52 protein-coding genes, 1 tRNA gene and 1 pseudogene (2 of these 54 running past the window's edge) are annotated in these 57,173 nt (G+C 64.3%); 25 read left to right on the top strand and 29 right to left on the bottom strand.

Annotated features, from left to right (window positions below; all coding sequences use genetic code 11):
- Positions 1-625 carry the 5' portion of an HAD family hydrolase gene (locus AC1TQG_RS19230; protein WP_482139430.1) on the bottom strand. The gene continues 122 nt to the left of window position 1, outside the view, so 625 of the gene's 747 nt are visible here — the first part of the coding sequence; it begins with the start codon at positions 623-625; the stop codon falls past the left edge of the window.
- 398 nt (positions 626-1,023) lie between these two features.
- Here AC1TQG_RS19230 and helR point away from each other — a divergent pair, with 398 nt between their 5' ends.
- Complete coding sequence (gene helR / locus AC1TQG_RS19225; protein ID WP_482139429.1) at positions 1,024-3,189, top strand: RNA polymerase recycling motor ATPase HelR; 2,166 nt, start codon at positions 1,024-1,026, stop codon at positions 3,187-3,189.
- Positions 3,190-3,192: 3 nt separating this feature from the next.
- Here helR and AC1TQG_RS19220 read toward each other — a convergent pair whose 3' ends face one another.
- The 3 genes from AC1TQG_RS19220 to metH form a co-directional block, all read right to left on the bottom strand.
- Positions 3,193-4,926 (bottom strand): HNH endonuclease signature motif containing protein, encoded by a 1,734-nt coding sequence (locus tag AC1TQG_RS19220; RefSeq protein WP_482139428.1) that lies wholly within the window; start codon positions 4,924-4,926, stop codon positions 3,193-3,195.
- Positions 4,927-5,016: 90 nt separating this feature from the next.
- Complete coding sequence (locus AC1TQG_RS19215) at positions 5,017-6,225, bottom strand: acyl-CoA dehydrogenase family protein (protein WP_482139427.1); 1,209 nt, start codon at positions 6,223-6,225, stop codon at positions 5,017-5,019.
- 67 nt (positions 6,226-6,292) lie between these two features.
- Positions 6,293-9,871, bottom strand: coding sequence for a methionine synthase (gene metH / locus AC1TQG_RS19210; RefSeq protein WP_482139426.1), 3,579 nt, complete (start codon positions 9,869-9,871; stop codon positions 6,293-6,295).
- 51 nt (positions 9,872-9,922) lie between these two features.
- Here metH and AC1TQG_RS19205 point away from each other — a divergent pair, with 51 nt between their 5' ends.
- The 4 genes from AC1TQG_RS19205 to AC1TQG_RS19190 all read left to right on the top strand — a co-directional run bounded on the left by AC1TQG_RS19205 (position 9,923) and on the right by AC1TQG_RS19190 (position 14,096).
- On the top strand, positions 9,923-10,804 hold the full coding sequence (locus tag AC1TQG_RS19205; protein ID WP_482139425.1) for a PAC2 family protein: 882 nt from the start codon (positions 9,923-9,925) through the stop codon (positions 10,802-10,804).
- 93 nt (positions 10,805-10,897) lie between these two features.
- Positions 10,898-11,245: a molybdopterin oxidoreductase gene (locus AC1TQG_RS19200; protein ID WP_482139424.1), complete on the top strand. Its 348-nt coding sequence runs from the start codon at positions 10,898-10,900 to the stop codon at positions 11,243-11,245.
- The gene (gene nirB / locus AC1TQG_RS19195) at positions 11,245-13,737 is read left to right on the top strand and encodes a nitrite reductase large subunit NirB (RefSeq protein WP_482139423.1); all 2,493 of its coding nucleotides are present in this window, start codon (positions 11,245-11,247) and stop codon (positions 13,735-13,737) included. The genes AC1TQG_RS19200 and nirB overlap by 1 nt, the downstream gene beginning before the upstream one ends.
- A 35-nt stretch (positions 13,738-13,772) precedes the next feature.
- On the top strand, positions 13,773-14,096 hold the full coding sequence (locus tag AC1TQG_RS19190; RefSeq protein WP_482139922.1) for a Rieske (2Fe-2S) protein: 324 nt from the start codon (positions 13,773-13,775) through the stop codon (positions 14,094-14,096).
- A gap of 16 nt (positions 14,097-14,112) precedes the next feature.
- Here the strand turns inward: AC1TQG_RS19190 and AC1TQG_RS19185 are convergent, their stop codons facing one another.
- The 6 genes from AC1TQG_RS19185 to AC1TQG_RS19160 form a co-directional block, all read right to left on the bottom strand.
- Positions 14,113-14,421 carry a hypothetical protein gene (locus tag AC1TQG_RS19185; protein WP_482139422.1) on the bottom strand — a complete coding sequence of 103 codons (309 nt, stop codon included), beginning with the start codon at positions 14,419-14,421 and terminating at the stop codon, positions 14,113-14,115.
- 11 nt (positions 14,422-14,432) lie between these two features.
- Positions 14,433-15,683 (bottom strand): cysteine--1-D-myo-inosityl 2-amino-2-deoxy-alpha-D-glucopyranoside ligase, encoded by a 1,251-nt coding sequence (gene mshC / locus AC1TQG_RS19180; protein WP_482139421.1) that lies wholly within the window; start codon positions 15,681-15,683, stop codon positions 14,433-14,435.
- Between the two features lie 57 nt (positions 15,684-15,740).
- Entirely contained in the window at positions 15,741-16,580 is an 840-nt protein-coding gene (locus AC1TQG_RS19175; RefSeq protein WP_482139420.1) for an SCO1664 family protein, read from the bottom strand.
- Positions 16,577-17,251 carry a DUF3090 domain-containing protein gene (locus AC1TQG_RS19170; RefSeq protein WP_482139419.1) on the bottom strand — a complete coding sequence of 225 codons (675 nt, stop codon included), beginning with the start codon at positions 17,249-17,251 and terminating at the stop codon, positions 16,577-16,579. The genes AC1TQG_RS19175 and AC1TQG_RS19170 overlap by 4 nt, the downstream gene beginning before the upstream one ends.
- A 96-nt stretch (positions 17,252-17,347) precedes the next feature.
- On the bottom strand, positions 17,348-18,055 hold the full coding sequence (locus AC1TQG_RS19165; RefSeq protein ID WP_482139418.1) for an MSMEG_4193 family putative phosphomutase: 708 nt from the start codon (positions 18,053-18,055) through the stop codon (positions 17,348-17,350).
- 80 nt (positions 18,056-18,135) lie between these two features.
- Complete coding sequence (locus AC1TQG_RS19160) at positions 18,136-18,978, bottom strand: undecaprenyl-diphosphate phosphatase (RefSeq protein WP_482139417.1); 843 nt, start codon at positions 18,976-18,978, stop codon at positions 18,136-18,138.
- Between the two features lie 98 nt (positions 18,979-19,076).
- Here AC1TQG_RS19160 and AC1TQG_RS19155 point away from each other — a divergent pair, with 98 nt between their 5' ends.
- Genes AC1TQG_RS19155 through AC1TQG_RS19145 form a run of 3 tightly spaced genes read left to right on the top strand, consistent with a single transcriptional unit; the run spans position 19,077 to position 21,474 of the window.
- Positions 19,077-20,099 carry a YncE family protein gene (locus AC1TQG_RS19155; protein ID WP_482139416.1) on the top strand — a complete coding sequence of 341 codons (1,023 nt, stop codon included), beginning with the start codon at positions 19,077-19,079 and terminating at the stop codon, positions 20,097-20,099.
- Positions 20,100-20,155: 56 nt separating this feature from the next.
- The gene (locus AC1TQG_RS19150; RefSeq protein ID WP_482139415.1) at positions 20,156-20,371 is read left to right on the top strand and encodes a DUF5703 family protein; all 216 of its coding nucleotides are present in this window, start codon (positions 20,156-20,158) and stop codon (positions 20,369-20,371) included.
- Between the two features lie 20 nt (positions 20,372-20,391).
- Entirely contained in the window at positions 20,392-21,474 is a 1,083-nt protein-coding gene (locus AC1TQG_RS19145; RefSeq protein WP_482139920.1) for a quinone-dependent dihydroorotate dehydrogenase, read from the top strand.
- Positions 21,475-21,565: 91 nt separating this feature from the next.
- Here AC1TQG_RS19145 and AC1TQG_RS19140 read toward each other — a convergent pair whose 3' ends face one another.
- From AC1TQG_RS19140 to AC1TQG_RS19130, 3 genes are all read right to left on the bottom strand, one after another.
- Complete coding sequence (locus tag AC1TQG_RS19140; RefSeq protein ID WP_482139414.1) at positions 21,566-22,096, bottom strand: YbhB/YbcL family Raf kinase inhibitor-like protein; 531 nt, start codon at positions 22,094-22,096, stop codon at positions 21,566-21,568.
- 109 nt (positions 22,097-22,205) lie between these two features.
- The gene (locus AC1TQG_RS19135; RefSeq protein ID WP_482139413.1) at positions 22,206-23,543 is read right to left on the bottom strand and encodes a M20/M25/M40 family metallo-hydrolase; all 1,338 of its coding nucleotides are present in this window, start codon (positions 23,541-23,543) and stop codon (positions 22,206-22,208) included.
- A 90-nt stretch (positions 23,544-23,633) separates the two neighbouring features.
- Positions 23,634-24,104, bottom strand: coding sequence for an MBL fold metallo-hydrolase (locus AC1TQG_RS19130; RefSeq protein ID WP_482139412.1), 471 nt, complete (start codon positions 24,102-24,104; stop codon positions 23,634-23,636).
- Positions 24,105-24,399: 295 nt separating this feature from the next.
- Here AC1TQG_RS19130 and AC1TQG_RS19125 point away from each other — a divergent pair.
- The 5 genes from AC1TQG_RS19125 to AC1TQG_RS19105 all read left to right on the top strand — a co-directional run bounded on the left by AC1TQG_RS19125 (position 24,400) and on the right by AC1TQG_RS19105 (position 28,854).
- Positions 24,400-24,485, top strand: a tRNA-Leu gene (locus tag AC1TQG_RS19125).
- A 173-nt stretch (positions 24,486-24,658) separates the two neighbouring features.
- Positions 24,659-26,056 (top strand): SDR family NAD(P)-dependent oxidoreductase, encoded by a 1,398-nt coding sequence (locus AC1TQG_RS19120; RefSeq protein WP_482139919.1) that lies wholly within the window; start codon positions 24,659-24,661, stop codon positions 26,054-26,056.
- A gap of 10 nt (positions 26,057-26,066) precedes the next feature.
- Positions 26,067-26,543: a mycothiol transferase gene (locus AC1TQG_RS19115; protein ID WP_482139411.1), complete on the top strand. Its 477-nt coding sequence runs from the start codon at positions 26,067-26,069 to the stop codon at positions 26,541-26,543.
- 94 nt (positions 26,544-26,637) lie between these two features.
- A complete protein-coding gene (locus tag AC1TQG_RS19110) occupies positions 26,638-28,275 on the top strand; it encodes a LuxR C-terminal-related transcriptional regulator (protein ID WP_482139410.1) in 1,638 nt (545 codons plus the stop codon).
- Positions 28,276-28,485: 210 nt separating this feature from the next.
- Positions 28,486-28,854, top strand: a complete 369-nt coding sequence (locus tag AC1TQG_RS19105; protein WP_482139409.1) for a hypothetical protein — start codon at positions 28,486-28,488, stop codon at positions 28,852-28,854.
- 69 nt (positions 28,855-28,923) lie between these two features.
- On the opposite strand, the gene AC1TQG_RS19100 is transcribed toward AC1TQG_RS19105, so the two are convergent.
- Positions 28,924-29,910 carry an oxygenase MpaB family protein gene (locus tag AC1TQG_RS19100; protein WP_482139408.1) on the bottom strand — a complete coding sequence of 329 codons (987 nt, stop codon included), beginning with the start codon at positions 29,908-29,910 and terminating at the stop codon, positions 28,924-28,926.
- A 156-nt stretch (positions 29,911-30,066) separates the two neighbouring features.
- On the opposite strand from AC1TQG_RS19100, the gene AC1TQG_RS19095 reads away from it, so the two are divergent.
- Positions 30,067-30,231, top strand: a complete 165-nt coding sequence (locus AC1TQG_RS19095; protein WP_482139407.1) for a hypothetical protein — start codon at positions 30,067-30,069, stop codon at positions 30,229-30,231.
- A gap of 67 nt (positions 30,232-30,298) precedes the next feature.
- Here AC1TQG_RS19095 and AC1TQG_RS19090 read toward each other — a convergent pair whose 3' ends face one another.
- Positions 30,299-30,922 (bottom strand): LysR substrate-binding domain-containing protein, encoded by a 624-nt coding sequence (locus AC1TQG_RS19090; protein WP_482139406.1) that lies wholly within the window; start codon positions 30,920-30,922, stop codon positions 30,299-30,301.
- Here AC1TQG_RS19090 and AC1TQG_RS19085 point away from each other — a divergent pair.
- From AC1TQG_RS19085 to AC1TQG_RS19070, 4 genes and pseudogenes are all read left to right on the top strand, one after another.
- Positions 30,896-31,975 (top strand): alpha/beta fold hydrolase, encoded by a 1,080-nt coding sequence (locus AC1TQG_RS19085; RefSeq protein WP_482139405.1) that lies wholly within the window; start codon positions 30,896-30,898, stop codon positions 31,973-31,975. The genes AC1TQG_RS19090 and AC1TQG_RS19085 overlap by 27 nt on opposite strands.
- Before the next feature lie 84 nt (positions 31,976-32,059).
- Positions 32,060-32,281: pseudogene (locus tag AC1TQG_RS19080) on the top strand (malate:quinone oxidoreductase); the annotation flags it as partial.
- A gap of 18 nt (positions 32,282-32,299) precedes the next feature.
- Entirely contained in the window at positions 32,300-33,340 is a 1,041-nt protein-coding gene (locus tag AC1TQG_RS19075) for a nucleoside hydrolase (RefSeq protein ID WP_482139917.1), read from the top strand.
- Positions 33,341-33,348: 8 nt separating this feature from the next.
- On the top strand, positions 33,349-33,777 hold the full coding sequence (locus tag AC1TQG_RS19070) for a hypothetical protein (protein ID WP_482139404.1): 429 nt from the start codon (positions 33,349-33,351) through the stop codon (positions 33,775-33,777).
- Here AC1TQG_RS19070 and meaB read toward each other — a convergent pair.
- Genes meaB through AC1TQG_RS19055 form a run of 3 tightly spaced genes read right to left on the bottom strand, consistent with a single transcriptional unit; the run spans position 33,774 to position 38,924 of the window.
- Complete coding sequence (gene meaB, locus AC1TQG_RS19065; RefSeq protein ID WP_482139403.1) at positions 33,774-34,760, bottom strand: methylmalonyl Co-A mutase-associated GTPase MeaB; 987 nt, start codon at positions 34,758-34,760, stop codon at positions 33,774-33,776. The two genes, AC1TQG_RS19070 and meaB, sit on opposite strands and share 4 nt — an antisense overlap.
- 28 nt (positions 34,761-34,788) lie before the next feature.
- Positions 34,789-37,041, bottom strand: a complete 2,253-nt coding sequence (scpA, locus tag AC1TQG_RS19060) for a methylmalonyl-CoA mutase (protein WP_482139402.1) — start codon at positions 37,039-37,041, stop codon at positions 34,789-34,791.
- Positions 37,041-38,924, bottom strand: a complete 1,884-nt coding sequence (locus AC1TQG_RS19055) for a methylmalonyl-CoA mutase family protein (RefSeq protein ID WP_482139401.1) — start codon at positions 38,922-38,924, stop codon at positions 37,041-37,043. The genes scpA and AC1TQG_RS19055 overlap by 1 nt, the downstream gene beginning before the upstream one ends.
- 166 nt (positions 38,925-39,090) lie before the next feature.
- Here AC1TQG_RS19055 and AC1TQG_RS19050 point away from each other — a divergent pair, with 166 nt between their 5' ends.
- From AC1TQG_RS19050 to AC1TQG_RS19040, 3 genes are all read left to right on the top strand, one after another.
- Positions 39,091-39,849 (top strand): TVP38/TMEM64 family protein, encoded by a 759-nt coding sequence (locus AC1TQG_RS19050; RefSeq protein ID WP_482139400.1) that lies wholly within the window; start codon positions 39,091-39,093, stop codon positions 39,847-39,849.
- 99 nt (positions 39,850-39,948) lie between these two features.
- A complete protein-coding gene (locus AC1TQG_RS19045) occupies positions 39,949-40,530 on the top strand; it encodes a hypothetical protein (RefSeq protein ID WP_482139399.1) in 582 nt (193 codons plus the stop codon).
- Entirely contained in the window at positions 40,527-41,087 is a 561-nt protein-coding gene (locus AC1TQG_RS19040) for a hypothetical protein (protein WP_482139398.1), read from the top strand. The genes AC1TQG_RS19045 and AC1TQG_RS19040 overlap by 4 nt, the downstream gene beginning before the upstream one ends.
- 34 nt (positions 41,088-41,121) lie before the next feature.
- Here AC1TQG_RS19040 and AC1TQG_RS19035 read toward each other — a convergent pair whose 3' ends face one another.
- From AC1TQG_RS19035 to AC1TQG_RS19025, 3 genes are read right to left on the bottom strand one after another with little or no spacing between them, the layout of a single operon-like run.
- Complete coding sequence (locus tag AC1TQG_RS19035) at positions 41,122-42,330, bottom strand: SPFH domain-containing protein (RefSeq protein ID WP_482139397.1); 1,209 nt, start codon at positions 42,328-42,330, stop codon at positions 41,122-41,124.
- The gene (locus AC1TQG_RS19030) at positions 42,327-42,755 is read right to left on the bottom strand and encodes an NfeD family protein (protein WP_482139396.1); all 429 of its coding nucleotides are present in this window, start codon (positions 42,753-42,755) and stop codon (positions 42,327-42,329) included. The genes AC1TQG_RS19035 and AC1TQG_RS19030 overlap by 4 nt, the downstream gene beginning before the upstream one ends.
- A 40-nt stretch (positions 42,756-42,795) precedes the next feature.
- Complete coding sequence (locus tag AC1TQG_RS19025) at positions 42,796-43,635, bottom strand: DUF3097 domain-containing protein (protein ID WP_482139395.1); 840 nt, start codon at positions 43,633-43,635, stop codon at positions 42,796-42,798.
- Between the two features lie 98 nt (positions 43,636-43,733).
- Here AC1TQG_RS19025 and AC1TQG_RS19020 point away from each other — a divergent pair, with 98 nt between their 5' ends.
- Complete coding sequence (locus AC1TQG_RS19020) at positions 43,734-44,561, top strand: hypothetical protein (protein ID WP_482139394.1); 828 nt, start codon at positions 43,734-43,736, stop codon at positions 44,559-44,561.
- A 20-nt stretch (positions 44,562-44,581) separates the two neighbouring features.
- Here AC1TQG_RS19020 and AC1TQG_RS19015 read toward each other — a convergent pair whose 3' ends face one another.
- The 8 genes from AC1TQG_RS19015 to AC1TQG_RS18980 form a co-directional block, all read right to left on the bottom strand.
- The gene (locus AC1TQG_RS19015; protein ID WP_482139393.1) at positions 44,582-45,622 is read right to left on the bottom strand and encodes a ferrochelatase; all 1,041 of its coding nucleotides are present in this window, start codon (positions 45,620-45,622) and stop codon (positions 44,582-44,584) included.
- Positions 45,623-45,624: 2 nt separating this feature from the next.
- Positions 45,625-46,458: an NADH-dependent enoyl-ACP reductase InhA gene (inhA, locus tag AC1TQG_RS19010; RefSeq protein WP_482139392.1), complete on the bottom strand. Its 834-nt coding sequence runs from the start codon at positions 46,456-46,458 to the stop codon at positions 45,625-45,627.
- 75 nt (positions 46,459-46,533) lie between these two features.
- Positions 46,534-47,259 (bottom strand): 3-oxoacyl-ACP reductase FabG1, encoded by a 726-nt coding sequence (gene fabG1 / locus AC1TQG_RS19005; RefSeq protein ID WP_482139391.1) that lies wholly within the window; start codon positions 47,257-47,259, stop codon positions 46,534-46,536.
- A gap of 48 nt (positions 47,260-47,307) precedes the next feature.
- The gene (locus AC1TQG_RS19000; protein WP_482139390.1) at positions 47,308-48,288 is read right to left on the bottom strand and encodes a VWA domain-containing protein; all 981 of its coding nucleotides are present in this window, start codon (positions 48,286-48,288) and stop codon (positions 47,308-47,310) included.
- On the bottom strand, positions 48,285-49,226 hold the full coding sequence (locus AC1TQG_RS18995; RefSeq protein WP_482139389.1) for a DUF58 domain-containing protein: 942 nt from the start codon (positions 49,224-49,226) through the stop codon (positions 48,285-48,287). The genes AC1TQG_RS19000 and AC1TQG_RS18995 overlap by 4 nt, the downstream gene beginning before the upstream one ends.
- Positions 49,216-50,361: an AAA family ATPase gene (locus tag AC1TQG_RS18990; RefSeq protein ID WP_482139915.1), complete on the bottom strand. Its 1,146-nt coding sequence runs from the start codon at positions 50,359-50,361 to the stop codon at positions 49,216-49,218. The genes AC1TQG_RS18995 and AC1TQG_RS18990 overlap by 11 nt, the downstream gene beginning before the upstream one ends.
- Before the next feature lie 163 nt (positions 50,362-50,524).
- On the bottom strand, positions 50,525-51,910 hold the full coding sequence (locus tag AC1TQG_RS18985) for an NlpC/P60 family protein (RefSeq protein ID WP_482139913.1): 1,386 nt from the start codon (positions 51,908-51,910) through the stop codon (positions 50,525-50,527).
- A 369-nt stretch (positions 51,911-52,279) separates the two neighbouring features.
- Positions 52,280-52,837: an Rv1476 family membrane protein gene (locus tag AC1TQG_RS18980; RefSeq protein WP_482139388.1), complete on the bottom strand. Its 558-nt coding sequence runs from the start codon at positions 52,835-52,837 to the stop codon at positions 52,280-52,282.
- Positions 52,838-53,143: 306 nt separating this feature from the next.
- Here AC1TQG_RS18980 and AC1TQG_RS18975 point away from each other — a divergent pair, with 306 nt between their 5' ends.
- The 3 genes from AC1TQG_RS18975 to AC1TQG_RS18965 all read left to right on the top strand — a co-directional run.
- A complete protein-coding gene (locus AC1TQG_RS18975; protein WP_482139387.1) occupies positions 53,144-55,942 on the top strand; it encodes an aconitate hydratase in 2,799 nt (932 codons plus the stop codon).
- A gap of 17 nt (positions 55,943-55,959) precedes the next feature.
- Positions 55,960-56,526 carry a TetR/AcrR family transcriptional regulator gene (locus AC1TQG_RS18970; protein WP_482139386.1) on the top strand — a complete coding sequence of 189 codons (567 nt, stop codon included), beginning with the start codon at positions 55,960-55,962 and terminating at the stop codon, positions 56,524-56,526.
- A 116-nt stretch (positions 56,527-56,642) separates the two neighbouring features.
- Positions 56,643-57,173 carry the start of an AMP-binding protein gene (locus AC1TQG_RS18965; RefSeq protein WP_482139385.1) on the top strand. It continues 996 nt past the right edge of the window, so only the first 531 of its 1,527 coding nucleotides appear in the window; it begins with the start codon at positions 56,643-56,645; the stop codon falls past the right edge of the window.

The following is a 57,173-nucleotide window of genomic DNA, read 5'->3' as shown; positions in this document are numbered from 1 at the left end:
AGGGCACCACGAGTACCGGGCAACCGGCAGCACGCGCCGCTTGTGTTCCGGTGGGCGAATCCTCGACGGCCAGGCAATCGGCGGGGTCGATTCCGAGCAGCTGCGCTGCCCGCAGATAGGGGTCGGGCGCGGGCTTGCCGAGCTCCACCTCATCACCGCAGACGGTGACGGTGAACCGGTCCCGGCCAAGGGTGCCGAGGGCTTCATCGGCCAGTTCACGTTCGGTGTTGGTCACCAAGGCGATCGCAATACCTTGCGCCGCAACCAGATCCAGGGTCTCCCGAGCGCCAGGCATCCACGGGATACCGTCCTTGAAAAGCGTGCTGACGCGGGCTCGCAGCCAGGCGGAGCGGCCGGGATAGTCGCGATCAGCCTCCGGGAGTCCCGCGGCGTCGAACACCTTGGTCAACGCGTTGGTCATCGAGTTACCCAGAGTCGACACGCGAACCTCGTGGGTCAACTCGAACCCCAGGTCGGTGGCCAGATCGGCGATGGCGATATCCCACAACTTTTCCGAGTCGAGAAGGGTGCCGTCCATGTCCCACAGAATTGCCTTCGGAAGATCACTCACCGCCCCATCATGGCCGACCGCAACAGATGAATCGAAATCGCCAGACGCCCTCATGACGCGCATCACTCCTTGCCCTCTCCGAGAAACAACGCACCCCGGGGCTTGCCGAAAGGCCCCCGGTGATGCCCTCTCTATTAACGGCAAGAGGAGCCATCACTATTTCCGCGGGAGCAGGTCGATGATCTGGATTACGGCCATCCCCTACCGCAGCCGTTCGTCCGCGCCTACATCATGCCGAACGGCTGTGGTGGCGACGATTGGGCGCGGTGATGACGGATCAGAATCAGGTGAATCGAGATCGCCAGAGGTATACATGGCGCGAATCACTCCTTGCCCTCTTCAAGATATAGCGCACCGGGGGGCTTGCGGCAAGGCCCGGGTGATGCCGCAAACTCGCTGGATCCACTGCCACATCTGCGAAGGGAGCCGACACGTATACCGCGGCCAACAGTGTGTTCAACCTTCCCGAACACCTCTCCCACAAAGCCGATCCGGTGCTGACCGCACGCGACGAACAGCACTTCGCCGCCATCTCCGACAACCTCTCTCAGACGATCGCCGACCTGTCTGCACGCCGCGACGCGGAACAACTGGCCTACAGCAGCACCGGCCGGGATGCGATGGACCGGGACATGGAGATTCACCGCCTCGGTGCGCGTCTGCGGGCGCTGCGCAGGTTCGGGTTGGACCTGTGCCTGGGATACATGGTTCCCGCCGCCAGTGCCGAACCGGTCTACATCGGCCGGCTCGGTCTCATCGACAGCTCCGGTCAGACGCTGCTCATCGACTGGCGCTCCCCCGCTGCCGAACCGTTTTTCGGTGCCACGCATGCCAATCCGATGGGTCTGGTGAGCCGACGCAGATACCGTTGGTCCCGCGGGAGGATCACCGACTACTGGGATGAGGTGTTCGACCCAGATGAAGTGTTCGGTCCGCAGGGACTGGCATCAGCGGCCGCGCTTGACGATCAGTCGGCGTTCATCGCGAGCCTGGGAAGCAACCGATCAGCGAAGATGCGAGATGTGCTCGGCACCATCGCATCCGACCAGGACGCGATCATCCGCGCCGGATCGCGCGGCGCATTGGTTGTCGATGGCGGTCCCGGTACCGGGAAAACTGTTGTGGCGCTGCACCGAGCGGCATACCTCCTCTATTCCGATCCGCGGCTCGGTCATCATCGCGGCGGGGTGTTGTTCGTCGGTCCGCATGAGCCCTATCTGGCGTATGTCGCCGACGTCCTCCCCAGCCTGGGCGAAGAAGGGGTCGCGACGTGCACCCTGCGTGACCTGGTCATCGAAGGTGCCTTCGCGGTTATCGAGTCGGATCCGGAAGTGGCCCAACTGAAATCGTCGGCCGACCTGGTGAAGGCGATCGAGGCAGCTGTGAAGTTCTACGAAATGCCGCCGACGAAGGGTATGACTGTCGAGACACCGTGGTCCGATCTGTGGTTGAGTGCGAGCGATTGGGCGGCCGCCTTCGACGCACCCGAGGCCGGAACGCCCCACAATGAGGCACGTGAGGCGATCTGGGAGGAGTTGCTCGCCATCCTGACCGATGGTCACAACGGCGACATCTCGCCAGCCCAGCTCCGGATGGCGTTGTCGGACAACGATCAGCTGCGCACAACCCTGAACAGGGAATGGCCGATGATCACCGCCACCGATCTGGTGGCCGACCTGTGGTCGGTACCCGCGTACCTCCGCAAGTGCGCGCCCTGGCTCAGCGCCGACGAGGTCGTTGCGCTGCAGCGCGAGGACGCGCAGGCCTGGACCGTGGCTGATCTCCCCCTACTCGACGCCGCCCGGGCGCGCCTCGGCGATCCGGGTTCGTCGCAGCGCCGGCGCCGCCATGTGGCCGCAGTGGCCGCCGAGCAGGAACAGCGATCTGCGGTGGTCGACCATCTCATCGCCGCCGACGACTCCGACTTGATGGTGATGTCGATGCTGCGGGGCCAGGATCTGAGCAACGCGCTGATCGGTGACGAACCACGGGACGAGCGGGAGCAACGCGCCCCCGATCTGCTGGCCGGCCCGTTTGCGCACATCGTCGTCGATGAAGCCCAGGAACTCACTGATGCGCAATGGCAGATGATGCTCTCCCGTTGTCCCTCCCGCAGTTTCACCATCGTGGGTGACCGCGCCCAGGCCAGAGCTGGATTCGCCGACACATGGGAGCAGCGTCTGAGGCGGGTCGGGATGGGCCGGGTCACGATGGCGTCGTTGAGCATCAATTACCGGACCCCCGAGGAAGTCATGACCGAAGCCGAGCCGGTGATCCGCGCGGTGCTGCCGGACGCGAACGTGCCGACGTCAGTGCGCAGAAACAACATTCCCGTCGAGTATCGCTCGACGTCTGAGTTGGATTCGATCCTCGATGACTGGCTCGCCGACAACCACGACGGAATCGCCTGTGTGATCGGAGATCCCACCTATATCGCAACGCCACGTGTTCGCTCACTTACCCCGGAGTTGTCCAAAGGACTCGAGTTCGACCTGGTGGTACTGGTCGATCCCGAAACCTTTGGTGATGGTGACCCCATCAGCGGAGCCGTTGACCGCTACGTCGCGATGACACGAGCAACTCGGCGGCTGGTGATCCTCACGAATCCAGGCGACTAGCTGTCAGTAGGTCGGTGGTGGGCTGTTTCGTCCGTGTTCTTCGCGGATCTTCCGGGTGAGTTGCTCCTGTAGTTCGCGTTGGCGGCGGTTGGCCAGTCGTTCTTGTTGGCGGCGTGCATGTTTGGCAGCGGTGCGTGGTTGTGTTCTCGGCGGTGCTGCCGATTGTGGTCGGCTGGGTGAGCCGCGTTGGTTGTCGAAGACGATCAGCCTCAGCGTCGGGAACAAGTCGTCGCCGGTCCAGGCCGGTCCGTGGTAGTGACGCCCTTCCGGTGTGGTGAAGATCAGCCGCGACCGACCGGTCTTCGGATCCGGGTACTGGTCGTCGAGCCAGTCAGAGTAGGTCTTCATCAGGTGATGAAAACGGCACAGCGTCTTCATCTCTGAAGGATGAGTGCAGCCACCAGCCTCGGGATGGTCGTGGTTGTATTCGTGGGTGTGGTCGAGGTCGGCGCCCCAGGCTTTGTGATTGCAGCCCGGCCACATGCAGTAGACGTCGCGGATGCGGATGTAACTGTCGAGGACCACCGACGGCCGATACTTGTCACCGGGTTGGGTCGCCGGCAGTGGAACCACTTGTGCGAACGGTGCTTCGGTCGCGTCTGCAGCGTCGGGGAACTCACCCAGCGACGGGTTTTCGGGTGCCCGCATGTAGACAGTGCCCCGTTCGGGCTTGGGTTCCGGCGGCGGCTCTGATTGCGGCTCTGGTCCTGATTGTTCCGGTTCAGGTGTGGAAGGTTTCTGTCCTGGTGCGGTTTTGTTGCCCAAAGGGCGCCTGATGGCTCTCGGGCGGCCGGCGAGCTCACGGACGTGATCGCCGGAGATCACCCCATGTCCGTCAAGGAACCCGGGGTTGGTGGCGGTGCCGTCGACGGTGGCCTGATCGGTGATCACATGCAGCACGATTTTCACGTCGATCCCGGAGATCACCTGATCAGCTGGGACCGTGACGATCTCAGCCGTGCAGGGATGTTTCGGATCATCAGGGCACTGGCAGTAGAACTCTTTTCCCATCACCGTTGCGAACAAGGCATCGGCCATCCGGTCAGATTTGCGGCGGGGATCGGCTTTACACGTGGACATGGCCAGCTTCTCCAGCCGTGCCATGATCATCGTCATCTCTTCAGCGGTGCCGTGCGCATCGAGGGTCGCCATCCCGTGCTCGGCGGGTGTACCCCACACACCACGGTTCTTCTTCGCATCTTCACGGTTGTTACGGACCAGATCCGGATCGCGGCGGAAGATGGTGGCATCGACCATGTCCCGGATCCGGCTTCTCGACCAGGAACCACGCCTACCCAGATGTTCGGCGATCTCCTTGTCGATCTCGGCCATGTACTCCGAGCCCTCGATCAGATCGGTCCGGGAGATGATATCCGGGATGTACTGGGCGTGAACGTCTCCGACTTTGAGCAACGCGTTGACTTCGGGTAGTCGGTCGCGCAGCGCCAGTCCGCGGTTGATCTGCAGTTCGGCGGCTTGTTGGGTGATGCCCTGTGCCGCAGAAAACCTCGCTGCACATTGCGCAAAGGGATCCACCGCACACAACTCGGCGTCGGTGCCAGCCGACGGCTGCACCGTCAGTTTGTGCAGCGCTGCCGCGGCCGCGTATTTGTGCCACGCCGTCCGACTTTCCTGCGCCGCTACGAGTTCGGCGTTGCGCACCAACTCGTTCTCGCGCAGCAGCATGGGAGGACCGATTTGCAGTGTCCCATCAGCGGATTCATCACCTTCGAACATGCATTTGAGTCTAAAGGAGAGGTGTGACACAAAAGTTTCGCTGCAACGACCGGCGCTATCAATAGAAACATCACGCGATTTTGGAGACAACTAGCGGTTGCCTGCACTCCAGGCATAGGGCAGTTCGGTGCCGTTGAGGACGTGGTCACCGATGGCGCGGGTCTTGAAGATGGTCGGATTGTGGACCGCGATGGTGCGGGCGTTTCGCCAATGTCGGTCTAGGCGTAGCTGTTCCGAGGTGATCGACGCGCCGCCGACCTCGAAGAGTTCGTTGGTCGCCCGGAGCACGATGTCGACCGAAGTGACCTGCGCCTGCGACGCGGCGAGTTCGGCGCGATCGAGTTGCTCCGGGGTGACACCGCTACCGGCGGCCAGGACCTCGTCGAGGATGTCCGCGACAGCCAGAGCAGAGGTGCGTGCGGTGAACGCAGCGGCGGACAACTTGCCGATCACCTGCTGAACCAGTGGATCCTCGCGGGGAAGATCCGCTGCCGCATGGGTATACGAGCGGGTGCGGTTGCGAACCCACTCGGCAGTGTCCGAGGTGGCACGCTGCGCGATGCCGGCAAGTCCGGCCAGATGCACCAACTGCAAGTAGGAGGTTCCGTAGGTCTTGCCGGCGCCACCGTAGCCCGGACCCAGGATTCGTTGCGGGGCGACAACGACGTTGTTGAATTCAGTGGTGCCGCTGGCGGTCAGGCGTTGTCCGAAACCGTCCCAGTCGTCGTGCTGGGTTACGCCCTCGGCGTCGGCGTCCACCAGGACCGATACCCGCTCGCCGTCGTCGTCGGCCGCCACCAGGATGTAGTTCGAGTAGAGCGAGCCGGTGCTGTAGTACTTGGTGCCGTTCAGAATCCACTTGCCGTCCCGCTGGGTCAATCGGGTCTGATACCGGTCCACCGCGCCGACACCGGGTTCGGTGATGGCGTTGCCGACCAGGATGCCACCGGCCACCGCACGCAGCCAGGTATCGCGCTCGACGCTGGGCGGGGCCAGCAGCTGATCCTCGACAAAACTGAAGTGCACCCGAAGTGCCTGCGGCAGATTCGATTCGGCGGCAGCCAGATCGATCAGCAGCCGGAACTGCTGGCGCACAGTGGCTCCGAGGCCACCGAATTGGACCGGTACGCGCAGCGCACCGAGTCCGGCCTCACGCAGCAGATGTACTTCTTCGTGCGCGAGGCGCCGATCGACCTCACGTGCCGTGGCCCCCGCGGCGATCGTCTCGAAGACCGGCCCGAAGCGCTCGTCGAGTTCGGCATCGGTGATGGCACTGGCGGCGGAAACTGTTGAAGTCATGCCACCGAGTGTTGAACACTTCGGACCCGAAAACACCGGTTGCACTCAGCCTGAGTGCAACCGGTACTCAGGTGTTGAAGTACTTCGCTTCCGGGTGATGCAGGACGAACGCGTCGGTTGACTGTTCCGGATGCAGCTGCAGCTCCTCGGAGAGCACCACGCCGATGCGCTCGGGTTCGAGCAGATCCATCATCTTGGCGCGATCTTCCAAGGACGGGCAGGCCCCGTACCCGAACGAGAACCGGGCACCCCGGTATTTGAGGTCGAAGAATTCCAGGGTGTCTTCCGGATCCTCCGACGCCACACTGGTGTCACCGAAGCGCAGTTCCTCGCGGATCCGCCGGTGCCAGAACTCGGCCAATGCCTCGGTGAGCTGGACACCGATGCCGTGGACTTCGAGGTAATCGCGATAAGCGTCCGCCGCGAACAGTTTGTTCGCGAAATCGGCGATCGGCTGACCCATCGTCACCAACTGGAACGGCAACACATCGACCTGGCCGGTTTCGATGGCCTCTTCACGCGAACGAATGAAGTCGGCGATGCACAGGAACCGGCTGCGTTGCTGACGCGGGAACTCGAAACTGTGCCGGATGGGCGCATCGGGACGCGGCTCGGTGAGCACGTGCACCACGTCGCCCTCGCTGACCGCCGGGAAGTACCCGTAGACCACCGCGGCATGTTGCAGGATGTTCTCCGTCGCCAGCCGATCGATCCAGTAACGCAGGCGCGGTTTGCCATCGGATTCGACAAGGTCCTCGTAGCTCGGTCCTTCGCCTGCGCGGGCTCCGCGAAGACCCCACTGCCCCAAGAACAATGCGCGTTCGTCGAGCAATGAGAGGTACTCGGCGACCGGAATGCCCTTGACGATGCGAGAACCCCAGAACGGCGGTGTCGGGACCGGTAGACCGGCCGCAACATCGGATCGTTCCGGGACCACCACCGGTTCGGCTTCGGCCTTGCGCTTTTCGGCGATGCGCTTCGAACGTGCGTGACGTTCCTTGCGCTCGGCCGTCTTCTCCGCCGCCGCGATGGCCTCGGGACTGTTCGGATCGAGACCGCCACCACGCTTGACCAGCATGATGTCGTCCATCAACCGCAGGCCCTCGAAAGCGTCGCGCGCATAGTGCACGTCGCCCTCGTAGGTCTCGCTCAGGTCGTTCTCGACGTAGGAACGGGTCAACGCGGCACCACCGAGGAGCACCGGATACTTCTCCGCGAGACCGCGGCTGTTGAGTTCCTTGAGGTTGTCCTTCATGACCACGGTCGATTTCACCAGCAGCCCGGACATCCCGATGACGTCGGCGTTCTTGTCCTGGGCAACTTCGACAATGGTCGAGATCGGTTGCTTGATACCGATATTGACCACTTCGTAGCCGTTGTTGGACAGGATGATGTCGACGAGGTTCTTGCCGATGTCGTGGACATCGCCCTTGACGGTCGCGAGGACGATCCGGCCCTTGCCGTCTTCCCCGGTCGCCTCCATGTGCGGTTCCAGGTGTGCCACAGCAGTTTTCATGACCTCCGCGGACTGAAGGACGAACGGGAGCTGCATCTGGCCGGAACCGAACAGCTCACCGACGGTCTTCATGCCGGACAGCAGGGTCACGTTGATGATCTCGAGCGGTGGCTTCTGGGTCATCGCCTCGTCGAGATCGTTTTCGAGTCCGGCACGCTCACCGTCGACGATGCGACGCTCGAGGCGTTCGAAGAGCGGCAGCCTGCCGAGTTCTTGCGCACGACTCTCGCGGGCCGACGCCGCCGACACTCCCTCGAAGAGGGCCATCAGCTTCTGCAGCGGGTCGTAGCCCTCACTGCGGCGGTCGTAGATCAGATCGAGCGCGACGTCGCGCTGCTCGTCGGGGATCTTCGACATCGGCAGGATCTTCGACGCGTGCACGATCGCGGTGTCCAGGCCGGCCTGCACACACTCGTGCAGGAACACCGAGTTGAGGACCTGGCGTGCAGCCGGGTTCAGACCGAACGAGATGTTGGAGATACCGAGGGTGAAATGCACCTCCGGGTGGGTCTCCTTGAGGATGCGGATGGCCTCGATCGTCTCGATGCCGTCCTTGCGGACCTCTTCCTGACCCGTCGAGATCGGGAAGGTGAGGGCATCGATGATGATGTCCTCTTCCTTCAGGCCCCAGTTCTCGGTGATGTCGGTGATCAGCCGCTCGGCGATGCGGACTTTCCACTCGGCGGTGCGGGCCTGACCCTCTTCGTCGATGGTGAGGGCGACCACGGCAGCGCCGTGGGTCTTGACCAGCTTCATGATCTTGGTGAAGCGGGAGTCGGGGCCGTCGCCGTCCTCGTAGTTGACCGAGTTGACCGCACACCGGCCACCGAGGTGCTCGAGTCCGGCTTCGATGACCTCGGGCTCGGTCGAGTCGAGCATGATCGGCAGCGTCGACGACGTGGCGAGTCTGCTCGCGAGCGCCGACATGTCGGCGGCACCATCGCGGCCCACGTAGTCGATGTTGAGGTCGAGCATGTGCGCACCGTCGCGGGTCTGGTCCTTGGCGATGTCGAGGCACTTCTGATAGTCCCCTGACAACATGGCGTCTCGGAACGCCTTGGATCCGTTCGAGTTCGTGCGCTCACCGATCATCATGATCGAGGCGTCCTGGGTGAACGGCACCGCGCTGTAAAGCGACGAGACCTCGGCCTCGTGTTCGGGTCTGCGCTCGGCCTTCTGCACACCGGCGACGGCCTCGGCCACCTGCCGGATGTGTTCGGGTGTGGTGCCACAGCAGCCGCCGACGAAGGACAGTCCGAACTCGCTGACGAAACCACTGAGGGCGGCGGCGAGCTCTTCGGGCGTGAGCGGGTACTCGGCGCCATTCGGGCCGAGCTGTGGCAGTCCGGCGTTGGGCATCACTGAGACGGGCACCTGTGCGTGCTTACTCAGGTACCGCAGATGTTCACTCATCTCCGCGGGGCCGGTGGCGCAGTTGAGCCCGATCATGTCGATGCCAAGGGGCTCGAGGGCTGCGAGGGCCGCACCGATCTCCGAACCGAGGAGCATCGTTCCGGTCGTCTCCACGGTGACGTGGGCGATGATCGGAATCCGTCGCTCGAGGTCGGCCATGGCCCGCTGTGATCCGAGGATGGCGGCCTTGACCTGAAGCAGGTCCTGCGACGTCTCGATCAGGATGGCGTCGGCTCCGCCGTCGAGCATGCCGGCGGCACATTCGTAATAGGCGTCGCGAATCGAGGCGAACGTGGTGTGACCCAGGGTGGGCAGCTTGGTGCCGGGACCGACGGAGCCCAGGACGAACCGCGGGGTGCCGTCGGCGCTGGGGCCGACCTCGTCGGCGACCTCACGGGCCAACTTCGTTCCCTTGAACGCGAGTTCGCGGATCCGGTCGCCGATGTCGTAGTCGCCCAGATTCGACATGTTGCAGCCAAAGGTGTTGGTTTCGACCGCATCCGCCCCCGCCTCGAAATAGGCGCGGTGGATCTCGCGGAGCACGTCTGGCCGGGTGGCGTTGAGGATCTCGTTGCAGCCTTCGAGACCGAGGAAATCGTCCAACGTCAGATCCGCGGCCTGCAGCATGGTTCCCATGGCACCGTCACCGATCAAGACGCGTTTACTCATCGCGGTGAGTAATTCCGTATCGAAGGACTGCGGTGTGGCACTGGACATGGTTATCAGGGTAGTTCGCTCTCAATTGGGGTTCGGTCGTAGGCTGGTTCAGTGAACGCCGAGCAGAGCGCAAGCCTCCCACAGTTGCGCCGCCCCACGCTGGTTGCTGCCTTCGAGGGTTGGAACGACGCCGGCGATGCGGCCAGTGGAGCCGTGGAGCACCTGGAACTGGTCTGGGACGCAGTACCGCTCGCCGAGATCGATTCAGACGACTACTACGACTTTCAGGTGAACCGGCCCTCGATCAAGCAGATCGATGGGGTCACCCGAAGGATCGATTGGCCGACCACCTCGATCTCGTACTGTACGCCGCCCGGCTCCGACAGAGATATCGTCCTGTTGCGCGGAATCGAGCCGAACATGCGGTGGCGCGGATTCTGTGCGGAGATCTTGGATATCGCCCGAGAACTCGAGGTCGAGACGGTGGTGATCCTGGCCGCATTGTTGGCCGACACCCCGCACACCCGACCGGTCCCGGTGACCGGTGCCGCGTACAGCGCCGAATCGGCCAAGCAGTTCAAGCTCGAGGAGAGCCGCTACGAGGGTCCGACCGGGATCACCGGCATCCTGCAGGACGCCTGCGTGGCGGCCGGTATCCCGGCCATCTCGTTCTGGGCAGCGGTCCCCCACTATGTGTCGACGCCACCGAATCCGAAGGCCTCGGCAGCACTGCTGAGCCAACTCGAAGAGGTTCTCGACGTCGAGGTTCCGCTCGGCGAGCTGCCGCAGCAGGCCGAGGAGTGGGAGCGCGCGGTCACCGAGATGACCGAGGACGACGACGAAATCTCGGATTACGTCCGCGGACTCGAAGAACGCGGCGATGCCGAGGTCAGTGTCGACGAAACACTCTCGAAGATCGACGGAGACGCACTGGCCGCAGAATTCGAGCGTTACCTGCGCAGACGTGGTCCCGGCGGGAGCTTTGGGGCCTGATCACCGACGTGCTGTGAACGCGGTGAGATCCTGACAATGGACTCGTAACCCCGCTGAAAGTGCTGGTTCATCGGGCTCACGTTTAGTGGCGGCATGTCCAGTACACCGAAGTTCCTGCAGGGTGTCTTCTCTTTCACCGGTAGCGGCCTGACCAAGGCAGCCCCCTTGGATCCGTCACTGACCTACCAGGTCCCGGCCGGTATGACCGTCCAGCCGCTCTACTTCCGTGGCGGCAACAGCTCCGACGAACTCGTCTATGTGACCCTGCTGCGTGATCAGCAGCCCATGCGATGGTTCCCGATGGGCGCCAAATCATCGGTGAACGTGCCGCTGCGTGTGGTCGAGGACGTCGACCCCGACAGTCTTCTCGAGTTGGTGTTCGCCGCACCGGAGGGTTGCACCGGAGAAATCGTCGTCGACTTCGGATTCGTGCAGTTCTGATGTCGGCAGCTCAGCAGCGCCAACGTCTGGTGGTGATCGGCAACGGTATGGCCGGCGCCCGCACCGTCGAGGAGATCCTGCAGCGCGGCGGCGGGTCACAGTTCGAGATCACGATGATCGGCGACGAACCGTACGGCAACTACAACCGGATCATGCTCTCGCACGTCCTGTCCGGTGAGAGTTCGATCGACGACGACGACCTGATGCTCAACCCGATGGCCTGGTACCGGGAAAACGATGTCCGGCTCTACGCCGGCGATCGCGCCGTCGCCGTCGACCGATTCGCCAAGATCGTCACGTGCGAGAGCGGCCGCAGCATCGGTTACGACGTGCTCGTGATCGCCACCGGCAGCAACACTTTCTTCCCCAACATGGACGGCCTGCGCGAGGCCGACGGCAGGCTGGCGCGTGGGGTGTTCGGTTTCCGCACCATCGAAGACACCAACGGCATGTTGCAGATGGCACTGTCCCGCGACGGGATCCGCGCCGTGGTCATCGGAGGCGGCCTGCTCGGACTCGAGGCGGCGTACGGCTTGCGGACCCAGGGCATCGACGTCGACGTGGTGCACTCCCCCGGCCACCTGATGAACCAGCAGCTCGACGAGCGCGGCGGGCGGGTGCTGCGGAACAAGATCGAAGAGCTCGGAGTGGGCGTCTACACCTCCAAGCGGACCACCGCGGTGCTCCGCGCCGAAGACGGTGCCGTCGCCGGCGTCGGGTTCAACGACAACACCAGCCTGCCCGCCGACATGATCGTCGTCACCGCCGGTATCCGGCCCAATGTCGAACTGGCCCGCGCCGCAGGGCTGGTCATCGAACGCGGAATCGTTGTCGACGATCAGATGCGGTGCGAAGACGAGGGCGCAATCTATGCGGTTGGCGAATGCTGTCAGCACCGCGGTGAGGTCTACGGCCTGGTGGCCCCGCTCTGGGAGCAGGCCGGTGTCCTGGCCGATGTCCTGACGGGGTCGAACCCCGATGCGGCGTACCACGGGTCGCGGCTGACGACGAAGCTGAAGGTGGCCGGTGTCGATGTCGCGGCGATGGGTGTCAAGGGACCCGAGCGCGACACCGACGAGTTCGTCCAGTTCTACGAACCGCGCAGTGGCACATACAAGTCGGTGGTCGTCCGGGACAACAAGCTGATCGGTGCGATGCTGCTCGGCGACATCAGCAAGGTCAACTTCCTGACCCAGGCCTTCGACGACAAGGTTGCGCTGCCCGATGAGCGCATCAGCATGCTCTTCGACATGGGTACGCCGAGTGCGCAAACCGGCGCTGCCGAGCTCTCCGACGATGTACAGGTCTGCAACTGCAACGGAGTCACCAAGGGCGACATCGTCGCCTGTGTTCACGCCGGAGCCAAGACGGTCGGCGAAGTGGTGGCGAAGACCAGGGCAGGCAAGGGCTGCGGTTCCTGCAAGGGTCTGGTCGGCGACATCGTGGCCTGCGCGGCGGGAGGCGAATTGGCCGTCGATCCGTCGGCGGATTGGTATGTACCGTCGATCCCGTTGGCCAAACCTGAACTGATGAACCGCATTCGAGAGCTGAACCTGCGGTCGGTGTCGGCGGTGCTCGGCGCACTGTCCCCGGATGGTGACGACGTGACCGCCAAGATGCCGGTGGCATCGCTGCTCCGGATCATCTGGGACGCCGACTGGGAGGACGAACGCGGCGCGCTGTTCATCAACGACCGTGTCCACGCCAATATCCAGCGCGATGGCACCTTCTCGGTGGTCCCGCAAATGAAGGGCGGAGTCACCAACCCCGCGCAGTTGCGCCGAATCGCCGATGTCGCAGACAAATACAACATTCCGATGGTGAAGGTCACCGGCGGCCAGCGCATCGATCTGCTCGGCATCCGCAAAGAAGATCTTCCCAAGGTCTGGGCCGATCTGGACATGCCGTCGGGATACGCCTACGGCAAGAGTTTCCGTACCGTCAAAACCTGTGTCGGCCTGGACTTCTGCCGCTTCGGGCTCGACGACTCGACCGCATTGGGTATCGCAATCGAGGAGAAGTATCAGGGACTGGAAGCCCCAGCGAAACTGAAACTGGCCGTCACCGGATGTCCCCGGAATTGTGCCGAGGCCCTGTGCAAGGACTTCGGCGTGGTCGCGGTCGGTGACGGCCGCTGGGAGATCTACGTCGGCGGCGCGGCCGGTGCGCACATCCGCAAGGGAGACCTGCTCACCACTGCGGTGGGGGTCGACGAGGTTCTGCGGATCTGCGGTGTGTTCATCCAGTACTACCGCGAACAGGCCAAGTGGCTCGAACGCACCTACGCGTGGGTGCCGCGGGTGGGCATCGAGGAGCTGCGGGCAATTCTCATCGACGACCGGGATGGATTGGTGGACGGCTTGTTCGAACGGATCTCCGCATCGGCGGCCGCCTACACCGACCCGTGGAAGGAACGACTCGAACCGAAGTCGCCCGCACAATTCGAACCGTCGCTGCCACTGATCAAGCTCCCCCTGGTGCCGGTTCGATGACGGAGACGAAGCCGGAGACGGAGCTCGACCATACGATGACGACCGAAGCCGAGGTGTCGAATGTGGTTGGTTCGATCACCGATCTGACCGTGGGGGAAGGACGTACCTATGTGGTTGACGGACAACAGGTTGCGGTGTTCCTGATGTCCGACGGATCCGTCCGCGCACTGGGAGCCCGCTGCCCGCACAAGGGCGGTCCGATTGCCGACGGTCAGACCGACGCGACCAAGGTGATGTGCCCACTGCACCAGTACACGTTTTCCTTCGACGACGGCAGCTGCACCAACGGCACCGACATCGAGGCGCTACCGGTCTTTCAAGCGAAGGTTCACGACGGTCAGATCCACATCTGGACCTGACCGCACGCTCGACGGGTCAGGAGATCCGTTCGATCGACACGACAGGTGTTGTGATACGCCAGGTTCGAACGTCCGGGTCTTCGGCGGCCCGGACCCAGAACTGCGCCGACTCCCCTACCCGGCACGACTTCACCCCGAGCAACGGAATGTCCTCGGAATCCCGGCGGAGCTGGCTCACAGCCCAGGCCTCGTCACCGTTGTTGCCAACGCCCGGTGCACGAAGCAAGGTCATCTCACCGAAATCCAGCAGATAGGTCGACGTTCGCGTCGTCACCGCCCACACACCGACAGCTGTATCGGGATCGATCTCTTGAGCTTTGGCCACGATGTGGAACCTTACCCAAGCGGAGCGATGCGCACACCGAGGAGCGCGTCAACCGCGTCCGCCACGTCGGCGGGCGCAGACGACACCGAACCGAGCCCGCCCAACGTGTCGTGGGCCCAGGCGTCAATCGAGACAAGTGCTTTGGGGGTGTCGAGATCGTCGGTCAGATGCTGGCGCAGTCGCTCGATGGTCGGTGCGGCGTCGGGTCCGGACTCGCAGGCGGCAGCTTTGCGCCACAGTTCCAGGCGCGCCACGGCCTCGGCAAGCACCTCATCGGTCCACGGCCGGTCGGTGCGGTAGTGACCGGAGAACAGGCCGAGCCGGATGGCACCGGGATCGACATCGGTGGCGCGCAGCTTGGAGACGAAGACGAGGTTGCCCTTCGACTTCGACATCTTCTCACCGTCGAGCCCGATCATGCCGGTGTGTACGTAGTGCTTTGCGAACCGACGGGCCCCGGTCAGCGCCTCACCGTGGGCTGCGGAGAACTCGTGGTGCGGGAAGATCAGGTCGCTACCGCCGCCCTGGACGTCGAAGCCGGCTCCGATCCGGTTCAAAGCGATTGCCGTGCATTCGATGTGCCAGCCGGGCCTGCCGGGTCCGTGGGGTGACTCCCAGGACGGCTCGCCCTCGCGTGCGGCGCGCCACAGAAGTGCGTCGAGCGGGTTGCGCTTGCCGGGCCGGTCGGGATCGCCGCCGCGTTCGGCGAAGAAGCGCTGCATGGTCGGCAGATCGTAGCCCGACTCATATCCGAATTGTTCGGTCGCGTCGACGCGGAAATAGACGTCGGGGTATTGCTCATCGTCGACGATATAGGCGGCGCCCGAGGCCAGGAGCTTGCCGACGACCTCGACGACCTCGTCGATCGATTCAACTGCACCGATGTAATCGCGCGGCGGCAGCACCCGCAGCGCCGCCATGTCCTCGCGGAACAGGTCGGTCTCACGCGATCCCAGAGCAACCCAGTCGATGCCGTCCCGCTCGGCCCGTTCGAACAACGGGTCGTCGACGTCGGTGATGTTCTGGACGTAGTGCACATCGTGTCCGAGATCGCGCCACACCCGATTGACGAGATCAAACGTGAGGTAGGTGGCGGCGTGCCCGAGATGCGTTGCGTCGTAAGGAGTGATCCCGCACACATACATCGTTGCGGTCTTGCCTGGCACCACCGGACGGATCTGCCGATCCGAAGTGTCAAAGAGCCTCAATGCCGGACCCTGACCGGGTACGACGGGAACGACGGTTTCAGACCACGACTGCATGATGTCCACCTTATGGGCGGACCGCGGACCCGCGCTCTCGGGGCCGACCAGAACAGGTCAGAAAGCGGGCCACGGGATGGGCCGCGACCGATCGGCCTGCGGCATCACCGGTGTTTCGACCAACGTGGCGGTGCGGTTGATGAGTGCTGCCACCTCGGCTGGTGTGATCAATTCGGCGAGTTGATCACGCAGCGGCGAGTCCTCGCTGCGCAACATCTCGAGCAGGCCGGTGACGTCCTCGAGCAGATGCGCCGGGATGGATTCAGCCGCCCAGCCCCACAGGACGGTCCGAAGTTTGTCCTGGGTGTGCATGCAGATGCCGTGGTCGACGCCGTACACCTGGCCGTCGAGGCCTTCCAGGACGTGTCCGCCCTTGCGATCGGCGTTGTTGATGAGGATGTCGAGCACCGCCATTCGCTGCAGCCGTGGATCGTCGGCGTGGACCAGCACCACGTCTTCCCCACGAGAGTCCACCGCGGACAGGATCAGTTTCCATCCCTCGGGCACCAGGTCCGGTGAGCACAGGTCGACCAGGTCGAGGCGGGTCGGCAATCCGTCGGCAGGTTCGGGTGTGTCGATCCACCGCTGCACCATGCCGGGACCGAATGGTCCGTCGCGGAGCAAAGTCATCGGGACCACCGACCAGCCGAGGGCGTCGGAAACCAGATACGACGCCACTTCGCGACCGGCGAGGGTGCCGTCCGGGAAGTCCCAGAGTGGTTGCTCCCCGCGGACCGGCTTGTAAACGCAACGGACCTGCTGATCTCCGACAACGGCGTCGCAGACGAGGGTGGCGTTGCTGGCGTTGCGGATCTGTCCGATCAGTTCGAGTTCGCCGGTGGTCAGGATGAGCGGCACATCGAGAGGCCGGTCGCCGGTCGGCGTTGTCGCTGTCACCGGCCGGACTCGTCACCGGTATCCGGACCGGAGGGGTCGTCGGGATCGTCCTCGTCGAGCATGGTCGGATCGTTGAACAGATCGGGGTCGATGAACTCGAGTGAAGGGCCGAATGTGGCCTCGCGGCGGTACCCGTTGGTCCGGACGCAGATGTGTCCGTCGGAGTCGAGTGGATCGCCGCACAGCGGGCACGGCTCGCGACCGGCGGAGATGACCCGACTCGATCGGGCCGCGAATTCGCGGGCAGCACCGGTGCTGAGGAACACCCGGACCGCGTCGGGGCCCTCTTCGGTGTCGTCGAGGACAACACTCTCGTCGAATTCGCCCTCGGTGATGGCGAGCAACTCGACCACGACCGCCTCGGATTCGGAGTCCCATCCCAGGCCCATGGTGCCCACGCGGAATTCGGCGTCGACGGGCATCAGAAGCGGACTCAGGTCTTCGACGCGTGCCAGTTCTGCAGGCAGCGGTGTCCCGAATCTGCGGTGTACCTCTTCGAGCAGGGCGCCGATGCGGTCGGCGAGTATCTGGACCTGCTGCTTTTCGAGCATGACGCTGATGACACGCGTCTCGTGGATGGCTTGTAGATAGAAGGTCCGGTCACCGGGCTGGCCCACCGTTCCGGCTATGAAACGGTCCGGGCTGCGGAAGACGTGTATCGCTCTGGCCATGGCACCTCCGTTCTCCTGAAGTTGATTATCCCCAATCGGGGCTGGTTCGCCCAAGGCGTTGTCGGTTGGTGTCGCGGCGACCGCGCGATCGGGCCCTCAGGTCCCGGTGGAACCGCCGACAACGGCATCGTCGGGGTGGCTGTGCCCGGACTTCTCGGACTTTTCGGACTGTTTCGGCTGTGCCGGGATCGATGGGAGGGTCGAGGTGCAGTTGACCGCGTGCACATACGGCCGCGCCAGGCTGTACCGGACCACGCTGGCGGACGCGGGTTCGACCACAATCCGCTGGAATGCGTCCAGATGCATGCCCATCGCATCGGCGAGGACGGCCTTGATGACGTCGCCGTGCGTACAGGCGATCCAGATTCCCGAACCGTCCTCCCCGGAGAATCGGGCGTCGAGTTCCCGGATCGCGGCCACCGCCCTGGCCTGGACCTGTGCCAGGCCCTCGCCGTCAGGGAAGATCGCTGCGGACGGCTGCTGTTGCACCACCCGCCAGAGCGGTTCCGAGAGGAGTTCTTTGATCGGGCGTCCCGTCCACTGACCGTAATCGACCTCGATCAACCGCTCGTCCACGATTTCGGGGCACTCGAAGTGGCCAACGAGCGGCGCCACCGTCTGCTCGCAGCGCAGCAGCGGCGAGCGGACAACCGCAACCGGACTCTGCAGGCCGACGAAGCGTTCGATCAGGCCGGCGGATTGGGACTGTCCGTGGTCGTCGAGGCCAACCGATGTCGAGCGGCCGGCCAGCACGCCCGAGGTGTTCGCCGTTGATCGTCCGTGTCGAAGCAATATGACCGTCACGTGTCATACCTTATGCGTCAGGCTGGTTGTCCGACTCGGCGCGAAGGCGTCGTCGCACGTCGAAGCGCTGCAGCAGCAGATCATGTCGCGCTGATCACGCCGCCGGCGAGCAGCCCGAAGACGAGCAGACCCAGCAGCACGCGATAACCGACAAACCAGTACAGCGAATGGTTCGCGACGAACTTCAGCAACCATGCGATGGCGGCGTAGCCGACCACAAACGCGACGAGGGTTGCGACCAGCAACTGCATGCCGGACGACTCCATGCCGTCGCCGGTGGGGTTGAATGCGTCGGGCAGGCTGAACAATCCCGACGCGGTCACCGCGGGAATCGCCAACAGGAACGAGAAGCGCACCGCAGCTTCACGTTTGAGGCCGAGGAACAGACCCGCGCTGGCGGTGGCGCCGGAACGCGAAACACCGGGGATCAGTGCCAGGCACTGGGCCAGGCCCATGATGATCCCGTCGCGGGTGGTGAGCTTTTCGATCGGACGTTCTTTGCGGCCCATCTTCTCGGCGGCGGCGATCACCACGGAGAAGACGATCAGCATGCTCGCCACCAACCAGAGATTGCGGGCGCCGGTGCGGATCTCGTCTTTGAAGAGCAGACCGAGGACACCGATCGGAATGGTGGCGATGATCACATACCAGCCCATTCGGTAGTCGAGGTCGCGGGCGTCCTTGTTGAACATCCCCCGGAACCACGCCGCGATGATGCGCACGATGTCCTTGGCGAAGAACACCAGCACGGCGGCTTCTGTGCCCAGCTGCGTGACCGCGGTGAACGATGCACCGGCATCTTCACCGAACCAGATCTCGGAGACAATGCGCAGGTGACCGGAGGAAGAAATCGGCAGGAATTCGGTCAATCCCTGTACGGCCCCAAGGACTATCGATTGGGCCCACGTCATGGTGTCGCTCACGGGGGCCGATGCTACGGGAAACCTTGGTCAACTCCTCGAGTTGCGACACCGCCGCCCCCGTGGCATGGCGCGGTGAGCGAACAAGGAAGATGGGTGGCATGAATGTGCGCGGTAAATCTCTGTTCGTAGCGATGGCGGCCGCCGCGCTGGTGTTGTCGGGATGCTCAGATTCGGGTGATACGCCCGATGTTCCGACCATCGCTCCGCAGACCCCCATCGCCGCACCCGCGGCTGATCCGGCGACCCCTCCGGCGGGCGTGGTGGTGCCGGTACCGAACGCCGGTACCGCGATGGCCCTGTGCCCCGGGACCGACCAGTTGGCACTGCTCTCGGATGACGGCCGATCGGTCCTGTTCTACCCCACCGGGGGCCTGGCCCCAGGAGATGCACCCTCGCGCACAGTCTCGTTGAGCGACAAGGCAATTGCCTTCGGAACCTTCAAGGATGGCAAACTTCAGGTACTGATTCCCGGCGCCCTGGTGACGATCGATTCGGCCACCGGTGACACGGTCCGCACAGATGTCCCGGGCACACCGTTGTCGGCCATCGTCACCTCTGACGGCGACACCCTCGTCGGCACCGACAACGGCAGTCTGTTGGTGGTCGATCCCGACGGCAAAATACTCGACACCATCACCGGATTCGTCCGGGTCGACGAGATCGCCGAACACGACGGACAGGTGGTTGTGCTCGACCGCGCACAGTCGTCGGTGACCGAGGTCGACGTGGACGACCGCGATCTCGGCGTGTCGCTGCGCTCGGGCGACGGTGCGACGAACCTCACTGTCGATCACTATGGCCGGTTCCTGACAACCGACACCAAGGGCGGGGAGTTCCTCGCGTTCTTCGGCGAGCCGCTCGTCAACAAGTTCCGGCATCCCGTGGCATTCGGGCCCTACGCCGTAGACTACGACGACACCCGCGACCTGGCGTGGGTGGCGACCACCGGAAACAACAAGGTCACGGCGTACGAACTCGCCAGCGGAACCCCGGTCGAGGTGAAGCAGTTCGAGACCGTTCCGCAGGCCAACTCGATGGTGGTCGACCCCGATACCGGGACGGTGTATCTGTTGTCCGCCGATGGTGGCGGATTGCAGATCATCAACCCCGATCAGCAGTGAGGTGAGCTGAGACTTTGGCAGGCACGCGCAGCCGTGGCTTTCCACGGGAATGGGACATGTCGACCGACGACTACGAATACGTCCCGTTGCGCCTACCGCCAGATGTGACCCGGGTGACCGCCTCCATGCGCTTGTCGATCCAAGCCGAATTCGGTGGTTGGGAACTTTCCCGGGTACGTCTGTACCCCGATGGCAGTCGCAAGGTCCTGCTGCGCCGTCGCCGTCCGCGACCGGCGTCCACCGATGAACCCGATACTGGAATGAGCGCGTGATCGCTACTGTCTACCGCCGGTTGTACCGGTGGCTTCTCACCCTGATGTTCCTGGTGCCACCAGAGCAGATCCACACGATCACGGCGAAGGCCATCTCGTGGACCGGGCGGTTCAAGCCGCTGCGCATCCTGGCCCGGCGGATGCTCGTGACCGATGATCCGGTTCTACGAACCGAGGTGTTCGGGCTCGACTTCCCCGCACCCCTCGGGCTTGCGGCGGGCTTCGACAAGAACGCCGAGGCCATCGACGCCTGGGGCGCGCTCGGTTTCGGTTTTGCCGAGATCGGCACCGTCACCGGCCAGGCCCAGCCGGGCAATCCGGCTCCGCGGTTGTTCCGCCTGCCTGCCGACCGGGCTCTGATCAACCGGATGGGTTTCAACAACCATGGTGCGGGCGCCGCCGCCAACCAGTTGCGTCACCGCAAGACGACAACATCGCTGGTTCCGATCGGCGCCAACATCGGCAAGACGAAGGTGGTCGAGCCGAAAGACGCCGTCGAGGACTATCTGATCAGTGCCCGACTGCTTGGTCCCCTTGCCGACTTCCTCGTGGTGAACGTGAGTTCTCCCAACACGCCCGGACTCCGGGATCTGCAGGCGGTGTCGGCGCTGCGTCCGTTGCTGTCCGCGGTGACCGAAGCCGTCGACATTCCGGTCCTGGTGAAGATCGCCCCCGATCTGGCCGACGACGACATCGATCAGATCGCCGATCTCGCGGTCGAATTGGGGCTCGCGGGCATCGTCTGCACCAACACCACGATCAGTCGCGAAGGTCTGACCACGCCCACATCCGAGGTCGAGAGCATCGGTGCAGGCGGACTCTCCGGGGCGCCGCTCGCTGATCGTTCACTCGAGGTGCTGCGGCGTCTGTACGGCCGGGTCGGCGGACAGATCACCCTGATCAGCGTCGGTGGTATCGAAACCGTCGACCAGGCCTGGGAACGGATCTGCGCCGGTGCGTCACTGATTCAGGCGTACACCGGTTTCATCTACGGTGGCCCCTTGTGGGTCAAGCTGATTCACCAGGGACTGGCGCAGCGGGTGCGTGCGGCCGGATACCGCTCCATCGCGGACGCGGTCGGCATCGCCGCACCCAAGCACTGAACCGAAAACCCGGCAGTCCCAGCTGTTTCCACCTGTCGTACGGGTGGAAATGGCTGGAACTGCCGGGTTTACGACGCTGTCGGTTCGCCGGTCAGCGCTCGTAGGTGTTGGTGATGATCGCACGTGCGATCGCGTGGCTGAACAGGTTGAACCCCAGGTACGCCGGGGTTGCGCCGTCGGGCAGTCCCAGGCTCTCGACATCCACCGCGTGGACCACGGTGTAGTAGTAGTGCGTGCCATGTCCGGGAGGCGGTGCGGCGCCGATGAATCGCGGCACGGACGCATCGTTGTTCAGGGCAACGGCCCCGGACGGCAACGAACCCTCGGCACCGTCGCAAACGCCGGCGGCGAGAGAGGTGACCGAGACCGGGATGTCTGCGATCGCCCAGTGCCAGAAGCCTGACGCGGTGGGCGCCTCGGGGTCGTACACGGTGACGGCAAAGCTCTTGGTCTCCGGTGGGAAACCGGACCAGGTCAGCTGCGGTGAAATGTCTTCACCACCGGCTCCCATGATTCCCGACACCTGAGGATTCTCCAGTGCGGCTCCGTCGGTGATGCTCTCGGAGGTCAGGGTGAAGCCGGGAAGCTTCGGCAGTGCGTCGTACGGGTTGTACCTCGACATCGTTGTTCGCGTCCTTTCCGTAGGTGGCCCCACCATCATGCTTGAGGTGGGTCGGGGATGTGGCCGACATGTTCATTGTCGGCGAGCCGAACTGCGCGCAGCGGCGGGCTCAGCTGTGCATCAAGAAGTGCTCGAGCACCTCGGTCCCGAACAGCAACGACTCCACCGGCACCCGTTCGTCGACACCGTGAAACAGTGCGGCGAAATCGAGTTCGGTGGGCAGCTTCAGCGGTGCGAAGCCAAAGCAGCGAATCCCCAAGCGGGCAAACGCTTTTGCGTCGGTACCGCCGGAAAGCATGTAGGGAACCGTCCGGCCCTGCGGGTCGTGCGCAAGGATCGCGTCGTTCATCGCATCGACGAGATGACCGTCGAACGTCGTCTCGTACGAGTCGAGTTTGGTGATCCATTCACGGGTCACGTTGGGACCGATCAATTCGTCGACCTCGGCCTCGAACGCGGCCTGACGTCCGGGTAGCACTCGGCAATCGACCACAGCGGTGGCGCTCTGCGGGATGACGTTCGCCTTGTAGCCCGCCTGGAGCATCGTCGGGTTGGCGGTGTCTCGCAGTGTTGCGCCGATGATCCGGGCGATGCTGCCGATCTTGAACAGCGCCGTCTCCAGGTCCGGGGTGTCCGGGCTCAGCGACAAGCCGGTCTCCTCGGAGACCGCGGCCAGGAACTGCGAGACCGACTCGGTCATCACCAAAGGGAACTGATGCCTGCCGAGCTTGGCGACGGCTTCGGCGAGAATCGTGACCGCGTTGTCGTCGTGGAGGAATGAGCCGTGTCCGGCTGTGGCCGTTACGGTCAGGCGCATCCAGGCCAGGCCCTTTTCCGCGGTTTCAACCAGGTAGAGACGCTTCTGGGTACCGTCCGGCCGGTCGACGGTCAGCGAGAATCCGCCCACTTCGCCCACGGCTTCGGTGACACCTTCGAACAGGTCGGGCCGGTGATCGACCAGCCAGTGCGAACCCCACTTGCCCCCGGCCTCCTCATCGGCGAGAAAGGCGAACACGATGTCGCGGGGCGGTGTGGTGCCTGCCCTTCTGAACTGCCGCGCCAGCGCCAGCGCCATGCCGACCATGTCCTTCATGTCGATCGCGCCGCGACCCCAGACATAGCCGTCTTCGATCGCCCCCGAGAACGGATGCACGCTCCAGTCCTCCGGCTGCGCCGGAACCACATCGAGATGCGAATGCAGGAGCAGCTTTCCGCGGGCACGATCGGCGCCCGCCAATGTCGCGAACACGTTGCCCCGGCCCGGCTGTCCCGACTCGACGTACTCGGTCTCGTATCCGGCCTCTTCGAGCTTGGATTGCACCCACCGGGCGCACTCGGCCTCACCCTTGGTGGTGGCCAGCTCGCCGGTGTTACTGGTGTCGAACTGGATGAGTTTGCTGACGAGGTCCACCACTTCTTCGGTGGCGGCAGGCGTGTTGGGGTTCACCTGCTCATTCCTATCACCACGAATGCCTCCACCGATGCCCGGGCGACCGGGTCCGGCTAGCTCAGTTCGAGCCGTCTTTCCGGACCTGATTCAGGTCAGATGGTCGAAATCGCCTCGCACCCAGCCGATGTGGCGATCAGCCGAAGATCTGACGATCGCTCGGGCGTCGGCGGCGATGTGGTCGGCGAAGTTTCCGTACAGCTGATCGAAATCGAATCGGCACAACGAGGTGGCGATGCGCTCGACCACCGCGGCGGACAGTGGAATGCGATTGGGGTAGCGGCGCATGAAGCTGACGCTGCTGCGATCGGGATTCGGCAGCACCGTATCCCCGCTGAGCCTCACCCCATGTCCGCCGGCGCCTGCGTCCCAGTGGGCGATGGCGCTGCCGGGAAAGTGTCCGCCGGGCTGACTCAGGGTGACCCCGGGAAGGACCGCCAGGTCGCCGCTCCACGGTTCGATGGCCCGGTCGCGGCGTGCGACCCATTCCAGATCGGATTCGGCCACCAGGACCGGTACGTCGCCCAGTGCCCGCGACCATTCCACCTGTGCCCCGAACATGTGTGGATGACTGGCTGCGATCGCCGTCAGCGGACCCGCGGCCCGCACCGCTTCAACAGCGTCGTCATCGATGAACCCGATCGGATCCCAGCGGAGATTGCCATAGCTGTCCGTAGGGCGAGACGTACTGTCGTTCGTCCGCGCAGATGCGGCATACGATGGTGGTGGCGTCCATGGATCCGTTCGTAGCAAATCTACGAACAAAACGGCTCTGTACAGGCGATTTGGGTTGCGGGCTCAGAGTCGGTTAATGTTGTCCAGCGCTGACAGAGAGGTTTCTGGCAGAGCGAAACGAGTCCGAGTGGCGGAATGGCAGACGCGCTAGCTTGAGGTGCTAGTGTCCTATTAACGGACGTGGGGGTTCAAGTCCCCCCTCGGACACTCTTAGAGAAATCCCCGACCTTCTGGTCGGGGATTTTTTGTTGGCTCCGGTCGTGGCCCCGAACGCCGTCAGGTGGTGCTGCCTGGCGTCAACGGTCCGAGACACTACTGAGCAGCCATTACACTGGCTAACCGTGCACGACGTACCCACCGAATTCATTGATGCCGCCGACATGGCGGTCTTCCGCCGCGTCCTCGACCAGGTCACCGAGCTCGATGCTCTGCATCCGGACTCGGTGGCGGTGCAGCGCGCGGTGGCGCAGATGTTCAAGCACGCCAAGCGCAACCGCCGGAAGGAACGGAATCAGATTCGTTCGGATGCCGACCGAAAGGTGTTGTCCGCCACGGCAACCGGATCGCCGGACCGGATCGACGACGAGACCGCGGGTCTGCCGCTGACGGGTGCGCCCGGGACGAGTGCCGGAACCTTGATCCGGCCGCAGAACTGCTACATCTGCAAGGTTGAATACACGCAGGTCGACGCCTTCCACCATCAGCTCTGCCCGGAATGTGCGACGGCCAATCGGCACAAGCGCGAGCAGCACGCTGATCTGACCGGTCGTCGGGCGCTGCTCACCGGTGGCCGCGCCAAGATCGGCATGTACATCGCTCTGATGTTGCTCCGTGATGGCGCAGAACTGACCATCACCACCCGTTTCCCACGCGATGCCGCACGGCGGTTCGCCCGCCAACCGGATTCCGATCAGTGGCTGCATCGCCTCAACGTCGTCGGGATCGATCTCCGCGACCCGGCGCAGGTGGTTGCCCTGGCAGATTCGGTTGCCGCGCAGGGTCCGCTCGACATCCTCGTCAACAACGCCGCGCAGACCGTCCGCCGCTCCCCCGGCGCCTACAGCTCACTGGCCGACGCCGAACTCGCCCCACTGACCGGCTCGGCGGCGACGGTGCCGCTGCTGACGATGGGTGACAGCAGTGAACTGCACCCGCATGCGTTGGCCTCCGGCGGCAATAGTGAGGCCGCGGCCCAAGCGCTCGCCGCACTGGCCATGACAGCCGGTTCCTCGGCTCCCGCCCGGATCGCGGACGGCACGGCGATCGACGCAGGCGGACTGCTCCCCGACCTTGTCGACAGCAACAGCTGGGTCGAGACCGTCGATCAGGTCGATCCGCTGGAATTGCTCGAAGTGCAACTGTGCAACAGCGTGGCGCCGTTCATCCTGCTGTCCCGGCTGACCCCGGCGATGAAGGCGTCGTCGTCTCGGCGCAAGTACGTGGTGAACGTTTCTGCGATGGAGGGGATCTTCTCCCGCGGATACAAGGGTCCTGGGCATCCGCACACCAACATGGCCAAGGCGGCGCTGAACATGCTGACCCGCACCAGTGCCGGTGAGCTCTATCAGGACGGGATCCTGGTGACCGCGGTGGACACCGGCTGGATCACCGACGAGCGGCCACACACCAGCAAGATGCGCCTCGCCGACGAAGGTTTCCGCGCACCACTCGACCTCGTGGACGGCGCCGCCCGCGTCTACGACCCCATCGTGCAGGGTGAAGCCGGCATCGACCTGTACGGCTGCTTCCTGAAGGACTTCGAGCCGTATCCGTGGTAGTTGGTTGACGGTGAAGACATCGGAAACCAAACCGCTTGCCGAGGCGATGCTGTCGGTCTGCGGCGAGACGTTGGACGCGATGGTGGCGATCATCGACGGGCTCGGCGACGATCGCGCCAACACCAGACCATCTCTGCCGGGCGCAAACAGCCCGTACGCCATCGTCTTTCATTGTGTTGGCGTCATCGAATACTGGGCCGGTTCGGTCATCGCCGGCCTGAAGATCCCGCGAGACCGCGACGCCGAGTTCACTGCAACCGGACCGGTGGCGGAGTTGATCGAACGGGTCGACGCAGTTCGTGCACGGCTACCGGAATGGGTCGCCATCGCGATCGCCGAAGGCCTCCGCGACCGGGCCGCAACCGGGTCCACGCGCAATGAGGCCGCGACGGCATCTCCCGAGTGGGTCCTCATGCACCTACAGCGCGAGTTGGCCCAGCATCTGGGCCAACTCGAATTGACAAGAGATGTTCTGAATCAGATCTGACGTTCGCGCTCGCTTGCACGGCGGGAGCGATTTCAACCGAGTTCGGCGGTGCGATCTCTTGCGTTCGCGCGTCAAGCGGTGAACTGTCGATGGCATGGTCTTGGTCCATGATCTCGGGCGCGGTCGTGCCGCCTACCGGAAACGGGTCTGGGACGAGGCATACACGCTGCTCAACAGCGCGGACGAATCGACAACCTTGGGTCCGGACGATCTGGAGGCACTCGCCGAGTCTGCCCACTTCACCGGCCGGACCGAGAAAAGTGTGCAGGCGCGCAGCCGGATCTACAGCCAACTGGTGAGCACCGGCGACAATCGCGGCGCCGCGATGTGCGCGTTCCGGATTCACCTCGTGTTTTTGATGCGCGGTGACGTCCCTTCTGCCCTGGGGTGGCTCGGCCGCGCGCACCGCTTGCTACACGAGGAACCGGAGTGCGCGGTGCATGGCTACCTGTGCATCGCCGAGGCCGAGGCAAACTTCCAACGACACAATCTGGACACCTCCCTCGACAAAGCCCGTCGGGCAACCACGATCGGCACGCGTTTTGCCGATCCCGATCTGGTGAACATCAGCCTGCACCAGGCGGGCCGCACCCTCGTCGCGCTCGGCGACGTAATCGGTGGAACCACCTTGCTCGACGAGGCAATGGTCGCCGCTGTTGCCCACGAGCTCAATGCAACCAGCTCCTGGTGGATCTACTGCAGCTCGATCACCGTGTGCGACCACCTCTCGGACTTCGGCCGCGCCAGCGCGTGGACCTCCGCATTCGAGAACTGGTTGCGCACGCAGCACGGCGCCACCGCGATCACCGGCTCGTGCCGGATGCACCGATCCCGGCTCATGCGCCTGCACGGAGAATGGACGAACGCGGAACGCGAAGCGCGGCGGGCCTGTGTGGAGCAGAACGGAAGCGTTGCCATAGACACCGGCCAGGCCTGGTACCAGGTCGGCGAGATCCGGCGACTGGTCGGTGATCTCCCTGCCGCGGAAGAGGCGTTCGGGCACGCCGGCGGCTGCGGCTTGGATGTGCAGCCCGGTTTGGCGCTGCTGCGCGCCGCGGAAGGCCAGGTCGACGCGGCCGCGGCCGGTATCTCACGTGCGCTGGTCGAACATCCCTCGGACCGCCTCACGCGGGCGAAACTGCTTGCGGCCCAAGCCGAGATCGCGATGCTCTCAAACGACCTCGAACTTGCACGGTCGGCCGCCGAAGAACTTGCCATCACATCCGACGGTGACCCACCGTCGGTCTGGGCCGCGGCCGCACATGCGGCGGGTGCAGTGCGACTCGGCGACGGTGACCCCGGACGCGCACTCACCGACCTGCGATCCGCCATGCGAATCTGGTCGGACCTCGACATGCCGTACGAGGCCGCGCGCAGCCACCAGCTGATCGGATTGGCATGTCGTGCGGTCGGCGACGAGGACACCGCTCGCCTCGAATGGACAACCTGTCGTGCGGTGTTCGCCCGATTGGGCGCGGTACCGGATGTGAAGCACATCGACGAATTGCTCGGGTGTACGCAACCAACGCCACCACTCCCGGACGGTCTGTCCGCCCGGGAGACCGAGGTGCTCCGACTCGTCGCGGGCGGACTGACAAATCAAGAGGTGGCAGCAAACCTGTCGTTGAGCCGGAAAACTGTCGCCCGCCACCTGAGCAATATTTTCGCCAAAATCGGTGTCACCTCGCGCGCCGCCGCGACCGCCTATACCTATCAAAACGGACTGAACTGACACGGGCGGTCCCTTGTGGTGCGCGTCCGAACGGCTTTTCACAGCATTCGGTCAGTGGGTCAAAACACCCATTGCTGCTGGTGCGTGCATCTGGCGAATACAACTGTTGCCCGATGCGACGGCGACCGGCGCCGCCCTAGCCTCGAACCATGGCTCCACAAACACCCCTCGCGCCACACCTCGTGGCCACTACAGACGAAGGAAATCATCATGGGATGGGACGACTTTCACCGACGGACCAGCGCAATCGACGCAGTGCTGAACCATGCTCACCGCACCGGGCAAAACTCACTGCCATTCGAGGAAGTTCCGGCAGTCACCACCATCTTTGAGCACAGAAACGATCTGCTACTCGCTCTGCAGGCCAAATGGTCGCGAACTCTGGCAGGTCATCTGGAATACGAATTGTTCGACGACGAAGAAAACTCGGGAATGAGTTCCAAGGACTTGGCCGAATTGGCGTGGCAACACGCCGCTGACAAGCAGCCCACGCTACGGAGGCTTCTCGACAACAACGAGTTTCTTCCCATCAAAGGAAAGTGGGCTGTATCAGCTCGAGAGTTCGCAAACTCGTACTGACGTCCGTCGGCTCTCGATCTGTGACGTCGGGATCGGCCTCGAGATTGTGGTGACGGCTTCAGTTTCCGATCAGGCCTGACGTTCGCGCACCTTGTAGGCCGCACCAGCGTTCTCACGCTTTTTCATGGCCTGGATCGCGGCATGGTGGCGGCGGGCGTGATAGGCCAGCGGGAAGTACGTCAGCCGTTCCGGTAGCACCTTGTACGACCCACGGATCACCTTGTGCATCCGTTCCAGATCGCGCTGCTCCTTGTTGCTCCACGTCAGGCCGAGGATCTCACGGACCCGGGGATCCATCACACCGACGGTGGTGAGGTAGTTCAGGTCTTGTACCGGCTTGCTGGCGAACTTCGCCACCGCACGTGTGGCCGGCCGCAGACTTTCCGGCACAGATGGCGGAAGTGGCGGTGCTTCGCGCATCTGTTTGATGAGCGTCAGCGCGACCTCGTGGGCAACGAGCTTGTTGCTGACGAAGTCGTCGAAGTACTCGTTGAACTCCCCGATCGTTTCGGGGTAACCCCTCATCGGCACCTGCACGATCTTGGCGATCCGGCGGTTGTCACGCAGGATTTCCAACTTCTCTTCTTCGTTGAATTCCCTTCCAATCAAAAGCGGTCCGGCCGCCAGTGTTGTCGGGAACGCGGTGGCGATGACCCACTGGTACGCCTCGGGATTCAGTGCGCTGATGTGCTTGCCCTCGGCGTTCTTCATCTGCAGCGGCTGATGCATCTTGCGAAGGCGATGACCCTCGGCGATTGCCTCTTCACCGCCATAGACCCAGCGCAGCACCGAATCGATCGAGCGGATCGCGCGGCCTGCGGGATCGGTCCGGAACACCGAGTACTTCCCGACGACATCGCCGATCACCGGGTGCATCACCTGCATGACAAAGGCCGCACCGTTGATCGGGAGAAAGGTGAAATGGCCGGTCTGCTCAGCGGTGATGGAGTCCGGTGGGACCAGTTCGATGTCGTTGTCGGCGTTGTTGATCAACGAGTCTTCGCCCTCACCGGGCGGGACGGCGCGCACCTGGGGGCCGGATTCTGCGATGGTCATCGATGTCCTCTCGACAGGCAACGAAGCCGCTAAAGTGGAAACGTATGTGATCAGATTATCAGCATCGATGGGTCTTGAACAGTCCCCGCGCAGGTGTGCGATCCCCCGCAGGCGTCAATCGGCTTCGCACTCCATCCACGTCGGTAACATCAACGCATGTCGAAGATAGGAAACAAGGTCAAGTCCCTTTTCAGCAGGCGCCGGCCCGTCACCAGCGACGATGCCGCTGAGATCGCCGACTGGCTCAACGAGGGCGGCGCGCCGCACCCCGGCGGTCCGCCGACGGTTATCGACGACAAGGACAAGCCCACGACGCCCTGACGGCATCCGCACGAAAATGCCCACCTATGAATAGTTCTCGGGCAGTGAGGTGACCGCCTTTTCGGTCTCAGAAGCTGGCATGCCTGCGTAGGTGGTCACGCAGCCGGGTCGCGGCAGGTGTCATCCGCCCTGGGCGTGCAGCCAGCGAAATTGCCCGGGTGTAGCTGCCGCTCATCGGGATTTCGACCACGTCACCGCGAGATATCTCGGCGCCCGGCAAGATTGCGATACCGAGGTCTCGGGCGACCAATTCGCGCACCGTGTCGAACTCGGCGATCTCCAGCGCCACTTTCGGGATGAATCCGGCATCGTCGCAGCAACTTTCGAGAAGTGTGCGGAGGTTGAAGGTGGGCGGGTTAGCAATGAACGTCTCCGCGGCCAGATCGCCGAGGTCGACCGTGCCATGGCCGGCGAGGTGATGGTACCGAGATACGTTCAGCCGCAACTCTTGTCGACTCAGCGGCAACGACGGCAATTCCGAGCGCTGCGGAATCACGATCGCGAGGTCGAGCTCTCCGGTCATGAGGCCGTGGACGAGTTCGGCGGCGTGGGCCTGGCGCAATGAGAGTCGCACTTGTGGTGCCTCGGCGTAGAAACCCGCCAACAGCGAAGGCACTGCAGCCGGCCCCAGGCTGGCGGCATCTGCAGCAGGTCCGCGCCCTGCGTGGCGTGTGGGTCGAGACCAATCCATCCATACAGCCACGCGAGTCCCCAGAATCCCGGCCGCGCGCCTCATTGCTGTCGAACGCGCCCCGGTGCGCTGGCCAGGCTTGAGGATCAACTCGCGGTCGAACTCTTTTCAAGCCAGGCACCGAACTCCGCTATCGTCCACGGAGGCACCAACGGGACTCGTGTCGTGTCGAATCCTTCAATCTGCCAACCCGAAAAGGAACTCCTCTTGGACACCTTCACCTCGGACTCCCTGACCTTCCCCGTGACTGTGTCGGGTCCCCCCGACGGCGACCCGGTCGTCTTGCTCCACGGTTTTCCGCAAGATTCGTCGAGCTGGATCGAAGTCGCAGCCCTGCTTGCGGACCGTGGTTACCGTTCGTATGCACCCGATCTCCGTGGATACTCCTCCACCGCGCGGCCGCAGGATCGGCGCAGCTACTCGGTCGCTTGTCTTACCAGCGACGTTGTGGCTCTGGTCCAGACCATAGGTGGACCAGTCCACGTGGTCGGCCACGACTGGGGCGGCTCGCTTCTCTGGACGCTCCGGCAAACCTACCCCGATCTCTTTTTGTCGGTCACGATCATCTCCACGCCGCACCCCACCGCCTTGGCTTGGGCAATGTCACGAAGCGACCAAGCGCTTCGTAGCTGGTACATCACTGCGATCGCTGTCCCCCGTGTGCCCGAGGCCTTCCTCGCTAAGTTCCTTGACAAGTTCCTCGTCCGAAGTGGTCTCCCTGCCGAACGTGCAACCTACTACCGAGATCTCATGCGAGAAGACGCTGGCCGAGCGAGTGCGTCGCTGAATTGGTACCGCCAGATGCTCATCGAACGCTTGTGGCCGCGTTCAGCCCTAAAGGTCGGCAAGTCGCCGGACCGGCACCAGCACGATGTTCCGCCGACCACCTACCTGTGGGGCGAAGACGACTCATTTCTCGGCCCTGCCGCAGCGCGCAGGACCGTCGACACCGTTCCTGATATCAAGTTCATCGCCTTGGCCGGCGGCGGGCACTGGCTACCTGAAACTCACCCGGTTGAAGTTTGCACTGCCATCGTCAACGCAGCCTCGTAGCGCTGACCCGGCTCTCGATGGGCCATTCCTGGGTCGGCGGGTCCGAATCGCTGCTGTTCGATCCTTACGCCGGCTTCACCACCCGGATCCGGAATCGGCGAACTGCGAATGGGTACGGAACTGACTGTCAGCGCCGGTGGGACGGCCGCCGGACTCCTCGGCGCCTCACCTGGCGCATCCACTGCCTTCCCGATCATGCTCGATCTATTGGGGCGGTGCTTCCCCGATCGCTGGGCGGCCTGGCATCAGACGCTCGTCGCTGCAGTTCCTGCGCTCGACTCAGGCAGTGACACCGAGGTCGACTAGGGTCGAATGGTGATTTCAGTGCCCCTCATCTTCGACTGTGACACCGGAATCGATGATTCCCTGGCCTTGCTCTACCTCCTCGCGCACCCGTCGGCAGATGTCCGGGCCGTCCTGTCCACCGGTGGGAATGTCCCGACCGACGTCGTCTGCGCCAACAACCTGGCCTGGCTGCAGCTCTGCGGCCGCGACGACATCGAGGTGTGCGTCGGCGCCGACGGACCACTCGAGGCGCCGTTGATGACCACCGAGGAAACCCATGGCCCGATGGGCATCGGATACGCCGAACTACCGGTTGCGACATCCATGCAGTCCCATCGGGATGCGGCCGACGCCTGGATCGAGCTGACTGCCGAAAGTCCCGGCGAGTACGTGGGTCTGGTGACCGGCCCGTTGACCAATCTGGCCCTGGCCATCCGACGGGATCCGTTGCTGCCGAGCAGACTTCGCCGCCTGGTCATCATGGGTGGGGTGTTCCATCAGAGTGGCAACACCACCCCGACCACGGAGTGGAACATCGCCGTGGATCCGGAGGCCGCGAAGGAGGTGTTCGCAGCCTTTGGTCAGGACGGTGCACCTCGTCCGATCATCTGCCCCCTCGACCTCACCGAGACCATCCGGATGACCCCCGACCATCTCGGGCGGTTGGCCGCGCTGGCCGAATCGAGTCCGGTCGAGCAGCCGGGACCGGATGACGAACCCGGAACCCGTTCCGTGGCCGACAACGTGATCGTCCGCCATCTCGTCGATGCGGTCCGGTTCTACTTCGAGTTCCACGAAGCGCAATCCGAGGGCTACATCGCGCACATGCACGATCCGTTCGCCGCGGCAGTCGCGCTCGATCCTTCGGTGACAGGCACCCGGCTCGCCTGTGTCGATGTCGAGATCGACGGAACGCTGACCCGCGGCACGACGGTCGCCGACGAACGTGGTTTCTGGAATCGTCCGGTCAACGCCGAGATCGCGACAACCACCGATGCGGACCTTTTCTTCGACGATCTGATCGAACGGATTGCGGCGTTTGCGGTCGCCGTGCACGATGGGACGGTTCCCCGACGATAGGTGCGACGATGCCATCTGCGACAGCTGTTTCGAAAGAACTGTTGGCCATCGGAGCAGGTGCCGCTCTGGCCGCCGGGGTGAACCTGGCCATCGGCGATCGCCTCTCACCCCGAGCACGCATCGTGGTCATCGGCGCAGGTCTGCCGGTGGCCGCTGCCGTTTATCCGCTCACGCGTTCATGGCGTGGCGCGGATCCGGGCGCCGTACGGCGTGAGGTCGTCGCTCTGGCCGCCGCCGGTGCGGTCGCCGCCTGCGCCGCATTGCTTCCGACAGGCCCGGCCCGCACCATCGCCGCAGCCGGGTGGATGGCCCATGCCGGGTTCGACTATCTGCACACCCAGGACCATTCGTCGAAGCTGCCCGGCTGGTATCCACCGGTCTGCGCAGGCTATGACGTCGTGGTCGCCGGCCTGGTGGCCTACGACGCAAGCCGTTAGCTGTCGAAGGCCTTGACGATCGCCGCGGCGGCCAGTGCCGGGGTGAGCGTGCCGGACCGTACGTCGCTTTCGACGCTGTTGCGGATCGCCCGGACCTCGGGATCTGCGTCGAGCCGGCGCAAGAGCTGGTCGGTCACCATCGCCCACATCCACTCGACCTGCTGACGGCTGCGCCGGGCCTCGAATTCGCCTGCCGCACTGAGGACTTCCTTGTGCTTGAGGACGGTCTCCCAGAACTCGGCAACTCCGGTCCCCTCGATGGCGCTCATCGTCAGCACCGGAGGACGCCAGATCGCCTCATGCGGCGTCAACAGACGCAATGCGCCCTGCAACTCTCGGGCCGCATTCTTGGCGTCGGTCAGATATTTGCCGTCAGCCTTGTTCACGACCACGATGTCGGCGAGTTCCAGGACACCCTTTTTGATGCCCTGCAACGAATCCCCGGTGCGCGCGAGGGTCAGGAAGCAGAACACGTCGACCATGCCCGCCACCGTGACCTCGGACTGCCCGACGCCCACGGTCTCGACCAACACCACGTCGAAACCAGCGGCCTCGAGCAGCACGATCGTCTCGCGGGTTGCCTTCGCGACACCGCCGAGGGTGCCCGACGTCGGCGACGGCCGGATGTAGGCGTTCGGGTGTACCGACAGCTGACCCATCCGGGTCTTGTCACCGAGGATCGATCCGCCGGTACGGGTCGACGACGGATCCACTGCCAGTACGGCAACCTTGTGTCCCTGCTCGATCAGGTACATACCGAGCGTTTCGATGGTCGTCGATTTGCCGACGCCGGGAACGCCGGTGATGCCGACCCGGTAGGACTTACCCGGGTCGGTCCCCAGTGACAGCAGCAATTCCTGTGCCTGGGCGCGGTGATCCGCCCGCGTCGATTCGACCAGTGTGATGGCTCGAGCCAGATCAGGTCGTTTGTCGGCGCGGACGGCATCGGCCAGCGCAGCCAGATCCAAAGGGGGTCTAGGCATGTACTCCACTCACCCTCACGAAGTCAGCTCAAGCCCCGGTTCCCAATTCATGCCCTAATTCAACAGCGAGCTTCTTGATCAGCTCCACGGCGGAGTCGGCGATGACCGTTCCCGGAGGGAAGATCGCGGCAGCGCCTGCCTCGTACAACTCGTCGAAGTCGCCGGGCGGGATGACACCGCCGACCACGATCATGATGTCGCTGCGCCCGACCTTCGCGAGTGCATCGCGCAGTGCGGGCACCAAGGTGAGGTGACCTGCCGCCAACGACGAGACACCGACGACATGCACGTCGTTGTCCGAGGCCTGCAGTGCCACCTCGTCCGGGGTCTGGAACAGCGGGCCGACGTCGACGTCGAAGCCGAGGTCGGCAAAGGCGGTCGCGATCACTTTCTGTCCGCGGTCATGGCCGTCCTGGCCCATCTTCGCGACCAGCACGCGCGGGCGCCGACCTTCTGCTTCGGCGAACTTGTTGACCAGATCGATGGCGTCGTCGATGTTCTGCACGGTTCCGGCCTCGTGTCGGTACACACCACTGATGGTGCGGATCTCTGCCTGATGGCGGCCGTAGACCTTCTCCAGTGCCTCGGAGATCTCGCCGACTGTGGCCTGATGGCGGGCCGCCTCGATCGCCAGCGCCATCAAGTTGTTCTCCAGGCCGCCCTCGGACGAGGCCGCGGCCTTCGTCAGGTTGGCCAGTGCGGTCTCCACGGCTGCCGAATCACGGCTGGCGCGAAGCCTTTCCAGCTTCTCGATCTGCTCGCCGCGGACCTTCGAGTTCTCGACCTTGAGGACCTCGATCTCCTGGTCCTCGTCGACCTGATACTTGTTGATGCCGATCACCGGCTGCTGGCCGGAGTCGATCCGGGCCTGCGTACGTGCCGCAGCCTCTTCGATCCGCAGCTTCGGGATGCCCTCGTTGATGGCCTGCGCCATGCCGCCGGCCTCTTCGACCTCGGCGATGTGCGCACGCGCCTTGTTGGCGAGTTCGTGTGTCAGCCACTCGACGTAGTTCGATCCGGCCCACGGATCGATCGGACGCGTGGTGCCCGACTCCTGCTGCAGGAGCAGCTGGGTGTTACGGGCGATACGTGCCGAGAAATCGGTCGGCAGTGCCAGCGCCTCGTCGAGAGCGTTGGTGTGCAGCGACTGGGTGTGACCCTGGGTCGCGGCCATCGCCTCGATGCAGGTCCGCGCAACGTTGTTGAACGGATCCTGTGCGGTCAGCGACCAGCCCGAGGTCTGCGAATGTGTACGCAGCGACAACGATTTCGGGTTCTGTGCGTCGAACTTCGCCACGAGCTCACTCCAGATGAGCCGCGCCGCACGAAGTTTCGCGACCTCCATGAAGAAGTTCATGCCGATGGCCCAGAAGAACGAGAGCCGGGGTGCGAACTTGTCGATGTCGAGACCGACGTCGACGCCTGCCCTCAGGTACTCGATGCCGTCGGCGAGGGTGTACGCCAACTCCAGATCGGCTGTGGCACCGGCCTCTTGGATGTGGTAGCCGGAGATCGAGATCGAGTTGAACTTCGGCATCTTGAGGCTGGTGTACTCGAAGATGTTCGAGATGATCCGCATCGACGGCTTCGGCGGATAGATGTAGGTGTTTCGGACCATGAACTCTTTGAGGATGTCGTTCTGGATGGTCCCGGCGAGCTTCTCCGGAGGCACACCCTGCTCCTCGGCGGCCACAACATACAGCGCGAGAATCGGCAGCACGGCGCCGTTCATCGTCATCGAGACCGACACCGACCCGAGGTCGATGCCGTCGAACAGCTGACGCATGTCGAGGATGGAATCGATTGCCACACCGGCCATACCGACGTCACCGGCCACCCGAGGATGGTCGGAGTCGTAGCCGCGGTGGGTGGCCAGGTCGAATGCCACCGACAGACCCTTCTGACCGGCCGCGAGGTTACGACGGTAGAAGGCGTTGGATTCGGCCGCGGTGGAGAAACCGGCGTACTGCCGAATCGTCCACGGCTGGTTCACGTACATCGTCGGATACGGACCGCGCAGGAACGGCACCGAACCCGGCACGGTGTCGAGCGGGTACGGATGCTCGCCGTCGGCGGTCACCGCGTCACGGTCGGCACGGGTGAAGATCGGCTTCACGTCGATCTGCTCCGGCGTGCTCCAGGTGACCTGCTCGGTCGAATATCCGTGCGCCTGAGCCAGATCGGAGATCAGCTTGTCACTGTCACCGGCTACAGGTGCTGCTGCCGCATCCGACAGCGGGACATCGGCGAAACTCGCGATTTTCTTTTGGGTACTGGTCATCAGCTCTTCGCCTCGATCTTGTCGAACAGGTCGGTCAACGTGGTGATGGCGTCGATACCGACCTGCAGGAATCCATCCGGGGTATCTGCGGCGTCGGTCCAGGCCTTGGGCGGACCGGCCAACAGCACGGTTTCGACCCCGGCGGCGCGGGCTGCCTGAAGGGCGCCGCCGCCGTCGGACCCATAACGAGGATTTGCCGCACACAGCACTGCGACCGCAGGATTGCCGGCCGCCGAGATCGCAGCGGCCACCGAATCACCGTCCAGCGGACCGGGATTGACCGCTTCGATACCACCGGCAGCCAACAGGTTGGCGACGAACGTGGTGCGGCCGTTGTGTTCGGCCACCGAGCCCAGCGGCAGCATGATCGCCGTGGGACGACGGCCGTGAGCGGCGAGGTACGCATCGGATCGATCGCGCAGACGCTCGAAAGGCCGCGCGATCCGCGCCAGGTTGGGTGCCGATGCGGGCTGGTCGGCAACATCTGCCGCGCCTGCGGTACCGAGGGGCTTCTCCCCCAGGTTCGGGAACTCGTTGATACCGGTGAGCGCGGTGGTGCGGTGCGCCACCGCATTGTCGCGGGCCTCGACCGACTTGGCGATCTGCTCGGCGATCCAGCCGTCGGCCAGCGCCTGACGGTATCCGCCCTTGCCCTCGATCTCCTGGAACAACGCCCAGGCAGCGACGGCGAGGTCGTCGGTCAGGGACTCGACGAACCAGGAGCCGCCCGCCGGGTCGATGACCTTGGCGACGTTGGACTCCTCGAGGAGCAGCAACTGCGTGTTGCGGGCCATGCGGCGCGAAAAGCTCGGGTTGGTTGTGCGATCGGCCGGTGCCAGCGCAGCATCGAACGGCAGCACCGTGATCTGGTCGGCGCCACCGACTCCGGCACCGAACGTCGCGGTCGTGACACGCAGCATGTTCACCCAGGGATCACGCTGACTCATCATGCTCAGCGCAGTGACACCGTGGGTCACCGCTGCGCCCGCCGACGGTGCACCGCTGACCTGTGCCACGCGGCCCCACAGCCGCCGGATCGCCCGGAACTTGGCGATCGTGCCGAACTGATCGTCGGTGGCCGACAACGCAAAGGTCAACTGCGCCAGCGCTTTGTCGATGTCGAGGCCGGAGACGGTGAGCTCACGCAGGTATTCGACACCCGCGGCCACCACAAAGGCCAGCTCCTGGACGTCGGTGGCCCCGCCGAGTGCGAAGTCGGTGCCGTCGACGCGGATGGCCCGGACGCCGGCTCCCGATTCTCGGGCAATCGCGATCGCATCCGAGAGCTCGACGGTCGGCCGACCGGACAGGGCCGCGGTCAACGGCGCCAGGCCGTATGAGGCGACGGTGCTCAGCGACGCGGTCTCGGGCAGCAGCGCCTGCAGGGCGCGGGCCGCATCGATTCCGTGGGCACCGGCGTCGACGGTGACCGGAACGAGGTCGAGGAACACCCCGGCCAGGACTGCGGCCAGCTGCTCGGGGGCGATCGAGTTCTCGCCGACCGCCAACCACAAACCGCTCACACCGTTGTCGAGTGCCTCCAGGATCGCGGCGTTGAGCGCCTTCGGATCCTGGGGTTCTCCGGTGGGATCACCGAAGCGCTCGGTGACGCGCCAACCCATGTTCACATCGCGGGTGGCGTCGCTGCCGCGGACAAACGGGTACGAACCCGGAAGGCCCGGCTCGTCGAGCTCGTCGCGTCGTGTGTACAGCGGCTTGATGACCAGTTCGTCCGGCGTGATGGTCGACAGCAGTGCTTCGGGGCTGTCGCTCAGGTCCGCGGCGTCGATCCGCTTGGACTTGGCCAGCACCTGCGCGGCAGAGTCGGACCATCGCTGGTAACTGGCCTCCAGGTCTTGGAGGTCGGAATGGGTATCCGGCATTCGGGGTGAGCCCTTCGATCGGCTGGTGACGTCGTGATCTCGGTCGCATCAGAACGTGGAATCGACACTATCCGATCGATCACTCGGGCCATAAGTCGAGGTGGGTGCTATCGCAGTGGTGTCGCGCACACCCGCAGGCCCCGCGGTCGGCCGTATGGTTGGGGCCGTGAAAACCAAAGGTCGAGTCACCCGTCAGGCCGCGGTGACCCGAGCTGTGATCGGGCTCATAGCTGTGATCGCGGTCCTGCTCGCCGCCTACCTGGCGCCCATCCCATCGGTCTCCCGATTCCGGGAGTGGGCCGATTCGTTCGGCCCGGCGTTTGTCTGGTTCTTTTTCGTCGCGTACGCGATCATCGTGATCTTCCCGATTCCGCGGTCCGCATTCACCGTTGCGTCGGGGCTGCTCTTCGGCCCGGCGGTCGGTTTCTCCGGTGCCATGTTGGCGACGACCTTCGCGGCGGTGGCGGCCTTCTTCCTGGTTCGCAGATTCGGCCGGGCCCGCATTCAGCCCTATCTCCACTACCCGGTCACCCGCGCGGTCGAGGTGCGCATGGAGCGGCGCGGATGGCTCGCGGTCGGGTCGCTGCGCCTGATCGCCGCGTGCCCGTTCTCGGTGACCAACTACATGGCGGCACTCTCGTCGATCAAGTTCGTGCCATATCTGCTCGCGACCGTTGTCGGGGTGTTGCCCGGGACCGCAGCGGTGGTCCTGCTCGGTGATGCACTCACCGGCGAGGGCGACATCTGGTCACTGGTGCTGTCGGCCGGCCTGTTCAGCGTCGGAGTGATCGGACTGATCGTCGATGCCCGCCTGGGAGTCAATGCCCGCCTTGAAGTCAATGAACCGACGCACGACGAACCGGAAGCTCAAGGCGGCGCCGGACGTTCGAATCCCTCGGACTCCAACCCGGTCGCATCAAGTTAAAAAGCTTGACTGTCTACTATCAAGTCCATTTACTTGATAGTCTCCACTCAAGGTTCAATCCTTGATAGCTCCTGTGTCTGAATCGGTGCGGAGGATGCAATGTATGTACTGACGATCGATCAGCGACGTAGCCGAAGCGAACCGGATCGGGTTCCGGCAGCCCTCGCCGCTCTTGCCGTCGTGCCGACCATCCGGCCCTTCGATCGGACCGCAGGTGACGAACTACAGGCGGTCCTCGACGATCCCGCCGCTGTCACCGACGCGGTGACGATCCTGGCCGCCGACGGTCATTGGAGCATCGGCGTCGGGATCGGTGACGTCGAACTCCCCCTGCCGGAGCAGACCCGGGCCGGTCGCGGGCAGGCGTTCGAGCGGGCCCGGGAGGCCGTCACATCTGCGAAGAACACCCGATACCGCGTGAGCGTGGTCGGATTCGGCACTGCTGCGGACGGTCATGCACAAACCGCGCTGCGACTGCTCGTCCGCACCGCCGCCGGACGTAGCGCCGCCGGACAGGAAGCGGTCCGGCAGATGCGCCTGGGCCACAGTCAGTCAGAGGCGGCTGCCACACTCGGGATCACACCGCAGGCGATGTCGCAACGACTTCAGGCCGCGGACTGGCATATCGAGGAGGACACCCGCGTGCTCGCCACCCATCTACTCGAGGTCGCGCACCCGTGATCATCGCGGCCGTCGTGTTGCTGGCAGTGACCGCATGCCTGCCCCTGCTGATCAGTCGACTGCCTCTCGGGCACGGGCGCCCGATGAACATCGCTGCGGCGATGATCGCGCCGGCAGTGCTCGGGCTGGTGGCGATCCTGGGACTGGTCGCCGATCCGGCCGCAGGCGCCGGAGCGGTGGTGATCCATTGCCTGACCGTTGCCGCTGCGGTCACCGGCGGCACCCTGATGGTGCGGGCGGCGCTCCTGCTGGGTGGTATCGAACCCTGGCAACTCGACACCCCCACGCCGCCACCGAACCCGGGGACCGATCCGGCGCCGATACCGACCCCGCTACGTGGTGGCCGCGTCATCGGGTATCTCGAACGCATTGTGGTGGTCGCAGCACTCGGTCTGCAATGGCCCGAGGCCATCGCCATCGTGCTCGCAATCAAAGGGCTCGGCCGCTATCCCGAACTCCGCGAACCGGGTGCGGCCGAGCAGTTCATCATCGGGACGCTCGCCTCGGTCGTCTGGGCCGCGGCGACCGCCGGTGCGGCCTACCTGCTGGTGCACTGACAGCGCCCGCGGGTACTGCGCAACGGCCGATGTCTCAGCCTTGTGCAGGTTTGTCCTGCGCGGCGTCACTACCGGCCGGGGCCTGGTACTGACCGGGAGCCGGGAGTGTGGGCTCGAGCGGACGGGCCGACAGCGGAGGCTGATCGGCTATCGGTGTCCGGGCAACTGCTTCGGCCGCGGCCACAGCCTGCGCGACCACGGGATCGGTGGCCTTCTCGAACCAGTGGGCGATGTCGGACTCATCGACCGGCGCCGGACTGTCGTCGGCAGGGGCCTCATAGCGGAAGACACCGTCATCAGACCGGATCCCGAACGATTTGGCGAAACCCTGTAGTGCCGAACCGAAGTCGCTCGGGACCACCCACACCTTGCTGGCCTCGCCTTTCGCCATCTCCGGAAGCTGCTGCAGATACTGGTAGGCCAGCAGTTCGGGCGTGGGCTTGGCGGCCTTGATCGCGGCGAAGACCTTCTCGATCGACTTGGCCTCACCCTGGGCGCGCAGGTATTGCGCAGCCCGGTCACCCTGCGCCTGCAGGATGAGCGATTGCCGATTGCCCTCGGCAGTGAGGATCGCCGCCTGCTTGGCGCCCTCGGCGTAGAGAATCTGACTCTGCTTGTTGCCCTCCGCAGTCTTGATCGCCGATTCGCGCTGGCCCTCGGCGGCCAGGATCGTGGCGCGCTTCTCGCGGTCGGCCTTCATCTGCTTTTCCATCGATTCCTGGATGGAGGGCGGCGGCAGGATCGATTTCAGCTCCACTCGGGCCACCCGCAGACCCCAGCGACCGGTGGCCTCGTCCAGCACACCGCGCAGCTGCGCATTGATGTACTCACGCGAGGTCAGGGTCTCTTCGAGGGTCATCCCGCCGACCACGTTGCGCAGCGTGGTCGTGGCCAGCTGTTCCACACCGACGATGTAGTCGTTGATCTCATAGACCGCGGCCTGCGGGGTGGTGACCTGGAAGTAGACGACGGTGTCGATGTTGACCGTGAGGTTGTCCTCGGTGATGACCGGCTGCGGTGCGAATGAGACCACCCGCTCCCGCAGATCGATGCGGGCCCGGATGCGGTCGACAAACGGAATCAGGAGTGTGAGCTGCCCGGACGTGGTTTTGATGTATCGGCCCAGACGCTCGATCACCGCCGCCTCGGCCTGCGGGATCAGCGCGACCGACTTCACCAGGATCACGGCCACAACCAAGACCAGAACCACGATCACCACCAGTCCGACCAGCATGGTGCTCATCCTTTCCACACCACGGCGGTGGCGCCTTCGATGTCGAGAACCGTCACCGATTCGCCCTCGGCGAACCGGTCAGCTGGATGCGCGGCCCGCGCCGACCACACACTTCCGTCGAACTTGACCTGTCCGGAATCGCCGTCGATGGCAGCAACGACCACGCCGTGACGGCCGATCAGACCTTCGGTGTTGGTGGCCAGCCGGGGACGGTTGTACATGTGTCGCTTGGCAACCGGACGGACAGCAAACAGCAAGAGCAGCGACATCAGGGCGAAAACGGTGCCGTCGACCCACAGCGGTGTGCCGAAGACTGCGTTGACCCCGGCCGCGGTCAATGCGCCGCCGGCGAGCATGAGCAGGATCAGATCGCCGCTGAGGACCTCAGCGCCGATCAGTATCAGTCCGGCCACGAGCCAGATGACTGCGCTCACACATCCACTGTGCCACGCAAAGTGAGTCTGGGTAGTTTCGTTATTCGACTGCGGTCACAAAATCGATCAGTTCCTCGACAGCCCGGATCAGTGGAACCTCGATGTCACGGAAACTCGACACGGACGAGTTCACCTTCCGCCAGCCGTCTTGCGGTGTACCCCAGTTCAATTCCTGGCAGATACCGGTCTTCCAGTCGATACCCCGCGGGATCTTCGGCCAGGCCTTGATCCCCACCGCGGCGGGCTTCACCGCTTCCCAGACGTCGATGTACGGATGCCCGGTGACCAGGACATGTTCGCCGACCCGCTCGGTGAGCCGGGATTCCTTGGAACCGGCCACCAGGTGGTCCACGAGGACGCCGGCCCGGCGGGTGGGGCCGGGCTCGAACTCGGCAAGTGCTTCATCGAGATTGTCGAGGCCGTCGAGGCTCGAGACAACGATGCCTTCGACGCGCAGATCGTCGCCCCAGATCCGTTCCATCAAAGCCGCATCGTGAACGCCTTCGACGAACAGGCGGCTCGCCCGGGCGACCCGGGCCCGCTGCCGGGCCACCGTCCGTGAACCGGACGCCGTTCGTGCCGGTGCCGACGGTGCCTTCACCACCGGTTTGATCAATGTGACAGTTTTGCCGTCGATCAGGAACGCAGCGGGCCGCATCGCGAAGATCCGGGTCAGTCCCCGACGGTCTTCCAGTCGCACGAACTCTCCGTCGTAGCTGCGTTCGAAGCCGACCACGGCGCCGCAGAATCCGCTGGCCGCATCCTCGACGACGAGGTCACGCTCGGCAGCGACCTCGGGGACGACGGGCCGGGTGCTCTTCCGCGGTCCGGACAGGACATCTCGACCATAACGATCAGAACCATTGCTGTTCACCGGCACCACGTTAGGGCCCGGCCAGGAGCCACGGTGCTTGCCACGCCGAGCCGCGGCACCGGCAGTAAGATCGGCCCAGACGCAACGAAGAAGTGAAGGCTGTGATGACCGACAACGTTTTTGAGTATCCGACCGACACCGCGGGCATCGGTAGTGCCCTCGGTGCGTGGGGTGCGGCGTGGCAGTCGGGTCGCTACTCCCCCGATGACCTGCTCGACGTGCTCGGTCGGTGGAGTTCGCGGCACCGCGTCATCGCGGCGGATGCTGCTGCCGCCCAGGAACTTTCATTGAATCCCGACGGCGAGGAGAGTGACGCACTCCTGCGCCTGGTCCGCGAGGGCTCCACCCATGGCCTGGCCTTGCTCCTGGTCGCACCCGGCGACATGCTCGGCCTGCCGCCGCGGGGTCCGGTCACCACGGCCGCACTCGAAGCCGGCGAACTGCTGGTGGTACCCGGACGTTTCGCACTCATCCCCCGCCGACTGGACCGCTACACCGTCGGCTGGGGTGTGCACACACTCACCGGTACTCCCGCGATCCCCATCACACATTCCCTCAGTGAGGTCGAATACGAACTGCGCGAGGGCATTCGGTCGGCGACCCAGATCCTCGCCGGTCTGCGGATGCCGCGCACGTCGTCCGCCGAAGGGCGCCCCGACCCCCGCGACGTGGTGGCGCAAATGACTCGACTCGCCGCCCAGCAACTACCGCCCGGGGTCAATCCGCGGGCCGAACGCATCCTCGAACAGGCCGCGCACGTGGCCGCCATCCTGTCGGTGGCCAGCGCTGCGGCACCTGACTTCGGGATCGTCGCCGGTCAGCAGCAGAGTGGTGATACGGCCTTGCGCGAGCTCGGTCGTACGGTCCGGATCGCACGGATGAGTGCCACCAATGCCGTCATCGACGAATTGGTCTCCAGCAACCACGTCTGAGACCAGCTGTGTTTGGCGAGCTATGCAGGACGACGGACGGGTTCGCAACAACCGCGTGCGCAGGGTGCCCCGTTGTCCGTCATGCCGAGCCTGAACTCGACGCCGCCGCTGCACTGTTCGGCGATGAGTTCGGTGATCATCGCGATGAACCGCGGGTCCGTCCCCACCGTTGACGCCCGCGCGTAGCCCAGGCCGAGCTCTTGCGCCTTCTCTCGGCCCTCGTTGTCGAGATCCCACACCACCTCGAGGTGGTCGGAGACGAAACCGATCGGGCACACGATCACGGCCCGGACGCCGCGGCCTGCGACGGTCTCGAGGTGATCGCAGATATCCGGTTCGAGCCACGGGATCTGCGGCGGGCCCGACCGTGATTGCCACACCTGATCGAACTCCGCGAAACCCGCGGCATCGGCGGCCAGTGCGGATGCCGCCGCGACCTGCCTGCTGTAGAGTTGCCCACCGTCAGCGGGTGGACCTGCCGCCCGGTCGGCCGAGAGCGGAATGGAATGAGCGGTGAACACCAGCCGTGCGTCGTCGCGGAGTTCTTCTGGCAGTCCGGCTTTGGCGGCCGCGATCGAATCGGCCCACGACGCCGTCATCGCGGGGTGCTGCCAGTACTGCGGCAGCTTGCGGATGAACATGTCCCCGGCATCGGCTCCGAGTGAGGTCAGCCCACGAGTGATGTCCTCGTCGTACTGGCGGCACCCGGAATAGCCACCCCACGCCGAGGTCGGAAAGACCAGGACCCGCCGATATCCGTCAGCATGGATCTGCGCGAGAGTGTCCTCGATCATCGGATGCCAGTTGCGGTTTCCGAAATAGACCGGCAGATTGATGCCGACCCGGTCGAGCTCGGCTTCGAGCGAGCTGATCATCGCCTTGTTCAGTGCATTGATCGGCGACACCCCACCGAAGTGGAGGTAGTGCTGCGCAACCTCATCAAGGCGTTCCGGTGGCACACCACGCCCCCGGGTGACGTTCTCGAGGAATGGCCGGACGTCGTCCGGCTTGTCCGGTCCACCGAAGGACAAGACCAGGACGGCGTCGAAACCGGTTGTCATGATCACTCCGTCGCGAAACCTTCGGGGAGCCAGGTGTTGTGGCTCGCGCCACCGTCGACGTAGACGATCGACCCGGTGGTACCGGGCAGCCAGTCCGAGAGCAGCGCACAGACCGATTTGGCGACCACCGAGGGATCATCGACGTTCCAGCCGATCGGCGACGCGCCATCCCAGTATTCGTTGAGCTGGCTGAGCTTCTTGGCATCACCGGTCGCGGTGCCGGCGATCGCCTTGGCGGCAAGGGTCTTGATCGGGCCTGCGGCCACCAGGTTCGACCGGATCTTCTTGGCCTCGCCGACTTCGCGGGCCACGTAGCGGTTCACCGATTCCAGTGCGGCCTTGGCCACACCCATCCAGTTGTAATACGGCATCGACGTCCGGGGATCGAAATCCATGCCGACGATCGATCCGCCCTCGTTCATCGCGGGCAGCACCGCCCGGGCGAGCGCCGCATAACTCCACGCCGACACCTGGAACGACTGTGCCGCATCGGGTCCGGGTCCTTCGAGGAACGGCTTGGCCTCCGGGCCCATCAGGGTGCGCGGAGCGAACGCGATGGAGTGCAGGACACCGTCGATGCCCTCGGGAGCGATCTCCTTGAGGCGATCGGCGAGGGTTCCGAGGTGGTCCTCGTTGGTGATGTCCAACTCGAGCGCAGGCGGCACTTCCTTCGGTAGACGCTGAGCGATCCGGTCGATCAACCGCAGGCGGTCGAATCCGGTGATGATCACGCGTGCGCCCTGTTCCTGTGCCATGGCGGCAGCGTGGAACGCGATCGAGGAATCAGTGATGATTCCGGTGATCAGAACTGTCTTGCCGTCGAGTATCCCGCTCAATGTCTGCTCCCTCGAGGTGGTTTCGTGTGTCGGTGGTGCGTAAATGCTGATGAAACGCCGGGTCTGACCGGAGTCTCAGTGACCCATTCCGAGGCCACCGTCGACGGGGATGACCGCGCCGGAGACATAAGAGGAGTCGTCCGAGGCAAGCCAGCTGACAACAGCGGCGACCTCTTCGGGCTGTCCGATGCGAGCCGCCGGGATCAATTTGACGGCCTGCTCCTTGTATTCGGCGGGCAACTCGTCGGTCATGTCCGTCTCGATGAGTCCGGGTGCGACGACGTTGGCGGTAATAGAGCGCGACCCGAGTTCACGGGTGAGCGATCGCGCCATGCCGATCACGCCTGCCTTGGACGAGGCGTAGTTGATCTGGCCCGGCGTGCCCATCATCGCGACGGCGGAACCGAGAAAGATGAACCGGCCCCAACGCTTGCGCAGCATCGATCGGCAGGCTGCTTTGGAGACCCGGAACGAGCCGGTGAGGTTGGCGTCGATGACCTTTTCGAATTGTTCCTCGGTCATCCGCATGAGCAGGGTGTCGTCGGTGATCCCGGCGTTGGACACCAGAACCTCGACCGGCCCCTGGTGCTCCTCGACCGCCTTGAAAGCTGCGGTGATGGAGTCGTTGTCGGTGACGTCGCACTTGACCCCGAACAGTCCCTCGGGGGCTCCTGAGCCGCGATGCGTGACGGCCACCTTGTGGCCATCGGCGGCAAGCCGTTGTGCGATCGCCAAACCGATTCCACGGTTGCCACCGGTGACGAGAACCGAGCGGGATACCTTCGTATTGCTGTCAGCCATGACGGTCAACCTATCGCTTTGCCCACTGTCGACGTTTAACAGGCCCCATCACGGGAGCCGCCTGTTGATTGCTACCGCACTCACCGCGGCCGCCAACACCAGCAGTGTGCCGACGATCAGCCACGGCCGGGACGCATCGCCACGCTGGGTCTCGTAACCGATCTGATTCTGCAGGTTCTCGTACACCTGGTTCAGCTCGTCGAGGCTCGACGCGGTGAAGAACTTGCCCCCGGACAATTGCGCGATCCGCTGGAGCGATTCGTCGTCGACGGGCACCGGGATCCGGTCACCTTCGAGATCGACGGTTCCGGTCGAGGTACCGAACGAGATCGTGTTGACCGGGATCCGTTCTTCTTTGGCCTTACGGGCCGCGGTGAACGCGCCACGCGGGTCGTCCGGATCGTCGGGGACGGTCTCTTTTCCGTCCGAGAGCAACACGATCTGGGCCGGCGGTGCACCCTCTTCCCCGCCGAGGACGGCGTTGAGGGTTTTGATCTGCGTCATCGCGGCCAGGATGCCCTCGCCGGTCGCGGTCTTGTCGTCGAGCGTCAACTTGTCGATTGCGTCTTTGGTGGCCTGACGGTTCGGGGTCGGTGACACCAGGGTGGTCGCGGTCCCCGCATACGAGATCAGCCCGAGGTTGATCCCCTCGGTGAGTTCGTCGGCGAACTTCTTGCCCGCTTCTTGTGCAGCCTTCAGCCGCGACGGCGAGACATCGGTGGCGTCCATCGACCGCGAGACGTCGATCACCAGGATCACCGTTGCCTTGTTCCGGGGCACCTTGCGATCGGCCTGCGGTCCGGCCATCGCCACCACCAGCACCGCCAACGCGAGGACCATCAGCACGATCGGTATGTGCTGGGCCCGGTTCTGGGTTTTGGGTGCGACACGGTTGAGCAGATCGAGATTGGCGAACTTGAGGGCCCGGCTCTGGCGCCTGCGCTGCATGTAGATGTAGCCGGCGATGAGGCCGACGACGGCGAGCAGGACCAGCAGCCACCACGGTGACGCGAGATCGAACCAGCTCATCGGGTCGACCCCGCATTCATTCCGCGGCGACGCTGCGCGATGAACCGGACCACATCGGCGATCCAGTCACGGTCGGTGCGCAGCGCGAGAGTCGGTGCGCCACAACGCCTCAGGGTCCGCTCCACCTGCTGTCGATGATCCTCGGCGGCGCGGGCGAAATCAGCACGGACCTTGTCGGTGATGGTGAGCTCGCGGATCTGACCGGATTCGGCGTCGCGCAAGACGACCTCTCCGACATCGGGCAGCTCCATATCGCGGGGATCGAGAACCTCCACGCCAAGGACGTCATGGTGGCCGGAGATCGCGCGCAACGGGCGATCCCAGTCGATCGGTCCCAGGAAATCGCTGACCACAACGGCCAGACCCCGGCGGCGCTCTGGCCTGCGCAGCGCATCGATCCCGGCATGCAGGTCGCCCCGCACGCCCTCACTCGAACGAGTGGTGGTGGCGATGGTCTTGAGGGTGTCGAGTGCATGCGCGCGACCGCCGCGGGCCGGGATGCGGACCACCTTGTCGCCGGTACAGACAACGGCACCCATCCGGTTGCCGCCACCGAGCGTCAGATGCGCGATCGCAGCGCAGGCGGCCACCGCGAGATCACGTTTGGTGGTGTTGACCGTGCCGAAGTCCAGACTCGCGGACATGTCGACCACCAGCCACGTCTCGAGTTCACGGTCGGCGACCATCTGTCGCACATGTGGCTGTGTGGTCCGCGCCGTGACCGACCAGTCCATCCGCCGGACGTCGTCGCCGGGCTGGTACGGGCGGGCCTCCCCCGGCTCGGTGCCCGGTCCCGGGATCAAACCGAGGTGGTCGCCCTGGAGTACGCCATCGAGCTTGCGACGAACAACGATCTCCAGCGTCTTCAGTGCTGCCGTCAGTTTGGGATCTTCCAGCGTGCCCGCGCCAAATGACGGAAGTGCGCTGTTATCCGCCATAGTGCGACTGGTTGCCCTGTCCCGGGCCACCCTGCGCTGCGGCAGGCTTGGTCAGCGGATTCGGCTGTTGCCGATAGCCACCCTGCTGCGGGTAGCCGGGCTGCTGATGGCCCACCGATTGTTGCGGAGGCTGCTGGTGCGGCTGATTGTTCGGGTGTTGGGCGTTCGCCTGCGCAGGCGCGGCCGGTCCGGTGTTCAGCGTCTGGGCGCTGACCTGTGGCAGCCCGATCGTCTGGAGGACGCGGGTGATGATCGTGTCGGCGTCCACCTCGTCGGCGAGCGCGTCATAGCTGAGCACCAACCGGTGCCGCAAGACATCCGGAATGACCTCGACGACATCCTGCGGCACGACATAGTCACGTCCGCGTACCAGCGCCAGCGCCCTGGCGGCGGCGATGATGCCCAGGGTCGCACGCGGCGAAGCGCCGTACGAGAGCCATCCGGCCACGTCCTTCAGGCCCAACTCGGCCGGAAAACGCGTCGCGTGGATGACCCGCACGACGTAGTCGACAAGCGCATGGTGGACGAACACGTTGGCCGCGACGTTCTGCAGGCGCACCATCGTCACCGGATCGAGCACCGGCTTGGCCGTCGGCGGCTTGTTGCCCATGCGGTAGACGATCTCGCGCTCTTCTTCCATCGCGGGATAGTCCACCAGCACCTTGAACAGGAAGCGATCTCGCTGGGCTTCCGGCAGCGGGTAGACGCCCTCGTTCTCGATGGGGTTCTGCGTCGCCATCACGAGGAACGGATCGGGCATCGGGTACGTCGTCCCACCGATCGACACGTGCCGCTCGGCCATGACCTCGAGCAGTGCCGACTGGACCTTGGCCGGCGCCCGGTTGATCTCATCGGCGAGCAGGAAGTTGGCCACAACCGGACCGAGTTCGGTGTCGAACTCTTCGCGGCCCTGACGGTAGATCCGGGTACCGATGAGGTCGGTGGGCACGAGGTCGGGGGTGAACTGCACCCGCGAGAACGATCCGCCCACGACGGTTGCATACGTCTCGACAGCCAACGTCTTGGCCACGCCCGGAACACCTTCGAGCAAGATGTGTCCACGTGCGAGCAGGCCGACGAGGATCCGCTCGACCAGTCGATCCTGTCCGACGATGACCCGCTTGACCTCGAACATGGCCTTTTCGAGCAAGGCGACGTCGGCCTGCGTGAGCTTGAATTCGTCCACTGAAGTCTTGCTCTCGTCCTGCGCTGAGGTCACCGAAACCCTCCGGGGTCTGATCGATCGTTGTGCTGACTGAACCGAGGGTACTGGAGGCACCCAGGCGAACCCGCCGGTGTCAGCTCAGACGGACGACATAGGGCATCGCGCCACTGGTGCGCAATGGCGAGATCTTGACGACATCACCCGACTGCGGTGCCTCGACCATCTGGTTGCCGCCCAGGTACAGCGCCACGTGCTGGCTCGCGTTGGGACCGTAGAAGATCATGTCACCGCGTTGCATCTGCGAGAGCGGGAACTGCGGGCCGGACGTGTACTGGTAGCCGGTGTAGTGCGGCAACGAGATCCCGATACCGGCGAATGCGTAGATCATCAGACCGGAGCAGTCGAATCCGACCTTGTTGTAGTCGCCGTACGAGTCGGCCACGCCGCCGTCACGGATACCGAGTGTCGGGCCGTTCGCGTTTCCGCCACCCCACGAGTAGGTGACACCGAGTTGTGAGAGTGCGCGGTTGACGACGATCTCGACTGCCGCCGATCCGGAGGCTCCGGGGATGACCGGTGTGGTCGGGGTCGACGGTGTCGTCGGCGTCGACGGGGTCGGCTCTTCCGGCACAGACGGATCGACGGGCAGGCTCGGGTCGACGGGCGTCGGGGTCTCGATGTCGGTGTGCGGCGGGGTCATCGAGCCGATGATGGCGGCGAGGACCTGCTGCGAGGTGTCCAGTGCCAGCCTGGCGCTGGCTTCACCCGCAGCCCGCAGAGCGGCGTCGTGTGCCTGTTGCTCGATGGCGGCCTGTTGGTCCGGGAGGACCGCGGTCGGAGCACCGGGGTACGAGGACGCGGGCTGGCCGCGGAGCTTGTCCAATTCACGCTGTGCCGCGGCCCGGTCCTGTTCGAGCATGGAGCGCCGCGCGTATTCGGCCTTGACCGCTTCGGTTGCCGCGGCGATGGCGCTTTGCGCGTCGGCCTGACGGGTCTCGGCAGAAGCAGTTGCGAACGTGGCCTGCTGCGCGGTGGCCTTGGCCGTGGCCGCGCGGTTCGCCTCTTCGTTTCGGGCCTGCTGCAACCGGGTGATGGTGGCCTGCTGATCGCGACTGATCTGGTCGACCACCGATGCCCGGTCGAGCAGAGCGCCGGGGTCACCGGACATGTATCCGAGCAGCGAGCCCTGGCTGTTGCCCATCGAGTACAGGCTACGAATGAACGCATCGAAGTCGGTCTGGGCGAACGCGATTGCGCCGGAGGCCTCTTCCAGGGACGCCTGAGCACCGCGGACGGCTACTGCAGCGAGACGCTCGGACTCCCTGGCATTCTGCAGATCGACCAGTGCCCGGTTCACGGCTTCACGCTTGACGGCAACCTCGCCATCGAGGTTGACCATCGTCTGGTTCGTGTCGGCGATCTGATTGATCAGTGTGGCGATCTGCTCCGCGCTACTCGGCGGAGCCGCGACCGCGGTTCCCGTGGCCAACTGTGCACAGGTGACCGTCACCACCGCCATCAAAGCGGTCACCGAGGACACTCGAATGCCACGTTTGCGCGGCTGTAACGCCTTTCCTCGACTCACTAATGACTCCCTCGCAGATCCGACAGTGCGCCGGTGCCACTGCGGAGCAGTGGCACACACTCGGCCATCGCCACGATGGTGATCAACTTCCCCATTAACCCCATCGGTGACATACGAACCGTACGTCACAAAAACAACCAAGGAAACATGAGTCACAAATTACATCGCAGTCATTACCTGCGGAAACGCTGTGATCACCACGGATGTGCAAGGTAACAAATTGGACATGCGCGAATTACACAAATGTAATTCAGTCGCGTGAATCAGAAATCTGTCCGCGAATCGTGGATCAGAGGCTGTGGATCACAGTCTGTCGGGTGAATCGGTGGCGGCGGTCGCCGAGGTCGGCACGTCTGCGTGGACGTCCGCCGGCTGCGCGCCACTTCCCTTGCGCAACTGCAGTTTGCGGCCAATGACCGCACCGACCGCGACAATGGCGATCAGGAGCATGGTCACGACGGTCCAGGGCACGTCGGTCTGACCGGTCATCCGGTCGACCATCTGCTGCGCGGCCTGCGGTGGATTCTGAATCGCCAGATTGTCGGTGGCATTCTCGAGTTCGACGCGGCTGAACTCGTTACTCGAACTACCCACGTAATTACCGCCGAGCACAATGACGGTTCCACCGGTCTCGGATTGCAACTCGGTGGCGATGTCACGGTAATAGGTGATTCGCGGATAGATCTTGTCGGTGACAACAAAATGCACGTCGTAGCCCTCATCGCGGGCCTGCGCGACGGCCGCCAGGATCGCCGGGGTCATCTCGGGTGGGGCGACGACACCTTCGTCTGCCAGTCCGGCCGAGAGCTCTGCGATATCGACGTCGGACGGGACGATCGTCGAGAAGGGCGTCGGTGCCATCTACTTACTGTCTCCATTCGGGCCACATGAATCTCCGCCGTGCCGGAAAGTTCAGCCTGTGTCCAACCTACGGCAGCACAGTACGACACAATTGACGGCGTACGGCATCCCCCTGGCGTGTCGTCCTCGCGAAGACACGCCAGAATCCCCCACTGGTTTACCAGTACGCTCGTACTGCTAGAATCGGAGGAAGCACGGATCGGCGCAGCCCGTCGGTTCGTACCTGTCGGCGATCACGCCGACAAGAGGATCAAGAACCGGCGTTGGCCAGCCGGTGAGACAACAAGACTGGAGCTGACGTAAGCGATGAGTATCGATACATTTGGCGCCCGCGGCACGTTGACCGTCGGTGAGAACTCGTACGAGATCTTCCGCCTCAACGCCGTCGAGGGAACAGAGAAACTCCCCTACTCCCTCAAGGTGCTCGCAGAGAACCTGCTCCGCACCGAAGACGGTGCCAACATCACCAAAGATCACATCAACGCGATCGCGAACTGGGATCCCAGCTCCGAGCCGGATACCGAGATCCAGTTCACCCCGGCGCGCGTCATCATGCAGGACTTCACCGGCGTCCCCTGCATCGTCGACCTCGCGACCATGCGTGAAGCCGTCACCGCCCTCGGCGGCGACGCCACCAAGGTCAACCCGCTCTCCCCTGCCGACATGGTCATCGACCACTCGGTGATCCTCGATGTGTTCGGTCGCGCCGATGCCCTCGAGCGCAACGTCGACCTCGAATACGAGCGCAATGGCGAGCGTTACCAGTTCCTCCGTTGGGGCCAGGGCGCGTTCGACGACTTCAAGGTCGTCCCCCCGGGCATGGGCATCGTCCACCAGGTCAACATCGAATACCTCGCTCCGACCGTGATGACCCGCAACGGCCAGGCATACCCCGACACCTGCGTCGGCACCGACTCGCACACCACGATGGTCAACGGCCTCGGCGTGCTCGGCTGGGGCGTCGGCGGCATCGAGGCAGAGGCCGCAATGCTCGGCCAGCCCGTGTCGATGCTCATCCCGCGTGTTGTCGGCTTCAAGCTGTCCGGTGAGATCCAGCCCGGCGTCACCGCCACCGACGTGGTGCTCACCGCCACCGAGATGCTGCGCAAGCACGGCGTTGTCGGCAAGTTCGTCGAGTTCTACGGCGCAGGCGTTGCCGAGGTCCCCCTCGCCAACCGCGCCACCCTCGGCAACATGAGCCCCGAATTCGGTTCCACCGCAGCGATCTTCCCGATCGACGCCGAGACCATCAGCTACCTGCGCCTGACCGGTCGCAGCGACGAGCAGCTCGCGCTGGTCGAGGCATATGCCAAAGAACAGGGCATGTGGCACGATCCCGAGCGCGAGCCGGTGTTCTCCGAGTACATCGAACTCGACCTGAGCACCGTGGTCCCCTCGATCGCCGGCCCGAAGCGTCCGCAGGACCGCATCCTGCTGTCCGAGTCGAAGGCGGCGTTCCGCAAGGACATCCACACCTACGTGGAGAACAACAACGACGCCGAGCACACCCAGCTCGACGAGGCCGTCGAGGAGTCGTTCCCGGCGAGCGACCCGGCAACGCTGTGTTTTGCCGACGACGGCGCCGATGAAGGCCGGTCGGCCGCCAGCGGCAGCAAGGGACGCCCCTCCAAGCCGATCAAGATCGTCGACCCCGAACTCGGCGAGTTCGTCCTCGACCACGGCGCCGTGGTGGTCGCGGGTATCACCTCGTGCACCAACACCTCCAACCCGTCGGTCATGCTCGGCGCTGCGTTGCTCGCCCGCAACGCGGTCGAGAAGGGACTGGCCACCAAGCCGTGGGTCAAGACCAATATGGCTCCCGGATCGCAGGTCGTCACCGACTACTACGAGAAGGCCGGCCTCTGGCCGTACCTCGAGAAGCTCGGTTACTACCTCGGTGGCTACGGATGCACCACCTGCATCGGTAACACCGGCCCGCTGCCCGAAGCGATCTCCAAGGCGATCAACGACAACGACCTGTCGGTCTCCGCGGTGCTCTCGGGTAACCGTAACTTCGAGGGACGCATCTCCCCCGATGTCAAGATGAACTACTTGGCTTCCCCGCCGCTGGTGATCGCGTACGGCCTTGCCGGAACCATGGACTTCGACTTCGAGACCGATTCCCTCGGCAACGACACCGACGGCAAACCCGTCTTCCTGAAGGACATCTGGCCGACCACCGAGGAGATCGAAGCCACGATTCAGTCGGCGATCAGCCAGGACATGTTCCGCAAGTCCTACGCGACGATCTTCGCGGGCGATCACCGCTGGCAGAATCTCTCGACTCCCGAGGGCGACACCTTCGCGTGGGATGAGAAGTCCACCTACGTCCGGAAGCCCCCGTACTTCGACGGCATGGCGGTCGAGCCGTCGCCGGTCACCGAGATCAAGGGCGCTCGCGTCCTGGCGTTGCTCGGCGACTCGGTCACGACCGACCACATCAGCCCGGCAGGCCCGATCAAGCCAGGTACCCCGGCAGCGCAGTACCTCGATGCCAACGGTGTGGCGCGCAAGGACTACAACTCGCTCGGTTCTCGTCGCGGAAACCACGAAGTGATGATCCGCGGAACGTTTGCCAACATCCGTCTGCAGAATCAGCTCCTCGACGGTGTCGCCGGCGGCTACACCCGCGACTTCACCCAGGACGGTGCCCCGCAGTCGTTCATCTACGACGCGTCGCAGAACTACCAGAAGGCCGGCATCCCGCTGGTCGTCCTTGGCGGCAAGGAATACGGTTCGGGCAGCTCGCGTGACTGGGCCGCCAAGGGCACCAGCCTGCTCGGCGTCCGCGCGGTCATCACCGAGTCCTTCGAGCGCATCCACCGCTCGAACCTGATCGGCATGGGCGTGATCCCGCTGCAGTTCCCCGAGGGCGAGTCGGCCACGTCCCTCGGACTCGACGGCACCGAGGTCTTCGACTTCACGGGTATCACCGAGCTGAACGAGGGCAAGACGCCGAAGACAATCAAGGTCACCGCCACCAAGGGCGACGGACAGGTCGTCGAGTTCGATGCCAAGGTGCGCATCGACACGCCGGGTGAAGCCGATTACTACCGCAACGGCGGCATCCTGCAGTACGTGCTGCGCAACATGCTCAAGAGCTGACGAGCGGACGCAGTCGGTTGCCCAAGGTCAGTCAAGACCATCTGGAAGCCCGGCGACGACAGATCCTCGACGGTGCGCGCCGTTGTTTTGCCGAGTTCGGCTACGACGGCGCCACCGTGCGTCGGCTCGAGGAGGCAACCGACCTGTCGCGGGGTGCGATTTTCCACCACTTCCGTGACAAGGAGGCGCTGTTCCTGGCCCTGGCCAACGAAGATGCCGAACGAATGGCCGATGTTGCGGCCAACGAGGGTCTGGTTCAGGTCATGCGGGACATGCTCAACCGTCCCGAAGATTTCGACTGGCTCGGTACGCGGCTGGAGATAGCCCGAAAGCTGCGTACCGATCCCGGTTTCCGTACCGAGTGGAAAGCACGTTCGGCGGAACTGGAGTCGGCCACGCTGGCGCGTCTGGAGCGCCAGCGTACGGCCGGCCGTCTTCGTGATGATCTGCCCACCCGTGTTCTGGTCGCCTATCTCGACCTCATCCTCGACGGCCTCACGACGCGTCTGGCATCAGGTGCCGCCACCGATGATCTGCACGCGGTGCTCGACCTCGTCGAAGAATCGGTACGCCGGTCCCAATAACGGAACCGGTTACCTCGGCTGACGCCGAAATGCCCGCGTACGTAGGCCTTCCTGTGATAGTCCTGGTTAACATATCGCGGTCAGTCGGGCCGCGGTCGCCAGCGCCGGAGGTCGCGATGTTCCCGGGTAGTTTTGTCGACAGCACGCCGGACAAGGTTGCTGTCGTGCGCCCCGCAACCGGTGAGTCGATCACCTACGCCGAGCTCGATCAGCTCTCGACGAAGCTGGCCCACTACTTGCGGGATGTCGGGCTCGGCCGCGGGGACAACATCGCCATGGTGTCGAACAATGACATCCGCATGCTCGTAATCTATTGGGCTGCACTGCGTTCCGGCATGTATGTGACAGCCATCAACAATCATCTGACCGCCGAGGAGACCAACTACATCCTCGGCGACTGTGGCGCGGTTGCGCTGTTCGCCTCTGCCGAGGTCGCCGATGTGGTGAGCCGTTCGACCGAGGTCGCCACGCTCACCCATCGAATCGCCTGGGGCGGTGAGCTTTCCGGATTCGATTCGTATGACACGATCCTGGCGCAGGCCTCGGACGCACCGCTCGAAGATCAGCCGCGGGGCCAGGACATGCTCTACTCCTCCGGTACCACCGGCCGCCCCAAGGGCATCAAGGTTCCACTGCAGGACGGTCAG

This window comes from Williamsia sp. Y844 (assembly GCF_056786475.1).
The sequence above is the reverse complement of the archived record's forward strand: the minus strand, read 5'-3'. Positions and strand labels throughout refer to the sequence as shown.

Excerpts from the sequence above, each read along its gene's own strand:
- AC1TQG_RS19220 (WP_482139428.1), bottom strand. The coding sequence starts at position 4,926 with ATGTTCGAAGGTGATGAATCCGCTGATGGGACACTGCAAATCGGTCCT.
- AC1TQG_RS19215 (WP_482139427.1), bottom strand. The coding sequence starts at position 6,225 with ATGACTTCAACAGTTTCCGCCGCCAGTGCCATCACCGATGCCGAACTC.
- metH (WP_482139426.1), bottom strand. The coding sequence starts at position 9,871 with ATGTCCAGTGCCACACCGCAGTCCTTCGATACGGAATTACTCACCGCG.
- AC1TQG_RS19200 (WP_482139424.1), top strand. The coding sequence starts at position 10,898 with ATGTCCAGTACACCGAAGTTCCTGCAGGGTGTCTTCTCTTTCACCGGT.
- nirB (WP_482139423.1), top strand. The coding sequence starts at position 11,245 with ATGTCGGCAGCTCAGCAGCGCCAACGTCTGGTGGTGATCGGCAACGGT.
- AC1TQG_RS19190 (WP_482139922.1), top strand. The coding sequence starts at position 13,773 with ATGACGACCGAAGCCGAGGTGTCGAATGTGGTTGGTTCGATCACCGAT.
- mshC (WP_482139421.1), bottom strand. The coding sequence starts at position 15,683 with ATGCAGTCGTGGTCTGAAACCGTCGTTCCCGTCGTACCCGGTCAGGGT.
- AC1TQG_RS19170 (WP_482139419.1), bottom strand. The coding sequence starts at position 17,251 with ATGGCCAGAGCGATACACGTCTTCCGCAGCCCGGACCGTTTCATAGCC.
- AC1TQG_RS19155 (WP_482139416.1), top strand. The coding sequence starts at position 19,077 with ATGAATGTGCGCGGTAAATCTCTGTTCGTAGCGATGGCGGCCGCCGCG.
- AC1TQG_RS19150 (WP_482139415.1), top strand. The coding sequence starts at position 20,156 with ATGTCGACCGACGACTACGAATACGTCCCGTTGCGCCTACCGCCAGAT.
- AC1TQG_RS19140 (WP_482139414.1), bottom strand. The coding sequence starts at position 22,096 with ATGTCGAGGTACAACCCGTACGACGCACTGCCGAAGCTTCCCGGCTTC.
- AC1TQG_RS19130 (WP_482139412.1), bottom strand. The coding sequence starts at position 24,104 with ATGTTCGGGGCACAGGTGGAATGGTCGCGGGCACTGGGCGACGTACCG.
- AC1TQG_RS19120 (WP_482139919.1), top strand. The coding sequence starts at position 24,659 with ATGGCGGTCTTCCGCCGCGTCCTCGACCAGGTCACCGAGCTCGATGCT.
- AC1TQG_RS19110 (WP_482139410.1), top strand. The coding sequence starts at position 26,638 with ATGGTCTTGGTCCATGATCTCGGGCGCGGTCGTGCCGCCTACCGGAAA.
- AC1TQG_RS19105 (WP_482139409.1), top strand. The coding sequence starts at position 28,486 with ATGGGATGGGACGACTTTCACCGACGGACCAGCGCAATCGACGCAGTG.
- AC1TQG_RS19100 (WP_482139408.1), bottom strand. The coding sequence starts at position 29,910 with ATGACCATCGCAGAATCCGGCCCCCAGGTGCGCGCCGTCCCGCCCGGT.
- AC1TQG_RS19095 (WP_482139407.1), top strand. The coding sequence starts at position 30,067 with ATGTCGAAGATAGGAAACAAGGTCAAGTCCCTTTTCAGCAGGCGCCGG.
- AC1TQG_RS19090 (WP_482139406.1), bottom strand. The coding sequence starts at position 30,922 with ATGGATTGGTCTCGACCCACACGCCACGCAGGGCGCGGACCTGCTGCA.
- AC1TQG_RS19070 (WP_482139404.1), top strand. The coding sequence starts at position 33,349 with ATGCCATCTGCGACAGCTGTTTCGAAAGAACTGTTGGCCATCGGAGCA.
- meaB (WP_482139403.1), bottom strand. The coding sequence starts at position 34,760 with ATGCCTAGACCCCCTTTGGATCTGGCTGCGCTGGCCGATGCCGTCCGC.
- scpA (WP_482139402.1), bottom strand. The coding sequence starts at position 37,041 with ATGACCAGTACCCAAAAGAAAATCGCGAGTTTCGCCGATGTCCCGCTG.
- AC1TQG_RS19055 (WP_482139401.1), bottom strand. The coding sequence starts at position 38,924 with ATGCCGGATACCCATTCCGACCTCCAAGACCTGGAGGCCAGTTACCAG.
- AC1TQG_RS19045 (WP_482139399.1), top strand. The coding sequence starts at position 39,949 with ATGTATGTACTGACGATCGATCAGCGACGTAGCCGAAGCGAACCGGAT.
- AC1TQG_RS19035 (WP_482139397.1), bottom strand. The coding sequence starts at position 42,330 with ATGAGCACCATGCTGGTCGGACTGGTGGTGATCGTGGTTCTGGTCTTG.
- AC1TQG_RS19020 (WP_482139394.1), top strand. The coding sequence starts at position 43,734 with ATGACCGACAACGTTTTTGAGTATCCGACCGACACCGCGGGCATCGGT.
- AC1TQG_RS19015 (WP_482139393.1), bottom strand. The coding sequence starts at position 45,622 with ATGACAACCGGTTTCGACGCCGTCCTGGTCTTGTCCTTCGGTGGACCG.
- fabG1 (WP_482139391.1), bottom strand. The coding sequence starts at position 47,259 with ATGGCTGACAGCAATACGAAGGTATCCCGCTCGGTTCTCGTCACCGGT.
- AC1TQG_RS19000 (WP_482139390.1), bottom strand. The coding sequence starts at position 48,288 with ATGAGCTGGTTCGATCTCGCGTCACCGTGGTGGCTGCTGGTCCTGCTC.
- AC1TQG_RS18995 (WP_482139389.1), bottom strand. The coding sequence starts at position 49,226 with ATGGCGGATAACAGCGCACTTCCGTCATTTGGCGCGGGCACGCTGGAA.
- AC1TQG_RS18990 (WP_482139915.1), bottom strand. The coding sequence starts at position 50,361 with ATGTTCGAGGTCAAGCGGGTCATCGTCGGACAGGATCGACTGGTCGAG.
- AC1TQG_RS18985 (WP_482139913.1), bottom strand. The coding sequence starts at position 51,910 with ATGGCGGTGGTGACGGTCACCTGTGCACAGTTGGCCACGGGAACCGCG.
- AC1TQG_RS18980 (WP_482139388.1), bottom strand. The coding sequence starts at position 52,837 with ATGGCACCGACGCCCTTCTCGACGATCGTCCCGTCCGACGTCGATATC.
- AC1TQG_RS18975 (WP_482139387.1), top strand. The coding sequence starts at position 53,144 with ATGAGTATCGATACATTTGGCGCCCGCGGCACGTTGACCGTCGGTGAG.